This window comes from Streptomyces sp. SolWspMP-5a-2 (assembly GCF_900091845.1).
In the GTDB taxonomy this organism is placed as follows: Bacteria; Actinomycetota; Actinomycetes; order Streptomycetales; family Streptomycetaceae; genus Streptomyces; species Streptomyces doudnae.
In genome coordinates this window covers 56,977-113,185 of sequence record NZ_FMCI01000175.1, presented here as the reverse complement: position 1 = coordinate 113,185, position 56,209 = coordinate 56,977, and the positions used below count along the sequence as shown (strand labels likewise).

Below are 56,209 nucleotides of genomic sequence, written 5' to 3'. Positions count from 1 at the left end.
GTGAAGCCGAGGGTGCCGACGGTCAGCACGCCCATCGCGAAGAAGACGAGCAGCGCCCAGTTGCCGGTGGCCTGCTGGTAGCCGTCCGTGATGAGGCCGTATGCGATCAGCAGGCACAGGCCCCAGTCGACGGCGAGCGCGCCGATCCGGCGGCCCGGACGGGCGATCGAGCCGGGGCCCTCCTCGGGCAGCCCGAGCTGTTCACCCCGGTATCCGAAGTCGACACCGGCGCTCTCGGCGGCGGCGCGGGGGCCGGACAGCCACGACCCAACTGCTTCCCTCTTGTCCACCCGTCCACCGTACTGCCCGCGTTTCGGGGTAGGGACAGTCGGGGTAACCGGGACCCGGTCCGGTTAACTTGTGCGAAACAAATGGGTCACGCCAGAGAAATCACGCGTCCCTAGGGTCGGGCACAGCGTGTGCCACCGCACTGGCCGCACGAACGAACTACCACCCCGGCGGGACGGTCGGGAGTAGGAGGAGCTGGATGTTCCAGAACGCCGACGAGGCCAAGAAGTTCATCGCGGACGAGGAGGTCAAGTTCGTCGACGTCCGCTTCTGCGACCTGCCGGGTGTGATGCAGCACTTCACGATCCCGGCCGAGGCCTTCGACCCGGCCGAGGAGCTCGCGTTCGACGGCTCCTCGATCCGCGGCTTCCAGGCCATCCACGAGTCCGACATGGCGCTCCGCGCCGACCTGTCCACCGCGCGCGTCGACCCCTTCCGCCGCGACAAGACGGTCAACATCAACTTCTTCATCCACGACCCGATCACGGGCGAGCAGTACTCCCGTGACCCGCGCAACGTGGCGAAGAAGGCCGAGGCCTACCTGACGTCCACCGGCATCGCCGACACCGCGTACTTCGGTCCCGAGGCGGAGTTCTACGTCTTCGACTCGGTGCGCTTCTCGACCAGCGCGAACGAGTCCTTCTACCACATCGACTCCGAGGCGGGCGCCTGGAACACCGGCGCCGTCGAGAACAACCGCGGTTACAAGGTCCGCTACAAGGGCGGCTACTTCCCGACCCCGCCGGTCGACCACTTCGCCGACCTCCGCGCGGAGATCTCCCTCGAACTGGCCAAGTCCGGCCTCGAGGTCGAGCGCCAGCACCACGAGGTGGGCACCGCGGGCCAGGCGGAGATCAACTACAAGTTCAACACGCTGCTCGCCGCGGCCGACGACCTCCAGCTCTTCAAGTACATCGTGAAGAACGTGGCCTGGCGCAACGGCAAGACGGCGACCTTCATGCCGAAGCCGATCTTCGGCGACAACGGCTCGGGCATGCACGTCCACCAGTCGCTGTGGGCCGGCGGCTCGCCCCTCTTCTACGACGAGGCCGGGTACGCGGGCCTGTCGGACACCGCCCGCTACTACATCGGCGGCATCCTCAAGCACGCCCCGTCGCTGCTCGCCTTCACCAACCCGACGGTGAACTCCTACCACCGCCTGGTCCCGGGCTTCGAGGCGCCGGTCAACCTGGTGTACTCGCAGCGCAACCGGTCCGCCGCGATGCGCATCCCGATCACCGGCTCGAACCCGAAGGCCAAGCGTGTCGAGTTCCGGGCGCCCGACTCCTCCGGCAACCCGTACCTCGCCTTCTCGGCGCTGCTGATGGCCGGTCTGGACGGCGTCAAGAACAAGATCGAGCCCGCCGAGCCGATCGACAAGGACCTCTACGAGCTGGCCCCCGAGGAGCATGCGGGCGTCGCCCAGGTCCCGACCTCGCTCCCGGCCGTCCTGGACCGCCTGGAGGCCGACCACGAGTTCCTGCTCGCGGGCGACGTCTTCACGTCGGACCTGATCGAGACGTGGATCGACTACAAGCGCACGAACGAGATCGCCCCGCTCCAGCTCCGCCCGCACCCGCACGAGTTCGAGCTGTACTTCGACGTGTGATATCGCCCCAGGTCACAGCGGGTTTCTGATCCCCTGGGCCGTGTGTGGGCCGTCGGCCGTGCTCTTCCCACTCCGGGAAGCGCACGGCCGGCGGCCTTTTGCGCTCAGGATCCGGGAGACACTCCCTTGCCGAACACGGAGTCGATGGCCCGGCGCGCCCGGTCCCTGCTGTTCGGCATCAGGTGTGTGTACGTCCGCAGCGTGAACCCTGGGTCTGAGTGGCCGAGGTATTCGGCCAGGGCCTTGATGTTCTCTCCGGAGTCCAGCAGGACCGACGCGTAGTAGTGCCGCAAGGCGTGCATGCCGTGCTCACGCGACGGTTTGAACCGCTCCCCCGGCACCCGTTCCGGAATGACGCCGCCAGTAATCAAGGCGGGCTTCCACAGGTACATGTTGAAGTAGTTCCTGTTGAGTGCCTTGCGCTCCCGCGAGTAGAACAGCAATTTCGATGTGACCGGCGGGCCGTCAGGGGTCTTCCACGGCAGAGTGACGTCGATAGGGGGCCGACGGGTGATGTGCGCGGCGAGCGCATCCGACACCACGTCGGGCAGTGGCACGTCTCGCAGCTTGCCGCCCTTGGGAGGAGCGAACACCATCTGCGGACCGACCAGCTTGACCTGCCGTGCGATGTGCAGCACTCCCCCGTCGAAGTCGACTTCATCAACGGCCAGCCCGAAGATCTCACCTTGCCGCAAACCGCACCCGGCACCGAGGTCCACCGTCGTCGCGTACTGCTCCGGGAGTCCGCCGCGAACAGCCACCACTCGATCACGCGTCCACGGCTTGATTTTCCGAGGGGCAAGCTTGGGTGCTCGGACGGAACCCGCACGGCACGGATTGCGGGAGATGATGCCGTCGTCCACGGCCGCGCCGAACACGGCGGAGACGTTGGCAAACACGGTCCGCTGATATGACGCTGCCATTCCGGAGTCCATGAGGGCCCGCGCCCACGTGCGGATATGGGTGGGCTGGAATGCGGTCATGGAGCGCGAACCGATGTACGGAAAGGCGTGCAGCCGAAACCGCAACTCCATGTTCACGATGGTGGAAGGGTCCGTGGTCTGAGACGCCAGCCACGCCGTAGCGAAGTCTTTGAACGTCACCTTGCCCGCCGACGGGTCGACGTACTGCCCGCGCGACATGTCCGTCTCAATGGCGCTAAGCCACTGCTCGGCAAGTCGCTTCTTGCCGTCGGAGAAGCTCTTGGACTTCTCGGTTCCGTCGGGGCCGATGTACCGGGCCCGGTAGCGCATGCCGGTGCCGTGGCGGTCGGTCTTGACGCGGACGGTCTTGCCGGCGGAGTTGGTCTCGGTCTTGAACCAGCGGTCTTGGATGTGGCCTGCCATGCGGCGACGGTCCTCTCAACACGCAGCAGGGAGAGCCGCCGGTGAGCGGCTCTCCCTGCTGTCTGCGGTGGGTGTTGGGTCAGGCGGCGTTTTAGTCGGTGCTCTTGCGTGCGGCGACGTGCGCGAGCACGTCGGCGGGGTCGTAGCGGATGTACTTGCCGATGCGGAATCCGGGCGGCCCCATGCGCTTCCGGCGCCACTGGTAGACGGTCTCTTTGGGCACCTCGAAGATCTCGGCAATGTCATCGGGGGTCAGGTAGCGGTCCGGCAACCCGCCGCGAAGCGTGGCGCGCGGGTCCGACTGTGCATGTGCGGTACTCATGGCGTGTCCTCCGTGCGCGGGCGAGGGTCCTGTTTCAGGGGGCGCGCCTGTCCGAGGCTCGGATTTCTGCGTCATTGCGTCATCAGCGTCATTCAGGCTTCTGACCTGCTGTTTTATGTGACGCAGTGGTTCAGGCGTGCGTCATGGGTGCGTCATGGGCTGCGTCATTCGCGACGCAGCCCATGACGCAGATGACGCAGGATGACGCAGACTCCGCCGTCTGCGTCATGGCTGTAGCCGCAGGTCAGCGGCCGTTTTTTCGTCTGCATGACGCAGATGACGCAGCGTCTTCCCTCTTAGGACAAAAGAGGGGCGTCTGTGGTGGTTCAGTGCGGCTCAGGGCGTGAAGAAGGGGCCGCTTCGCGGCGCGTCCTTGGGGCGGCGCGCTGCGCCGAACAAGCAAGAGGAGCACGCCTCCGCCTCCCCCCGCCGGTGGTGCTCCTCTTGCTTGTCCGAGCGAGCGCGGCGAGGGTCAGAGCATCCGCTGTTGCTCGTGTGGGGGCGCGGTGGCCAGGCGGGTCATTTCGAGATAGCGGCCCTCGCTGGTGCGGCCCGAGTCGATGACGACGCCACGCGCGGACAGGGTCGGCTGGAGACGCTTGAGCCGGTCGGAGAGGACTTTGCCCGTGGTCGGCCACCCCTTGGGCAGGGCACGCAGATCCTCGCCGCTGTAGAGGCGGCTCAGGCAGTGCAGCCACTCGGTGGACGTCATCCGCTGCGCCGTACCCGGCTCGATGGTGTCGGCATGCCGAAGGACGGTCTGTGCCAGCAGGTCACCCTCGATCACGTCGTCGTTCAGGTCGTCCAGGCTGGCCCGGTAGGCGGTGAGCGCCCCGAGTCCCGTGGCTGCATCGAGCTGTGCGCACAGGCGGGCGAAGTCCGCCATGCGCAGGTCGGTGGGGGTCTCCGCCTCCACCGCGCGGACCTTGACGGTCAGGTCCAGGAGCGAGCCGAGGACGACGGGCAGCGCCTCCTCGTAGTCCGCCCACAGTTCCGCCTCGGTGCGCCTCACGCGGGGCCGTTCCAGGCGCAGCGGCAGCAGCCGTTCGGCGAGGTCGGGGCGGATGACGCCAACGTCGATGCCGGTCAGGAGCAGGGGGCGGCGGTAGCCGACGCGGAAGACGTCCCCGTCGGTGAACAGGGCGCGCTTGACGCTCTCGATGCCGGTGACGATGCAGCACATCGCGTCGGACAGGTCCGGCGTCATGTGGGAGAGGTTGTCCAGGGCGGTGACCCATCCGGCCGCAACGGCCGCTACCAGGTTCTCCTCATCCTTCGGGGCCCGGCGCAGGTCACCGCTCATGCCCTCGATGATCCGCACGAGCATCCGGCCGCCGGTGGACTTTCCCGCGCCCTGCGGCCCGGTGAGGAACGGCGCAGGGACGGGCACAGACGGCCCCAGACAGCCGATCAACCACGCGATGGCCAGGCACTCGGTTTCCGCGTTGGCGAAGTTGCACAGCCTCAGCAGGAGATCGATGCCCTTGCCGTCGGTGTCCTTGGCCGGCAACGGGAGTTCGCCGGTGAGCTGGGTGCGCCGCCAGCACACTTCACGCGGGTCCGGGGTGAGCACGTCCCATCCGGCGGGGTGGATACGGACGGACTTCCCGTCATCGCGGCCCAGGTCCAGCCACGTCGCCCCGTCGAATCCGGGGGCGACGCGGATGTGAACGGGCTGTACGTCCTCCGTCAGTGCGAGCGCTTCGATCAGGTCCAACGCCTCCTTCAATGCGGTGCCGTTGAACACGCCGACCCCGTCCTTGAACAGGCCGACCATGAGTTCCTGGCGGTGGCTTCCCGTCGTGCCCTGGGAGCGGATGGGACGGGCCACGGGATGGCCATTCTTCTGCGCGTACACGGTCCCGTCGGCGGTGCGGAAGTAGCGGAAGTGCGCCTGCGCGTAGTCGGCAATGACAGCGCGGGCGGGGTTCTTCTCGTCCTCGGACATGGTCACAGTCCCAACGTGGTCAGGGCGTTGGTCCACGCGTCGGTGCAGTGGCGGGGGGATTCGCCCTTGGCCTGCGCGGCGGTGAACAGCCGCGCGACATGGGCGTCGGTGAGGCAGCCGCACCGGCCGTGCGTCGACAACACGGCGAGGAAGGTGCGGTACACGGTGGCGTGCACGGCGCTGCGCGCCTCGGTGATGCGCTGCTCTGCCATGGCGATTCCCCGGTCCAGATAGGTGGGCGTGCGGTGCCTGCACTCGCCCCCATGGCCCCTCAGAGGCACTGTGAGGCTCTGTGGCGCCCTGCGGGCCGGGGACGGCTCCTTTACCGCCAGCGCGCGCACAGCGTCCGGGAGAGGAGCCGTGACGCCCGTGCCGTTTCCGAGCCAACGGGCGTACGCCATAAGGGATTTGATGTCGACGCCGGGGCGGACGGCGTTCACGGATCGCATGGCGCCCTGGTAGATCCAGTGCTCCCCCCGCGTCGTCGGCACGGTCCGTGTCGCGGGCAGGGTGGCACGGGCCCAGGCGACGGCCGCCGCGTCGTCCAGGTCGACGACGGTCACGCCGGCGCCGCCGGGGTGGTAGGCAACGGCGGCGGCCCGACGCCACGCCGTCCCCCACGCCGGGGAGGTGAGAACGTGCGGGTCGGTGGTAGCGGCGGCCCAAGCGTGGCAGACGCCGGGGCACCGGCAGGGGCCGGGCGTCTTCATGTTCGGCCGTCCCCCGCACGCGTTGCTGGCGCAGTCCGGGCAGTTACCGAACGGCACCTTCCCCGCCCGCAGGGGCAGGGGCGGGATGCCGTGTGTGGCCAGCGTGAGCGCGGTGTCCAGCAGGGTCGCGGCGGCGGTCACGCGGCCACCCCCAGGGCGGGGGCGAGCTGGGCGAGCGCGGCCGTGCCGATGTGCTCGGTGTAGGCGGGCGGGATCGCTTCGGTGAGTTCCTCGCGGACGTCGGTCCACGTGATCCCCATGGCGGTCTGGAGTTCCGGGACGGTCGGCTTGCCCCCGCCGTTGCCGTACGCCGCGACATACGGGCCGTCGAAGTACTCGCCGTGGCGCCACCCGCGCACCCTGCCCCGATGTGGGACGTGCGCCGGTTGCTCGATGGTCCAGCCGCCCAACTCGAAGTTGCGGTGGCGGATGACTCCGAGTCCGAACATCTCGCCGCACAGGGTGAGGTCTTTACGGATCTTCGCGCGGCCGTTGGGCTGCTCGATCACGTACGGCAAACCGGTCTCGTCGAGCAGGGCGCGCGTCGGCGCGACCAGGTCGACGTGGGTACGGCCCCACCCTCGGGAGGTGTTGGTGCCTACCGTCAGGGCGCATCCGTGCTGGCACGGCGGCGAGGCGTGCACGAACGCGTACCGGCGGATCTCGCCCGACGCGATCAGGGCGGCGAGGTAGGTGAGGGCGTCGCCCCGGTGGTAGGGGAAGGGGTAGTTCGGGCGGTCGGCGACGTCGCAGCCGTCCACGTCGAACCCCGCACGGTGGTAGCCGGTCGCGGCCCCACCGGCGCACGAGAACAGGTCCAGTAAGCGCGGCCGACGGCCGGGCACTCGCCGGAAGAGAGCGGGTTGCGTCATGCTGGGAGACCTCCAACAGGTCTGTAGTGGGCTGGTTGGCAAGGGCGGTCCCGGACTTTGGCGAGACGGGGGCCGCCCTTGGCGTAGCTAGGGGTGGGCGGGGTGCGGGGGCGTGTCGGGCGCGAAGGTGACGGTCATGGCGCCGCTGGTGGGGTGCCAGCCGTGGACGGGGATGCGCTGTTCGTGGTGGCGCTGGTCGCGGCGGTCGCAGATCAGCCGCCCGTCGGCCGTGAGTGCCCATGCGGGATCGGAGCCGTAGGCGGTGGTCAGGTCGGCGAAGGCGTCGTCACGAGTGGGGTAGTGGGCGCCGTACTCGCTGTCGGTGTTGCGTCGTCCGCAGAGGTCGCAGACGGCGATGACGCAGATGATCGTTTCGAGTGCCATCGGACGTTCTCCTGTCAGCCGTAGAACTTGTTGCGCTTGATGACGGCTTTGCGGATGTTGACCGTGGTTGCGGCGCCGTGGCGGTTGGAGCCGAGCATCTGCACGGCGATCCATCCGCCGAAGATGACGGCGGCGAGGGTGATGAGCTGGGCGGCCAGCGCGGCCAGCGCGGTGACGAACGCGGTGAGCATCAGCAGTCCGCCGCACACAGCGAGGAACCCGACGCCCCCGAGGGCGACGTTCACCGCCGTCCGGGACACGGCCAGCTTGGCGGCCACTGGTTCGGGCTGCGCGGCGGGGATGGCGTAGCCGGTGACGACGCGCCCGTCCGGGAGGACGACGCTTGCGACCGCCGGGACGGCGTGCGGTTGCACGGGAACGGGGGGCGCCGGGTACGGCACGGCGGGGGTGATCGGGGTGGGCTGGTGGACCTCGACGGCCCGCACGGCGGGCCCGTTGCCGGTGCGCTCGGGGTACATGCGGAATCCCTTCCGGTGCTTGTCGGGGGAGGCAGGGACACCCCCTGTCGGGGGCGTTGCGGAGGGGGTTTCAGGGGCGCTGACCTGCGCGCCTCCCCGCCTCCCCGCCTCCCCGATCGGGTGTTTTCGCTGATCAACGCGGGGGAGGCGTCCCGGGGAGGTGGTTGGGGAGTTCTCCCCGCCTCCCCGGGTCGGGAGGGTGCGACTCCCCGTCACTCGGAGGCGGAAGCGGAACCCTCGTTGTCGCGGTCGGCGAGCGCGCGGGCGACGTCCTCGGCCCGGACGACCATGCGGCCGTGGGACTTCTTCGGCTCGACGCCGGCCGCGTCCAGGACGCGGGTGAGGTCGCCGAACGACCACCGGCCGTAGGCGTCCTCGTTGCTCGCGGAGAGCCGCTTGATGACGTCCTGAGTGAACACCCGCTTCTCGTCGCCGAGGACGGCAAGGATGTCGGCGAGCGGGTCACGCTCCTCGCCCCGCTCGACGGCGTGCAGGGTGGTGACTCCGTCCCGGAGCGTCCTCGCCCGGTCGGCGATGGCGTGGGCGCCCTCGGTGTCGATGTAGTGCGTGCGGACCGTGAGGGATGCCTGTCCGGCCGGGATCTTGATCCCGTCGGACGCGACCACGACCGTGCCCTTGTCCAGCCCCGGACGCAGCAGGTTCGGCGCGGCCCCTCCGTCGACGGCCTTGTCACCGAGCGCCATGCGGGCCTGCGACTCGGTGCCCAGCGCGAGCGAGGCACGGGTGTGCGCGCCCTCCCGTACGAGCTTGGGGAGGTTCTGGTCGGTGGGGTCCTGGGTGCCCTGCCACATCAGCACGTTGACCGCACGCCCCTGGTTGTGGATCTTACGGACGGCGGTGAAGTACCGGGACTTGGCCTTGGAGCCGCCATAGGGGCGCTTCTCGTCGTCGACGGCCGGACACATGAACGCCACCTGTGCCTCGTCGACCAGCACGATCAGCGGCGGGAACTGCGTTCCGGGCGGGTCCTGGAGACGGCGGTTCATCTCGTCGACCGCACCCTCGACCATCTCGGTCACCTCGATCACGTGCTCATCGGTCGGGCCCTGGATCAGCACGGTGGCCAGGCCGTCGAACATGGCCCAGTCACCGGCGCCCTTGAGGTCACCCATCAGGAACTGCACCGACCGGTCCAGCGCCAGCCACAGGGCGAGCGCGCGCAGGGCGGCGGTCTTGCCCTGGTTGGACAGACCCGTGATGAGCAGGTGCCGCTGATACAGGCTGATGGCGGCGGCGTCCCCGCGCAGGTCCTGCCCCCACGGGGCGCGGCCCTTGGCGTAGTTGGCGGTCATCTTGTCGTCCGTGACCAGCGGGGACGGTCCGATCGGTTCGTCCAGGGCACCGGAGTCGGCGATCCACAGACGGACCGTGCGCGCGGCCACGGGGAGCATGATGAACACTTCGTGCTCGTGCCGGGTCAGGTTCTCGGCGAGCTTGCGGCGCCGGTTCTGCACCTCGATCGTGGACACCCCGGAAGGGAGCGTGACGTCCACCTCGACACCGCATCCGGCAATCCGGATCGGCCCGAGCATCGATGCGCCCGCGTCGCCCATCTCCTTGATGGCGTTGCGCAGCGCGGGCACCCCGAGGTCGCGCAGGGCCTTGACCACGATCGAGGGGGTGATCGGCTCACCCTCGCTCGATCGCTGGTGCTCCGGCATCGACCACGACGGGGCCGCCTTCTGGTGCGCGCCTACCGACCACAGCGCGAGCAGCGCGAGGAACGGGGCGATCGTGAGCGCGGGACCCCACACGATCTGAATGATGCGGATCAGGGTGGCGATGAAGTCGATGGTGGCGGCGAGCGGGGTGATGACGTCCGCCGGGTGCTTCGTGTTGATGGCCATGACGATCCCGAGGCCGATGAGCGCTGCAACCCCCATGCCGGTCCCGACGGCGGCGCCCTTGGCCACCTCCAGCGGGGAGTGGAGCAGGTCCATGCGGCGGTGGTGGCGTGCCTGCCGGAAGCGCTGGAGACGCTCCTCCCACTCCTCGGCAACCTCGATGTTCCCGGCCACTTCGGCGGCCCGGATCATCCGCTCATAGCGGGCTCCGGTCCGGCCGTCCCAGGTGCGACGGGCGACGATCCGGCCCCCGTTGAGCGTGTAGAGGGAGTGCCGGGCGACCGCGCGGACCACGGTCTTCGTGTTCTCGTCGGTCGCCGCCGCTTTAACCGCGCGGCCGGAGCGCACCCACAACGGCAGCCGCGAGGCGGGAGCCGGGTCGGGCACGACCGTGAGCACGGTGGGGGCATTCTCCCCGGTGGGCGGGTCGGTGGGCTTGTGGAGGTTGATGACGTTCTCGGTCATGCTGGAACTTCTCCTGACTGCCCCCTTTGGGGGCGGGATGAAGCGGAGAGCACGGGGCCGCCGTGTCCGTGGAAAGAGGCGGCGGCCCCGGTGTTGTGGCTGGTCAGAACCAGCCGGACCACTTCTTGGCCGCCTTGGCGCGGGCGGCCTCGGTGATCAGCCGCTGCCGCTCGGCGTGCAGCGCGGACAACTGGGCGGTCAGCCTCATCTCGGCTGCCGACCCGAGCGTGTCGATGCGCTGTTCGGCGCGGTCGGTGCTGCGGCCACGGCCGGCCCGGTAGGCGCCGCTGGCCAGGGCGCGGGCCATCGCCCGCCGCTCACTGCCGTTCAGCGGCCACCACTCACCCCGGCGGACCGCGTCCAGCTTCTTCTGTGTCGCCTGGATCTCGCGATCCAAGCGACGGATGTCGGCGTTACGCATGATCAGACGCTCCTCGGGTCCTGACGAAACTCGGCGGCGGCATGTCGCGCGGTGTCCCTGATGCCGGTCACCAGCTCTTCAACCCGGTCGAGCGGGACATAGATCAACCGACTCTGCGCGCCGCCGCTGATCCGCACGGCCACGGCAGGCTCGGCACGGTCGGAGCCAGCCCGCAGGATGACCGCCTCGGCGGTCAACGTCGCTGAGTCGCCGCCACGGTTGTTGATGGTGAAGCGGTAGGCCATCGGTGTCCTCTCAGGTCAGATGGTGTCGTGGCAGGGCACGCAGATTCCGAGCGAGGCAGGGATGACGTATCCGGCATCGCGCCGGCACTCGGGGCAGGTGCGGCGGGCGGTATTGGCCTTGTCGAGCGCCGCCCACCGGCCCGGCGTCATGGGCCGGACCGGTTTGGCCAGGTCGACGCGGTACAGGTAGGCGATCAGCGGCGAGCGTCCCCGGCGACGGGGGCGTTCGAGCTGCGCGGCGACGTCCTGACCGCCGGGGCGCAGGCCACGGGCCCGCAGTTGGCGGCGGGTGGCGTAGCCATCCGGGGCGAGGCGCCACCGGTAGACGGGCAGCGTGCTCATGCCGCGCCGTGCCGTCCGGGACGGCGGCCGGCCACCGACCCGAGCAGCCGCCCGAGGCGGGCCCGCCGGGGCCCGGACCGACCGGAGCGCTTCGCCGCGTACATGGCCTCATCGGCACGGCGCAGCAGTGCGGACAGGTCCTCACCCGGATGATCCCCGGCCCGCACCCACCCCAGCGAGACCGTGGTGTGCACGTCGGGGGCGGTGTCGACCGGCCGGGCCAGCACACGGGCGAGGGTGTGCAGCCGGTCGGCCATCGTCCCGTCGCGGTCGATGACCACGGCGGCGAATTCGTCACCGCCGAGCCGCCCCGCGACCCCGCCGGGGGCGGCGCTGTGGGCGAGGCGGGCGGCGACCGTGGCGAGCAGCAGGTCACCGGCGGCGTGGCCGTGGGTGTCGTTGATCTGCTTGAAGTGGTCGACGTCCGCCAGCACCACCACGGCGCGCGGATCGCGCAGCAGGCGGCGGGCGCGGTGGGTGAACGCGTCCCGCGTCCACAACGCGGTGAGCGGGTCACGGCGGGCCGTGGTCAACCGGCCGTGCAGCCACCGGGCGTGGACCGCCCAGCCGAGAGCGGGCACGGCCGGTAAGAGCGCGGCGAGGGTGCTCACGGCGCCACCACCTGAGTGGCGCGTTCGGCGAGCAGGGCGTCACGCAGCATGCGGGCGTTGGCGGGCGAGGTACGCAGGGCCCGGCGGATGCCCTCCCCGGTCACCTCAGCGTCCGCCCACCCGGCCGTCGCCCTCCGCGCTTCCGCCAAGAGCTGTTCAGGCGTGCGGCGGGTGCGGGTCGACTTCGCGGCGACCGGGACACGACCCGTCGCCCGGCGTCGAGGGGTCGACGCGGCCGGGACCGAACGAGCAGGCGGCGGGGCGATCGGGACCGGTCGCGCCGCCGGGACGACGGCGGGCATCGGCTTCATGCCGCCGCCCGACTTGCCCAGGTCGACCGGCGCCGGGTCGGGCACCACAAGCCGTGTCACCACGACCGTGGGCGTGCTCGATACAGGCTGGTCAGAGGTAGACCGTTCTCGACTACTTCCGGTCGATTCCTCCGCATTCGCGGCCGGGGCGGGGAGTGCGGCGGCGGTGCCGAACATCGACGCGAGAGCAGCGTCCGCGCCCTCCGTGACTCGCTGGCGCTGCACGTCCAGCAGACTCGATCCCAGCGCGGTGTCTCCGACTCCGACCTTGCGGGCGAGCCGCCATGACTTGCGCTCCGAGAGCCACTTGACCCGATCACTCGGGTGGTGGACGGCGCGGGCGCGGTGGTAGGCGAGGGCCTGCACGATGTCGGCGGTGCGCTGCTCGTGCTCGGCGTCCCGGCCGTCGGTGTGCACCACGATCCGCCGGGCCAGGAACGCCATGCCCTCAGCGGACACCGACATGCCCAGCGGAGTCAGCGCGTAGATGACGGTGCGGCCGGGGTCGGGTGCCGCCATGGCGCCCATGGAGGCGGCGGCGGCCGGCAGTGCCCACAGACCGGCGCGGATGATGCGCGGGGACGACTGCCCCAACAGCGTCAGGCCGAGCAGGACCAGGGCGAGAACGGCCGTGGCACCCTCACCGGCACCCAGGGCGCCCAGGGCAGTGCCGGTGCCGTAGGCGTGCCCGATGTTGCTGTACGTGCCGATCCCGCCGACCACACCAGTGGCAAGCATCGGCACGAACGCGGCGGTCAGGACACCGATCTGCACCTTGTTCAGGGAACGGCCCTCGCTCATGCCGCACCTCCGAGCGCCAGCACCACGGCGAGCACGAGCAGGGCGCCGCCGGCGCGGGTCAGGTCGACCGCGCGGCGCAGGCACGTGAACTTGACCACCGCGAGCCGGGACAGGTTGGCGATGTCGGCGGCGAGGTCCGTCGACAGGCTCTCGGTGATCTGCTCGGGGGTCAGGGTCGCCCACAACGGAAACCCGTGACCGCCGTTCAGGTTCGGCCGCACCGACGTCAGCAGCACACTCGCCGCACCGACCAGCAACGCCATGCCCAGCACGCCGACCACAACGGCCGGGGCGTTGAGCGGGAGGGCACTGCCGATGGTCCAGGCGCCGGCCAGGACCGCGCCGACGAACGCCAGCAGCAGCGCGGTCTTGTTGTCTGTCCGTGCGATCTCCGCCCGTACTTCGGCGTGTGCAGCGGTCAGGGTCTGTCCGGTCGGGGTGCTCATGCGGCACCGCCGGGCAGGCTCGTGCCGGTCGTGCGGTTGACCAGGGCCAGCCGGGCGGCGAGCGCGCGGCGGCGGGCCCGGCGGATACGCCGCCCGTCCAGCTCGGAGGGGGTGCGGTCCAGGGTGGCGATGTGTGCGTCCAGCAGGTCGACGTCCGCCAGGATGACGGGCATCTCCTGCTCGATCGCGTCCAGCTCGGCGTCCGTCGGTTCCATCCACGGAGCGAACGCGGTAACAGCGTCCTGAAGCGTGACGATGTGGTCCATGGGTCGTGGTCTCCCTTGCAGGTGAAACGGCCCAACAGCGGTCCCGGGTCTAGCCACCCGGGGCCGCGCGCCGTTGTTGATGAAGCCGCGTATCAGGCACGGCACGGCCGCTGGCAGCGGCCAAAGTGCCCCGGACCGGTCTCGAACCGGTCAGGCTGCCGTACGGGGCACGCCGGTCTTCTCCGCCTTGTTTCCGACCCCTTCGGGCAGGCGGACCACGGGTTACCGGCAGTTCCCTGTGTGGAGTTGTCAACCAGCGGCCGCTTCCTTCGTACTCACCCTCGCGGGCTTTCCTCCGTGCGATGCAGTACCTGTTTTACAGGTACTGCATATAGTCCCGTCAAGTACGGCGGCGCAATCTCTTGGTCTCGCGTCGGGACGTCTTGACGTACCCTCAGGATCGCCGCAGGTCAGGGGAGTTGGTTACCTCACGCGTGGACAGCTCTGGGACTTCTGGATACGGTCAAGAAGTCCCTAGACGTCCCACCGGGGGTGAAGATGCCGAACGAGCGCTTACGAACCGCTCTCCTCGCCCGTGGCATGACCGTGCAGAGCCTCGCTGAGGCGATCGAGGTGAGTCCCAAGACGGTCGAACGCTGGATCACTCAGGCCAAGGTGCCGTACCTGCGTCATCAGTACGCGACGGCGGCAGCCCTCAAGGTCGACGTGACCGCACTGTGGGACAACGGTCGGACCGTCGACAGTGCGACCGATCTGACCAAAGCGGAGATTGCGACTGTCTACCCGCATCGCCACACGGTGCCGGCTGGCCTTTGGCGAGAGCTCTACGGACGTGCTGAGCGCAACCTAGACGTCCTCGTTTACTCGGGACTCTTCCTGTCCGAAGATCCGCTCTTCCACGACCTTGTAAAAGCGAAGGTGGAAGCCGGGGCGCGGGTGCGCATCATGCTCGGGGACCCGGGATGCGCGGCCGTCCGGCAGCGCGGCGTTGACGAGGGGCACCAGATCATGGACGGCAAGATTCGCAACGCGCTCATGCTGTATCGGCCGCTCATGCGGAGCCACCCGGACATCGGCTTCCGGTTGCACGACTCGACGCTGTACAACTCGATCTACCGGGCAAATGACGAGATGCTCGTCAACCCGCACGTCTACGGCCTCGGCGCCTTTATGGCGCCCGTACTGCACCTGCGGCGACTCCCCGGCGGGAGTCTTTTCGACACGTATGCGAAGAGCATCGATCACACCTGGGACAACGCACGCCCGATCACTGATCAGGACGTCACTAGCATCACGGGAGCCTGAGCATGGGACGCATCGACTACCTGCACGACCCGGACGCCCCGCCGGCCAACTCGGTGGTGCCGTCCGTTGTTGCTTTCGTCCAGAACGACGCGGGGCAAGTGCTGATGATCCAGCGTTCTGACAACGGCAGGTGGGCCCTGCCCGGGGGTGGTCACGACGTGGGGGAGTCCATCAGTGACACGGTGGTGCGTGAGGTCTGGGAGGAGACCGGCATCAGGGCGGAAGTGGTCGATGTGTCCGGCCTCTACACAGACCCCGGGCACGTCATGCAGTACGACGATGGTGAAGTCCGTCAGCAGTTCAGCATTTGCTTCCGGGCCCGGCCGGTCGGCGGCGACCTTCGTACGAGCAACGAGACGACTCAGGTCCGCTGGATTGACCCGGCGGACCTGGTGACGCTGGACGTGCACCCCACGATGCGGCTCCGGATTGAGCACGCTATGGACCGGACGCGCACAGTGCCTTACATCGGCTGACGCTTGGCGGCGGCGGCCCGTTCGAGGACGCGGCATGTGCACGCGAGGATCTCGGGTTCGGCACGCCGGATGAACCGGCCGATCAGACTGTCCGGCCCATAGCGCCCGGTGATTTCGTTGATCCGGTCCACGGGGTTGGTCGGCGTGCCGTCCGGGGTCGTGTTCATGTCGCAGTAGCAGAGCGCATCGTTCAGGTGCTCGCTCTCACGGGGAAACTCCCCGTCCAGCTCAGCACGCAAGCCGCGCGCATCAGCCTCAAGCCATGAACACGAGTGATGGGCGACAAGGTTGACGATCCGCTCGTCAGCATCGGCCACGTCCCGGAGATACCTTGCGCCGTCCAGAGGATGAAAGCCCGTCTTGGCCAGATCCGGCGCGTAGCCGATGTCATGCAGAACCGCCGCGGCCTCCAACAGGTCCGCATCCTGATCGAGGATGAGCGCGATGGTGCGCGCCCTCTCAGCGACCCCCAGGCAGTGTTTCCAGCGTCGCGGCAGCGGCTCAGCGAGCAGCGACTCAGCCAGGGGATAGGCCCACTCAGTCAACGTCGACAAGCTACGAACGCCCCTCTCGCGCCGGCATGGCGCGGACCGTCCGCGCCCTGCCCTGCCCTCCACCCGCCAGCACGCCGGCGGCTTCCAGCTTCTCCAGCGCCTTGGTCACGGTCGGACGTGACACCCCGAACCGCTCGGCCAGCACGGAAGCACTCGGGAACGCTTCCCCTGCTTTGAGTCCCTCAGTCACGATGATCTCGGCAACCCGCTGATCGAGCGGGCGCCGGTCGACTCGCGCCCCGGCGCGTACGACGCGCCACCGCTCGCCCGGTACCGGCTCGGCCACACCCTCCTGACGCAGCACGCCGAACGCACGGAGGGCGACCCCCCGCGAAACCTTATGGTCGCGCATGACCTCAGCCAGAGACGGCAGCTCCGCCATGTCCGGGTCGTCCTCGATCTGCCTCTTCATGGAGTCGGCAATCTTTAGGAAGGTTCCCCGAGGGTTGACCTGCTGCGACACTCGCTCTCCCTTTCTGCTCGCCCATCGTCGCCCCAAGGCTCCCACGACTCACCACCGCCGCGCGGAGGGGGCCGGATGGCGACGCAACCGGCGCAGGTCAGGTGCCAATCTAGGGTTCGAGTCGCTTGCAATGCAGCGACGTGTTTCACCGGGAAGATTCATCTGAAACACCCTCGGCACCGATAGAATCAGCTAGAGAGTTAAAAAGGACATCGACGCTAGAACGCTGAATGACTACCTCGCGGCTTACGCTTGCAGATGCGTCCACGATAGGAAACAGGGGTTCGTCAGGGATATACGGTTCTTCCGCGTCCTCCCATACCTTGAGAGCCTTTCTGGCTTCCGGGAATGTGCACCCAAACAGATCTTCGAGTACTCCGACGGTGGCATCAAACTCGAAGGGAATGTCTTCGATGCGACTAGTAAGCTCCTCATCAAGAGACTCGATATCCAAGCAGGAGTCGGCGTACTCCGTGAACCCTAGTTCTGAGAAAATCTCGGGGTGGCTAATCACCGCATCATAGATGTCATCAACGAGCTGAACTTCAATTACCCTGCCTGCAACTTGCCCCTCCCACTCACCCCAGACCTGCACCATGGCGAGCCGAAGGCCGTGCACGATGTCGCCGTATGGGTGAGGGAATACCCTGTGCCTTGTTAGGTCAATGAAGACATGCAACATCTGAGAGAGGGCATCCAAAATCTCAGCGTAGGACTCGACCTTGACTCTATCAAGCAGCGAAAATAGATTGGGCATGCTAGCTTCAAACCAGCATTCGAGTTCATACGCGTCCATATCCGGAGCTGCGTACCTATCGATTTGATAGATAAGAACTCGCGTGAGCGTCTGAAACGCTTCCACGAAAAGAATCTGGGGAAGGGGGTCACGGAAGTCGCCACGCACTTCATCGAGCTTTTGTGCCCACAGTTGCCTAAGCGTCTTCACTAGCGATTCTGTACACCCATCGAGCGATTCCCGCAGAGAAACCGAATCGAGAGTGAAGAGTGTTTGCTGCTCTACAACCTCGGGAGGTCTACCACGCTCACACATAATTGTTAGATCTTCGACGGTGGCAGAATTCCTAATCACATCCAGGCACGCTAGAGGCTCACGAGACAAGTGGTTGACTAGAAAGTCTCGCTGACTAGGGTCGGTAACGTTTAGCAGTTCAATTTTTGCCACGAATGAGCGGTCTATCCATGAGCCTACCAAGCGGCTGATCGCATTTTTCAATTCGGTAACTGGGTGGGTCTTTAGTCGCCTGACGATCTGATCGCGATCAACTCCTCGAGAATCAGAAACTGCCAGGACGGACAGTAGGAACTGCTCGAAGGTGGACAAGGAAATGAATGACCGCTGCCAGATCTGGTGAGGATCATTCAAGGCTTCCTTGAGTGCGTCAACAACTTGCCGTCCCGAAGTGAAATCCCGCCTCGCGGTGATGAGTTCAATGATTCGGGGTGAGTAGTTGGCATGAAGAGACACGTTGACCCACCAGTTTCCTGCGGCCAACTCTGCCCTGATCTTCTGGTCATCGATCGCGGCATTTATGTGGTTGAAGAGAATCCGAGCTCTTACTTCAGAGGGGAGACGTTCAACCCGTACAACTGACGTGGAGATATTTTCAAAAATTCGGTTCGCGGAGTCGCTAGTACGCAATAGGTCGTGCAAGATGAGCGACCTAGTGGTGATGACGGCGACCTTGTCACGAGAATTTTCTGAACGAGAATCTGTGCACTTCTCAACGATGGACGCCAAAAATTCGGCGAAGTCTCTATCGTAGTGGCTTGCCCCATGATCATGGAGCTGTGTCTGACCCCAAGCGTCGTCGAAGAAGAAAATTGTGGGTACGTCATCCTCGAGCCACTCCCACCAGCTATCGACGGTGCGCGGGTCGACGATTACGCGGTAGCCGCGGTGCCACCATTGAAGAAGCAGGTACTCTGCTGTCGCCGTTTTTCCTGCCCCCGGAGATCCGCTGATCACCGCGATTCCGGTGGATTCCAGTGCTTCCTCAGCCCTATCGCAGGCGTCATGGTGAACAAACCTAAGATAGTTGCGCTGAATTCTGCGTACCCTGGATTCCCCCCGCAGGAAGACGCCACCGCGCAACATCTCCTGTATCGCCATTGAGGACTTAAGCCACAGCTTGAAATGGCGACGTTCCAAATCGCTATGCTGAGAAAGGATCGAGTTTAACCATCCTCGGCCGTGAACCTCAACCTCTTCCGCGACCCCGGAAAGCGCGGTTAGTAATCTATCTTCAAGCAAAGGCGAGAGTTCGGCGGTAGTGATGAAAGAATAGTGTTGTATAGTCGACCCCGAGGATAGGAGCTTTTCCTTCTCTTTCTTTGCGTAAGTTATAAGGCGCCCGCTCTTGGCGTCTGGAGTATGCTTGCACTGTGCGATTTTTAGCCCGTTTCTCGTACGGGCCCGCAGGTCGATCCCGCCATCACGCCCGATGGCATAGGTGGAATATACAATATCTTCATGCCTGGATAAAAGGTCACGTGCCAATACTTCAAAGTCATAGGGTGATAGCTCTTTGAAGTCATAGTCGGGCGAGCTCATCTAGTTGACGCCTCCCGGTGCGCAGTGGCTGTCTCGTCGTCTGCTAAGACGTTGCCCGTTATGTGACTCATCCGAACGGCGATGGCAACCAGGTGTCCGCACCGCTCTGCTGTGACGCCTATCTCAACGCCGCGCCCGGTGCCGATCTTGCGCCGCGACTCTGATCATGCTGACTCCCCCAGGTGTCCCCCGGCAGCAGCCAGGATACGGAAGAGCGCAGGTCATTGGGGGCGAAATGAGCCCGCTGGTAAATCTGCCGGGCGCCTGGGCTGGGCCGTCACTGGGCCGTCCGAGGGTGGCCGGCGGCGACCAACAACGACAGACAACGACGACGTTCCGGCTGGTCAGAGCGACCCTGCGAACAGGGCTCCAAGGCAGCGGCGCCGCAACATCACTTCTTCGACGTGTGATCCCACCGGGCCGGGCCGCTCGCCCGGTCCCCCCGGCCCGACGGCCGACGGCGCGCACGAGGGCCGCTACCCCTGACCCGGGGTGGCGGCCCTCGGCGTCTGCGCGCCCGGCACGCGGCGGCCCAGCAGGCACCCCCGCGGGGTCCGGACGCCTCCGTTCCCCTTTTCTCGGGGTGGGGGCGGCGCCGTATCGTCGTTCTGTTCGGACGGTCGGCCGGGGAGACGGGGGCGCGGGATGAGTGGGCAGGACGGCGAGGAGCGGGAGTTCGATCTGCGGTGGGCCGACGGGGCCGCGTACAAGGAGCCCTCGGCGCGGGCCCGGATGCTGGCCGCGCGGTGGAAGGAGAACCCTCCCGGGCCGCAGCCCTTCCGGGCGGGGCCCGATCCGGTGGGCCCGCGCCGGTCGTCGTGGCTGTCCACGGTGATCGTCCTCGGGACCGTCGCCGTGATCGTCGTCGCGCTGGGGTGGGCGCGGTTCCGGGCGCCGTACTAGGCGGGCCCGAGGGATGCCGGCCGCGGGGTGCGGGACGGGCTCGCCACGAAGCGGGCGGGCGGTTGCGGAACCGGTCTGAGCTGCGGCGATCCACAGGCACCTTTTGCAGCTCCTAGGGCTGATCGCAACCACTTCATGGGCGTGGCCGGGTGCACACTGGACGGTGGGACGAGTGCCTGACTGCGGGGTGATCGAGATGCAGAGCCGCTTCCGGAGCGATCGGCGCCTGACGGTGCGGATGGGGGTCACCCTGTTCCTGCTCGGGCTCCTGTACGTGGCGTTCATGGCCGCGCTGATCGTGTTGCTGAAGTCCTGGGTCCTGGTCGTCGTGATCGCGGCGGTCCTGCTGGGCTGCCAGTACTGGTTCTCCGACCGGATCGCGCTGTTCGCCATGCACGGGCGGGTCGTGGAGCGCGAGGAGTACCCCGAGCTGCACGGCGTCATCGACCGGCTGTGCGCCGTCGCGGACATGCCGAAGCCGGTCGTCGCCGTCTCCCAGATGGACATGCCGAACGCGTTCGCCACCGGGCGCAACCCGAACAACGCCGTGATCTGCGTGACCAGCGGGCTGCTGCGCCGTCTCGACTCCTCCGAGCTGGAGGGGGTGCTCGCGCACGAGCTGTCGCACGTGGCGCACAAGGACGTCGCCGTGATCACCGTCGCCTCGTTCCTCGGCGTGATCGCGGGGCTGATGGTGCGGTTCGCGTTCTACTCGTCGATGTTCCGCGGCCGCAAGGACCAGAACACGCTGGCCGTCTTCGCCGCCGTGCTCGGGGTCTCCGCCGCCGTCTACGCGCTCAGCTTCCTGCTGATCAGGGCCCTGTCCCGGTACCGGGAGCTGGCCGCCGACCGGTCCGCCGCCCTCCTCACCGGACGGCCCTCGGCGCTGGCGTCGGCGCTCACCAAGGTCAGCGGCGACATCGCCCGCATCCCCAGCAAGGACCTGCGCACCGCCCAGGCCTTCAACGCCTTCTACTTCACCCCCGCGCTGGGCAAGGAGCCCGGCATGGCGCGGCTGTTCTCGACCCACCCGCCCCTGGAGCAGCGGCTCGACCAGCTCGGGCGGATCTCCGCCGAGCTGGGTGAGGCGGCGACCCCCGGAAAGGCGTGAGCATGGGGTTCCTGGACATTCTGCTGGGCCGGACGAAACCGGCCCTGCCGGATCTCGACCAGCTCTTCGCGCTGCCGTCGGCGGCCGTGACCCTGGAGGCCGCGGCCGGTTTCACGCCCACCGGGGACGGCGCGGTCTGCTTCGCGACGGTCGAGGGCTCGGCCTTCGAGCAGACCCACCGCGAGGTCCAGGCCCTGCTCGACGCGGACGCGGAGCGCGACGGGCCGCCGGTGGAGCTGCGCCAGGACGAGTACGGGTACTCCTGGCTGGTCTCCCACCGCTCCCCCGAGCAGCTCCCGATGCTGGTCAACGACCTGCACGCGGTGAACAGCTCGATGGAGGTCAACGGTTTCGGACCACAGCTCCTGTGCTCGCTGGCCGGGTTCCAGGACCGGGCGGGCCGGTCGATGGCGCTGGTCTACCTGTACAAGCGCGGCACCTTCTACCCGTTCGCGCCGCTGCCCGGGGGCGGACAGCGCCGGGACAACGCGCTGGAGCTGCGGGTGAAGGCCGCGCTCGGGGAGGACCTGCGGATGGAGCAGGACCTCAGCCGGTGGTTCCCGGTGTGGGGCGCGCCCGGCCTCTGAATCCGCCCGCCCTCCGAACCCGCCCGGCCTCTGAACCCGCCCGCCCTCCGAACCGGCCCGGCCTTCGATCCCGCCCGCCCTCCGAACCGGCGCGGCCTCCGAACCGGCCCGCCCTCTGCACCGGCGCGGCCCCCTGCACCCGTCCGGCGTTCGGCCGCCCGGGGACGCCCGGACCCGTCCGGCGTTCAGCCGCCCGGGGGCGCCCGGACCCGTCCGGCGTACAGCCGCCCGGGGGCGCCCCACCCGGACCCGTCCGGCGTTCAGCCGTCCGGGGACGCCGGGAGCACGCCCGCGGTGACGGCCGCGCCGAGCGCCGCGTGGTCGGCGGCGGTCTGGTCGGCGTACCGGAGCGCGAAGTCGGCGACGGCCTGGTCGAAGGTGTCGGAGCCGCCCAGGTACGCGGCGATCGCGATGCGGTCGCCCGAGCGGGCGTGGGCCCGCGCCAGGACCGTCCCGCACAGCCGCGCGTACCCCAGCAGGTCGGGCGGGCTCATCCCGGCGACCTCGGCGGAGCCCTTCATGTCGCGCAGCTGGCGCCAGTAGAACGACCGGCCCTGGGGTCCCGTCGTCCAGCCGAGGAAGATGTCGCCCGCCGCCTGGAGCAGCCGCTGCCCGGCCACCACCCGGCGGCCCGGGTGCACGTAGGGGCCGGACGGCAGGTGTTCCTCCAGGACGGACCGGCCGGCCTCCTTGATCTGGAGGAAGAGCGGGTCGTCGCCGTCCCGTCCGGCCAGGAGGACGATGAAGCAGCGGGTGCCGACGCTGCCGACGCCGACGACCTTGCGGGCCGCGTCGACGAACCGGTAGCGGTCCAGGAGCAGGCGGCGCTCCTCGGCGAGGGTGGACCGGTAGTCGCTGAAGATCTTGCGCAGCGCGGCCATGTCGGAGATGCCCGCGGGTTGCAGGAGCGGCGGGTCGCGGATGATGCGGCGGCGCCCGTCGACGGTCTCGGTGAGCTTGCCCAGCGCCTGGATGCTGGTGCGGCGACGGGCCCGGGTGAGGCTGGCGGCGACCTCGCGGCGGCGGCGCGCGGAGCGGGCCAGCGCGGGCAGGCTCCCGGCGTCGACGCGCTCGTACCAGACGGCGAGCTCGCCGAGGCCCGCCAGGTGGCGCATGCCGGTGCGGTAGGCGGCGACGGTGGCGACGACCGTCCGGCGGACCTTGGCCTCGGGGTGCCCGTTCTCCCGTGCGGCGACGGCCACGGAGGCGGCGAGCCGGGCGACGTCCCACTCGAAGGGGCCGGGGAAGGTCTCGTCGAAGTCGTTGAGGTCGAAGAGGAGGGTGCGTTCCGGTGAGGCGTAGAGGCCGAAGTTGAGCAGGTGGGCGTCGCCGCAGAGCTGGACGGTGAGTCCGGTGTGCGGGCGGGACGCGAGGTCGGCGGCCATCACGGCGGCGGCGCCGCGCAGGAACGCGAACGGCGACACCGCCATCCGCCCGTACCGGATGGGCAGCAACTCGCCGAGCCTGTCCCGCCCCTGGCGTTCGAGGACGGCGACGGGGTCGCGGCGGCCGACGGGGGCGAGCCAGTCGGCGTGCGCGGAGCGGCGGACCCGTTTGCGGGCGGCCCTGCCGCGCTCGGCGCGTCCGGCGGGCGTGCTCACGCCCGCCACCGCCGTCCGCCCAGGACACCTCGTCTCCGTCGCCGTCCCATCGGACCTCCCGCCGCGCGCCTCCTGTCCGCAGTCAAGGCCGCGGGGACGGCGGGCGCACGCCGGGCCCGCCGTCCGGGTGAGCCGGTGGCGGGGACGGCGGGGCGCGGAAGGGCGTGGGTCAGCGGGAGTAGCGCATCAGGGCCCGCACCATGTGGCACGTGGTGACCGACGGCGGGCGTACGCCGATCAGTTCGGCGGCGCCGCGGATCGTCTCGTCACGGGCCTGGACGGGCAGGTAGACGCCCAGGTCGAGCAGGGCGATGGCGAGCCGCATCGCCTTCAGGCGGCGGTTGTGGTCGAGGTACCACTCGCGCGGCCGTCCGGCGGGCAGCGGCCGCTTCGGCACGGGGGCGTACGGCAGGTCGAGCGGCAGCGGGTGCCGGACGGTGGACTGGGTGGGCGACGGCTTCGGTGTCAGCGCGGCTGCGGGCACGGGCGTCCTCCTGTTGCGGTCAGGGTGCGGGCCGGGCACGGCGGCCGGATCGGCTTCGACGCACCCGGCGATCGTCTCGAACACTTCCTCCATTCTACTGCCCGCCACTGACAATCGGGGGGTCCACAGAGGGGGTAAATCGCCTGGTGAGGGCGGGAGTTGCAGGCATTTCCCAGCAGCAAGACGCACCCCAGGAGACGCGCCGATAAATCGAACACCCACGATTCGCGTGCCGTCGTGCGGTGGAGTCGGGGGCGTCGCCGGGCGGCGGCGTCCCGCACCGGACCACGAACCTCTGAAGTCGCTCAAATCATCTGCCGAGCGCCCGCCGACCGGGCGACCATGGCGGGTGTGATGAGCATCCTGAGACCGAGCGAGAAGTCGGACGTCGTGCTGGTGATCCGGGAGGCCGGACCGATCGCCGCGGCCCTGCGCGCCGCGCTGGACGGCGCGGCGCCCGAGGAGCGGGCGGGGCTCGAACGCGCCGTCGCCCTCGCCGAGGCCGCGGCGGGCGTCAGCGACGACCGGGTGCGCGCCGACTGGGTGCGGGCGCGGCTGGCCGAGGCCGGGTACGACGGCGAGATCGACTCCGTCAGGGCGGTGCGCGCGCTGCGCCAGGCGGAGCCGCGGCTGACCCTGCTGGCCGCGGTGCAGCTCCAGAAGGCGGCTCTGGCCCACCCGGAGTGACCGACCGCCGACCGGTCGGCGTCCTCCCCCGTCCCGACCGGTCGGTGCCCGCTCCCGCGGCGACGCGCGGCGGCACGGGGGGGCACGGGGGGCACGGGGGGGGCCGCGCACCGCGTACCGCCCGTCCGTCATCCGGCCGCAACTCTCCTGTGACATAAGCCACTTCAGCTCCCTGTGGGTCGGCTGAGCAACTCCGTTCGGTATCCCGTACCTAGCGACGTACGCTCCCCGATCCCTTGAGGAGGCGCGCATGTCGCGCAGGAGAACGCTCGGCACGAAGAAGACGGTCGCCCTGCTCGTGGGCGCGGCCGCGGTCGCCGGAGGCGGCGCCTTCGCCATGGCGAGCACCTCGAACGCCTCGCAGAGCCCGCGGACGCTGTCCGCCGCGGACTCCGTCGTCTGCCAGGGCCTCGCCACCGCCCTCGGCAACAACCAGTCGTTCATCGACGGGCAGCGGGCCGCGCCCGACGCGCAGTCCGAGGCCCGGATCGCGAACCGGGAAGCGGTGATCGCGCAGATCAAGGTCCAGCAGCAGGCGTCCGGTTGCGCAGTTGGGGAGTCGGCTCAGGACTCCCAGCCCGCGCAGCCGTCCCAGCCCGCCCCGCAGGACCAGGGGTCGCAGGGCGGTCAGCAGACCGCGCAGCCCCCGGCGCAGTCCGCGCCCGCCGCGCCGGACGCGCCCGCCGGTTCCGCGCAGCAGGTGTGCGTGGGCTCGACCGTCACCCTCTCCGGGGAGGGCGGCGCGCCCGCCGCGTCCAGCAACCAGTTCCCGGCCGGGACGACGCTGAAGGTCACCAACCTGGACAACAACAAGTCCACGACGGTGAAGGTCACGTCGGTCTCCGGGAGTTGCGCGCTGCTGAACGACGCGGCCTTCGAGCAGGTGCGGGAGCCCGGCAAGTTCCTGATCCGCCGGGCCCTGATCGAGAAGGTGGGGTGAGGTCCCGGGACGCAGTCGACCGGTGAGCCATGGATCCCGCCGTTCCCGGCCAGGAACGGCGGGATCCGTGCGTACGGGGCCGCACCGCGTGAATCGGGCCACATCGCCACCGGGTAACACGGGGTTCATCTTCGGGCAATGGCCGGGAAATCGCCTGTTGACAGGCTGCCCGGCATCGAACGCGGCGCCCAGGGCGCCGCAGCGCCGCGTCATCCGCGACCGCGCCCAGAGACACCCCGAAGGATGTGGCCCCGTGAGCTTCAAGGCTGAGTACATCTGGATCGACGGCACCGAGCCGACGGCCAAGCTCCGTTCCAAGACGAAGATTCTTGACGACTCAGCCAAGGGCGCCGACCTGCCGATCTGGGGCTTCGACGGCTCCTCGACCAACCAGGCCGAGGGCCACGCCTCGGACCGCGTGCTCCAGCCGGTCTTCACCTGCCCCGACCCGATCCGCGGCGGCGACGACGTCCTGGTCCTGTGCGAGGTGCAGAACACCGACTTCACGCCGCACGTCTCCAACACCCGTGCCGCGCTGGCCGAGGTGGCGCAGCGGTTCGCCGCGCAGGAGCCGGTCTTCGGCATCGAGCAGGAGTACACGTTCTTCCAGGACGGCTACCCGCTCGGCTTCCCCAAGGGCGGCTTCCCGGCCCCGCAGGGCGGCTACTACTGCGGTGTCGGCGCCGACGAGATCTTCGGCCGCGACGTCGTCGAGGCGCACCTGGACAACTGCCTCAAGGCGGGCCTGGCGATCTCCGGCATCAACGCCGAGGTCATGCCGGGCCAGTGGGAGTTCCAGGTCGGCCCCGTCTCCCCGCTGGAGGTCTCCGACCACCTGTGGGTGGCCCGCTGGCTGCTTTACCGCACCGCCGAGGACTTCGGCGTCTCCGCGACGCTCGACCCCAAGCCGGTGAAGGGCGACTGGAACGGCGCGGGCGCGCACACCAACTTCTCCACCAAGGCGATGCGCGAGGGCTACGACGCGATCATCACCGCGTGCGAGTCGCTCGGCGAGGGCTCCAAGCCGCTCGACCACGTCAAGAACTACGGCGCGGGCATCGACGACCGCCTGACCGGCCTGCACGAGACGGCCCCGTGGAACGAGTACTCCTACGGCGTCTCCGACCGCGGTGCCTCGGTCCGCATCCCGTGGCAGGTCGAGAAGGACGGCAAGGGGTACATCGAGGACCGCCGTCCCAACGCCAACGTCGACCCGTACCTGGTGACCCGGCTCATCGTGGACACCTGCTGCACGGCGCTGGAGAAGGCCGGGCAGGTCTGATCCGTCCCGGTCCACCGCAGGGGCGTCCGCCACGACGGCGGGCGCCCCTGCGCGTCGTCCCCGGGCGGGACGGCGGCCGGTTCGCGCCGAGAAGGCGTCCAACCCGTGAGAGGAGGGTCCTGTCCCGGGCCGCCGTCTGCTTCAATGGGCTCATGGCCAGCTTCCAGCAGTGCGGTGCGACGGGTCGCCATGACCTGGAGCCGTTCTGGCCTTCCCGTCAGCACCACGACTTCGACCGGGTGTGTTGCCGCGCGACGAACGCGCCGGCCCTCTGACGCCGTAACCCCGGTCTTCGGCCGACGCGACACGACGTACGTCCCTCGACGGACCCCGACCACGAACTCGGGGCGTCGAACCTCCCGACGAACTCCTCGCGCGAAAGAGCTGACGTCTCATGGCGACCACTCGTTCTCTCTCCTCCGCCGCCCCCTCCCCCGTCTCCCCGGCGACCGCCGCCCGGCACCGGCTGCGCGCCGTCGACCGTGACGAGACCGTCGACGTGACGGACTTCCTGCCGCCGGGCGCCACCTGGCTGCCCGCGCCGCAGCACACCCTGCCGACGCTGCCCGGCCAGCCGCCGATGATCGGCTACCTGGTCCTGGTCCCCGCCGACCAGCGGCCGCCGTTCCCGCCGGTCGCGGTGGTCGAGCCCGCCGCCACCGAGCCCGCCGACGCCACCGAGCCCGCCGACGCCGCCGGGACCGGCGACCCGCTGGTGCGCATCGACACCGTCCGGCGCACCGTCTCGGTCGACGGACGCCCCCTCGACCTCACCTACCTGGAGTTCGAGCTGCTCGCCCACCTGGTCGAGCACCCGCACCGGGTGCACACCCGCGACCAGTTGGTGACCACGGTGTGGGGCTACGGGCACGTCGGCGACGGCCGCACGGTCGACGTCCACATCGCCCGGCTGCGCCGCAAGCTGGGCGCCGAGCACCGCCGCACCATCCAGACGGTCCGCCGGGTCGGCTACAAGTACACGCCGCCGACGGGGCGTTGACGCCCGCCCCGGGCCGGTCCGCCGGTGCCGGGAGGTACCCCGGGGGTCTGCCGTCGGCAGATCCCCGTTCCCCGTCCGGCTCCCGGCGGGCAGAGTCCTCCCCATGAGGCTTCTGGTGCTGGGCGGGACGGAGTTCGTGGGACGGGCCCTCGTGGCGGGCGCCGTGGGGCGCGGCTGGGAGGTGACCGTCCTCAACCGGGGACGGCGGCCCGCCCCGGCCGGGGCGCGGACCCTGCGCGGTGACCGCACCGCCCCCGGCGGCCTCGGCTCCCTCGACGCGGGCGGCCCCTGGGACGCCGTCGTCGACACCTGGAAGGGCGCCCCGCGGGTGGTGCGGGACGCGGCCAGGTCCCTGCGCGGGCGGGCCGGACGGTACGCGTACGTGTCCAGCTGCTCGGTGTACGCCTGGTCGCCGCCCGCCGGGTACACGGAGGACGCGCCCCTCGTCGGGGGCGCGAGCGCGGACGCCGACGCCACCGACTACGCGCGGGACAAGCGGGGCGGTGAGCTGGCCGTGCTGGACGCCTTCGGCGCGGACCGTTCGCTGCTGGTGCGGGCCGGGCTGATCCTCGGCCCGCACGAGAACGTCGGCAGGCTGCCCTGGTGGCTGACCCGGGTCGCGCGCGGCGGCCCGCTGCTCGCGCCGGGCCCGCGCGCGCTGCCGCTCCAGTACGTGGACGCGCGCGACCTCGCCGGGTGGACCCTTGACGCGCTGGAGCGCGGGACGAGCGGGCCGTACAACCTGATCAGCGAGCCGGGGCACACCACCATGGGCGGGCTGCTCGACGCCTGCGCGGCGGTGACGGGCGCGCGGCCCGAGTTCGTCTGGACCCCGCCGCGGGCCGTGCTGGACGCCGGGATCTCGCCCTGGACGGAGCTGCCGGTGTGGGTGGCGCCGGGCAGCGCGGAGCACGACGCGCTGCACTCGGCGGACGTCTCGCGCGCGGTCGCGGCCGGGCTGGTCTGCCGCCCCGTGACGGAGACCGTCGCCGACACCTGGGCCTGGCTGCGCTCCCTGGACTCCGCGGAGCCGCCGTGGGGCGCGGGGATCGGGCTCGCCCCGGAGAAGGAGGCGGCGGCGCTCGCCGCGCAGGCCCAGGACGGCACGGCGAGGTGACCCGCCAGAACCCCGGCCGCCCCGGACGGACCCACCGCCCCTCCCGCCGACACCATGAACGGCACCGCCGCTCCCCCGCCGTCACGGATCGGCTCATCGCGAACCACATCTCCCGCATCGTCGCCAAACCGGGGCTTGCGGTGTCGGACGACGACAATCGGCGCGTTCCGGTGAGGCCCGCGCGCCTGCGCCCGTCACCGCGATTTTCCTGAACTTCCGCTGCTCACACGGGTGTTGCGGGGGACGACGGCGGTAAACCTCTGATGTTTTTGCGGGTCGGCTGAACACGGCTGAGGCGTCCTCCGTATGAAAGGGCGCCGCTTCACTCCTGTCGGGCGCCTCGATGCCCCGCCAAGCCCGCAAGGAAGTCAGAGGAGTTCCATGGGACGCAACACACGAAAGCGCCGTACGCCGCTGGCCACCAAGGCCATTGCCGCATCGGCGGCCCTAGCGCTCGGTGGGGGCGGGCTGATCTGGGCGAACTTCTACGCCTCGGCGCACGAGTCGAACTCGGGACAGAACCAGACCAAGGCCGCCGCCGCGACGGTGGCCACGATCTCCTGCCCGGACGTCGGACAGAAGCTGACCAGCGTGCCGAGTGGCGCCACCAACGGTGTGGCCAAGGAACTGGCGAACCTCGACAAGCAGATCACCGAGGCCTACGCCCGTCTCGCCTCCACGCGCCAGGCGCAGACGAACGACGCGAGCTTCGTCCAGAACGCGATCGTCGGACCCCTCAAGGAGAAGCGGGCCGCGACGATCGACCGGATCAGGATCAACATCCAGCGGGTCGGCGGCACGTTCGACAGCCAGCTGTCCCAGCTCGCCTCCTGCACCACCCAGACCGCGAACCAGACCAACGCCGGTCGTGGCAACGGCGGTCGGGGCAACAACAACGGGCAGAACGGCAACGGCCAGGGCAACAACGGCCAGAACGGGAACGGCCAGAACGGCAACGGGCAGAACGGTGGCGGACAGGCCACCGCCGCCCCGAGCGACCCCGCGGCCGGTGGCAACATCGGCGGCCAGGCGGGCAACGGCCCGGTCGCGGCCGACTTCGTGGACATCACCAAGGTCCAGCGGAACGTGGCGGCCAAGCCGCGCGCCAACCGGGGCGGTTCGACGGGTACGTTCACCACCCGCTGCGGTGTGAACACCAACAAGAACCACAACACCGACAACGTCATCGTCGCGCCCGGCGTGACCAACGGTGCGCACCACCTGCACGACTACACCGGCAACCAGAAGGTCAACGCCTTCTCCACGAACGACACGTTCCTCCAGGGCGGCACGAGCTGCGCCAACAAGAGCGACCTGTCGTCGTACTACTGGCCGGTCGTCCGCGTCCAGGACGGTACGCAGGACTTCGACCAGAACGCGGACGGCGGTGGCAAGGAAGGCAACGTCGGCAAGATCCTCACGCCGATCAAGTCCGAGCTGACCTACGTCGGCAGCCCGACCAGCAAGGTCGTCGCGATGCCGCAGTTCCTGCGCATCATCACCGGTGACGCCAAGACCACGACCAACGGTCTGGCGAACGCCAACGCGCACTGGTCCTGCACCGGCTTCGAGAACAAGGTCCAGCTGACGGAGCAGTACCCGATCTGCCCGCAGGGCAGCAACGTGGTGCGCCTCTTCTCCTTCCAGAGCTGCTGGGACGGCCAGAACACGGACAGCGCCAACCACCGCTCGCACGTCGCCTTCGCGGACGCGGCGGGCAACTGCGGCAACGGCTTCAAGGCCATCCCGCAGCTGACCGCGCGCCTGGTCTACAAGATCACCCCGCCGGTCCTGCAGAACGGCGTGGTGAAGAACGCGTACGCGGTCGACGGCTTCCCCGAGCAGCTGCACAAGGCGGCCACCGACCACGACGACTTCATCAGCGTCACGACCAACGGCCTGGCGAACAAGATCGCCAACTGCATCAACCGGGGTCAGCGGTGCCAGTGACCTGACACCCGGGTGATCCCGGCGGTCAGGTGAGACGGAAGCGGGCGGTGGGAGTGATCCCACCGCCCGCTTCGGCGTCGTCGGTGCCGTCCGCGGGCCCGAGCCGTTCCCCGGGCCGGGCGCACGGACGTCAGCTGGTGTGCTCGGAGTGGTCGGTGCCGATCTCCACGGCCCCGCCGAGGGTGCCGCGCAGCGCCGTGACGACACCGTCGTCGCCGACCGCCACCCACTTGCGGCCCACCAGGTAGAAACCGCCGTAGTCCTTCGCCTCGTTGATCCACTCGCGCTGGCCGCGGTCGGTGGCGAAGGTGGCGAGGACGAACTTGCCGTCCGGGTTCTTGCAGATGGCCTGGCGGATCTCGTCCGCGTCGGTCTGGATGTCCGGCGCGCACTTCACGGCGGCGGCGAGACTCTCCAGGCTGCCGGTGGCGGTCGAGGGCACCTCGGCGGCACGGTCGCCGCCGTCACCGGACGCGCAGCCCGCCAGCGTCAGGACGGCCGCGGCGGCGGCCGCGGCGAGTGTCGGTCGGGTCAGCCTCATCTGTTCCTCCGGTCCGTTCGGCCCCGGCGAGGGGCCCGTCCCCTTCGATACGGCCGCGGGGCCCGCCCCGCTCAACGGCCGCGCGGTCCGCCCCGGCACAAAATACGGGGCGGGCCGGGGACGGGCGTGTGAGGGTGGCCCGGTGGACCGAGACCGGGAAGACCGGGTGAGCGCCGCCCGGACCGCCCTGGACGCCGACCCCGGGCAGGACGGTGCGCGTTTCCGGGCCGGGATCGAGGCGCTCGCCGCCGAACTCCCCGCCGGCCGCGGCGCCAACCTGTCCGGACAACACACCTAGGGCGTGTCTGACCATTCCCGTCTGCCTCGCGGCGCCCTGCACGCACTCCCGCCTCACCTGACCCGCGAGGCCGCCCTCCGGGCAACGACGCGCATGGTCAGACACGGCTAGGTCCTGTCCGGCGGATCACTGACGGGGCCAGAGTCGGATCGCTGCGGCGGTGACCGTGCTGTGGAAGACGTGGGCCCTTTTGTCGTAACGCGTCGGGACCGCGCGGGAGTTCTTGAGCCGGTTGACGGTCCGTTCGACCTCGTTACGTCGCCGGTAGCGGTCGCGGTCGAAGCCGACGGGCCTGCCCCCGTCGCTGCCCGTGCGGCGGCTGGACCGCTGGTCCTGCGGTTCCGGAATCGTGTGGCGGGGGTGCGCTGCCAGGCGGCCCGCTGCTCGGAGAGCATCGGTACCGCCCACGCCCGTTCCCAGTCCCGCATCTGGTAGCGGGCGCCGGGGCGGGTCAGCAATGGGCAGTGCAGCCCCGCGAGGGCGTTGCAGGTGACGACGTCCCATACCTCGTCGGAGAGGTAGGAGAGGGCGCCGGTCTGCTGGCGGACCATGTCCATGAGGACGGGGTCGGGGGTGGCGGCGACCGCGCGGGGCGGCTCCAGGCCGCAGTGCCGCCACAGGACCTCTGCCTGGTCGCCGGTCAGGTCGAGGATGCGAACGATCCCGGCGGCCATCGCCGGTTTGCAGGTGCGCTCCTCCCCCGCCTCCAGGCCCCGGTACCAGCACTCGGAGATGCCAAGGAGCGTGGCTATGCCGAGCTGACCAGTCCAGCCGCCGCGCCACAACCTGGTGGCCTGCAACCTGGTGCCAATGACCTGGCAGCCCAGTCTTCCGTGAGCGGACCGGCCTGACAGCGACTTCATGACAGCTGTGCCTTTCACGCCGTGATCCCCGGCTCACGGTGTTGTGGCACGGCTGCCGTCCTGGTATCCAGCGCCACGTTCCGCCCGGGCCCGGTGCACGGCGGCGGCGTGGGAGACGTCGGCCTGGCGGCGGCGCTCGGAGCGGGCCCGCTCGATCGGGGCCAGCGCATCGTCGGCGACGACGTCGGTCTCGGGGAACGCCCTGCGGGACAGCTCACGCATCGCGGCGGTCTGCCGTCTACCGCTGCCACGATCCCCTGGGCGACCAGGGACAGCGCGGCGGCCTCTTGGTGCGCGGCGAGCGCGCGGCGGTAGCCGTCGCACGCCGTCTCCCTGGTCTTCGCCGGACCGGTGGGCGCGGCCGGGGGCAGTTCTGCCGAGGCGACGTCGGCCGGACCGGGCGCCGGGACGGCACCGGGCGGTAGGACCCGCACAGCCCGTACGACCTCACGGCCCGCGGCCTTGTGGGCCATCCCCGCTCACGCGGGGAGCAGAAGCGGCGGATGGCCTCCTCGCGGAGCTTCACGGCCAGCTCGTCAAAGGGACCATACCCGTTCGCGCGGGGAGCAGTGCCAGACGGTCACCCGCAGCGTGACCCGGGCGGGACCATCCCCGCCCGCGCGGGGAGCAGACCTCGGACAGAGGCTGGGCGTACTCGTCGGCGGGACCATCTCCGCTCGCGCGGGGAGCAGCAGCCCCTCCGGCCGCCCCCCGGGCCGCCCCCGGGGACCATCCCCGCTCGCGCGGGGAGCAGGCCGCCGCGGCCTTCGGGGTCACCCGTGTCTCGGGACCATCCCCGCTCGCGCGGGGAGCAGGTCGTTTCAGGAGGCCGGAATGCCGAAGGGCAGGGAGCAGACGGTCCAGCTAGGCCGGTGGATACCGAAGTCGGGACCATCCCCGCTCGCGCGGGGAGCAGTGCATTCATGGCCAATTGATACACGCGCCAGACGACACGACGCGCTCAATTCCCCGAAGCCGCTCATGCCACGCCACAGAAAGCGGCCCCTGCTGTAGCGTGCCACCTTTGCGCGCCTCCTGAAGACGAACCGAACAGAACAGAACCCCAGGAAAGGCATGCACATCCCTTTTGCCGGAATCTCTGCAAGTGGCAGAAACAGGGCCGCCACACCAGCAAACCCGCTGGTCAAGAAGACTGCTCCCCGCACCCGCGGGGTTGGTCCCGGCTACGACCCCACGGACTGCGACGAACCGATCTGCTCCCCGCACCCGCGGGGTTGGTCCCTCATCACCTGGAGCATCTAGCCATGCCGTTCCCTGCTCCCCGCACCCGCGGGGTTGGTCCCCAGCTCGTTGGGGGCGATGTGCCAGAAGTGGGCTGCTCCCGCACCCGCGGGGTTGGTCCCGCCTACGAGCAGCGCACCGGAGACCCCGTCGACTGCTCCCCGCACCCGCGGGGTTGGTCCCGCGTCGATGAGCGTGCGGATCTGCGCGGCGTCCTGCTCCCCGCACCCGCGGGGTTGGTCCCCAGGCCCATGAGGGGCTCCTTTGCTGGTCGGTGCTGCTCTCCGCACCCGCGGGGTTGGTCCCGACCGCTACCCCATCGGAACCCCAGTCACCGCCTGCTCCCCGCACCCGCGGGGTTGGTCCCCTGCGCGCGGGTCTCGCCTCGTGGGTGGTGGCCTGCTCCCCGCACCCGCGGGGTTGGTCCCACCCGCGAGGGCGTCGCCGCGGCCAAGGCCTGGATGTGGCTGCTCCCCGTACCCGCGGGGTTGGCCCCGGCCCGCGCTTCGGGAACGGGCCGCTCGCGGTCTGCTCCCCGGCGCCCCGGCACCACGATGAGGGACTCGGACGGTCCCGGGGCAGCCTGACCTGCAAGATCCACCTCGTCGGCGAAGGCGGCTGCCGTCCCATGTCCCTCCTGCTCACGCCGGGACAGTGGGGCGACGCGCCGCGGATGATCGAGGTCTTGGACCGGATCCGAGTTCCGAGGCCACGGGGCGGAAGGCCCCGGACCCGGCCGGACCACGTCAGCGGCGACAAGGCAAACAGCTCTCGCCGAAACCGCCGCTACCTGCGAAGACGCGACATCCGGCACACGATTCCGGAACCGCAGGACCAGCGGTCCAGCCGCCGCACGGGCAGCGACGGGGGCAGGCCCGTCGGCTTCGACCGCGACCGCTACCGGCGACGCAACGAGGTCGAACGGACCGTCAACCGGCTCAAGAACTCTCCCGCGCGGTCCCGACGCGTTACGACAAACCGGGCCTACGTCTTCCACGGCACGGTCACCGCCGCAGCGATCCGACTCTGGCCCCGTCAGTGATCCGCCGGACAGGACCTGGACCGCGGGCCCGGCGAGGTGAGCCCCTACCGGGCCCGCCGGACGCGCATCCAACTCGCCGGCTCGCTGCGAAACCTGGGCCGCGCCGAGGCGGGCGTCGCCCTGTTGACCCCCGAACTGGACGCCCCGTCCGACGAGTTGGACGACGCGGTGCGGGCCGTCCTGGCGCTCTGCCTGTCCGGTTGCGGGCGCGACCGCGAGGGCCTCGCGCTGGTCCTGGGCGCGCTCGCCCCGCATCTGCCGCGCTACCCGCGGTCGATGGCCGCCCACGCGCGCGAACTCACCGGGGACGGCGGCGGGACAGAGTAGCGGCCGGGCGCGACACGCTCAAGGGCCGGTGACCATCCGGGGATTCGCTCGTTCTGCTGAACGTGCAGTCACAGGATGTCGCCCCGCGCCCCGCACCCGCCTCCGCCGAACCGGCCGTCGACGTCGAGCAGGCCGAGGCCGCGCTCGTCGAGCACTACCCGCGGCTCGTCCGGCTCGCCTACCTGGTGCTTCCGCCGAGCCTCGGCCGCAACCGGCGCGTGGTGACCGCGCACGCCCTGACCCAGCGCGCCCTGCCCCGGGGGCGCAGCACCGCGCCCCTGATCCCGGCCCAGGCCACCGGCAGGGACGGCGATCCCGGGTACGCGTTCGTGCGGCTGCGGGTACTGCGGACGGCTCTCGAGGCGGGGCTGCCGCTGAGCTTCCGGGCGCTGCCCAAGCGGGCCAGGTTCCCCGCGCTGCTGCCCCAGGTGCGCGGGCTGCGGCTGTTCCCGCACTCCGGCGGCGCCGACGAACTCGCCCTGGATCAGCGTCTTTCGACCCTGTCGGGGGCGGGCAGGGCCGCGTACGTGCTGCGCGGTCTCGAACGGCTCCCGGACGCCGAGGTGTGCCGGATCCTCGCGGCGGCCGGGGTGGCGGACACCGCCGCCGCGCTGCGCGAGGCCGACTCGGTCCCGGCCCAGTACGCGCTGCTCGCCTCGCCGGAGTTCGACCCCTGTTCGCTCCAGGCCAGGCCCACCGATCTGATGCGGCGGCGCCAGCACACCAAGGCGGCGCTGGCCGCGGCGGCGGCTCTCGCGGTCTGCGGGGCGCTGGTCCTCCTGCCGGGCGGCGGCTGGGGGCCGGACGGCGCGGCGGCACCGTCGTACGCGCAGAACCCGTCGGCGCGGGCCGCGCTCGATCCGGCGCGGCTGACCCGGGTGGCGCCGACCGCGTGGGAGCGGTCGGCGCGCACCGACTTCTCGGTCTGGCCCGCCCGCGGTGAGCTGGCCAAGGACACGGCGCTGCTGCGCCGGGCGCTCGCGGTGTGGGCGCGGCCCGGCGAGGACGTCCGGGTCTCGGCGACGCCGGGCACCGCGTCCGGCGGTCCCGCCGGGCCGCCCCAACTGCTGTACGCGGGGCTGGTGGACAGCGCGCGGGTGGTGATCCTCTACGACGGGCTGCGGATCGTGCGGTACGCGGAGCCGAAGGAGGGCACCCAGGGCGCCGCCCTGGACCTGGCGCGGGTCGACGGCGCCGACCGGGCCGGTTCCGGCGCGCTGGTGCTGGGCCGCGCCGACGGCAACGTCCGCTATCTCACCGCCCCTTGGGTGACGAAGGCCACCGAGCGGGACCTGATGAAGCCGACGGCCGCCGCGACCCCGCTCTCGCTCACCGGGGGCGTCACCGCGCCGGTGGCGGCGGCGGGCGCGGGCACCGGCGCCTGCACCTCCTGGAACGTGCTCCAGCTCACCGACGCCACCGGGACGAGGCTGGTGACCGACCTCGGGGAGCTGCTCCCGGCGCGGCTGACCACGGGCCGCCCCGGCGCGGTCACGGACGCCTCCGGTGCCGAGGCGCTGCGCACCTGGTCGCCGTACGCCTGCTCGCTGGCGGCGATGCGGTCGGCGGGGGTGCGCGGTGTCAACGCGTGGGCGTTCGCCGAGCAGCCGCTGCCGGACGGGAGCGGGTCGGCGCAGTGGGTGTGCACCCGGGCGGAGACGTGGCGGGGCGACGGCACCCGGGTGCTGGCGCAGTTCCTCCAGCCGGGCGGCCGGTACGGCGCGGTGGCGGCGAAGGCGGAGTCGGTCCCGGCCTGCGGCGAGCGTGATCCGCAGGCGCTCGCGGGGGTGTTGTGGAAGTCGGAGGGCGGCCACTGGTACCTGCTGGCGGCGGGCGGTCCCGACACTACGTCGATCGCGGCGAGCGGCGGCATCCGGGCCACCGCCCAGGGCAACCTGCTGGTGGCGAAGGCGGAACAGGGCGCACGGGCGGAACTGCGGGGCACGCTGAAGGACGGCGGCTCGGTCGACGGCCTGGGGTGAGGAGCCGGGGGCGGGGGTGGCGCGGGACGCCGGGTACCGACGCGGTGGGGCAGCGGGGCGTACCGGGCACGGATCCGGGGCATGGCGGTACCCCGGGCTCCTCCCCGGAGGCGGCGCGGCACAGCGGCCCCCGCCCCGGGCAACCCCGCACCCCCGCCCCCGCCTCCCGACTCCGGTCCGGTCCGGTCCACTCCGGTTCAGCCGGTCTGCTCCGCCCCCGCCTCCCCACTCCGGTCCGGTCCACTCGGGTCCAGCCGGTCTGCTCCACCCCCGCCTCCCCACTCCGGTCCGGTCCACTCGGGTCCAGCCGGTCTGCCCCGCCCCCGCCTCCCCACTCCGGTCCGGTCCACTCCGGCCGCCGGGGCGGCACACCCACCGCCGCTCACCCTCCCCCTTGCTGACACGATCGTAAATAAGACGGCGCAGAGGGGTTCACCCCGGGGCTACCCGTCAGTACATTGACGCCATGTCTCACAAGCAGGCCGTGGTGCCCCAGGGCGACGACGCGGAGCGGGTCCCGCTCGCCGCGCGCAAGGTGTCCTTCTCCTGGGAGGGCACCCCGCTCCACTGGGTGCCGGGCGACCCCTTCTCCACGCACACCATCAACGTGCTGCACCTGCTGCTGCCCGCCGGTGAGCGGTGGTTCGTGCACGTCTACCGGCAGGTCCTGCCGCACATCAGGGACGAGCGGCTGCGCGCGGACGTCATCGGGTTCATCGGGCAGGAGGCGATGCACTCGCAGGCCCACGACGAGGTGCTGCCGCATCTGCGCGAGCAGGGGCTCGACCCGACGCCGTACACCGCGCAGGTCGACTGGCTCTTCGAGAAGCTGCTCGGGGACCGCACGCTGCCGCCGGGCCGGGCCCGCCACTGGTGGCTGATGGAGCGGGTGGCGATCATCGCGGCGATCGAGCACTACACCGCCTTCCTCGGCAACTGGGTGCTGAACGCCGACGAGTTGGACCGGCGCGGCGCCGATCCGACCATGCTGGACCTGCTGCGCTGGCACGGCGCCGAGGAGGTCGAGCACCGCTCGGTCGCCTTCGAGCTGTTCCTGCACGTGGACGGCGGCTACCGGCGCCGGGTGCGCACCTGGGCGACGGCGTTCGGGGCGCTGCTGTTCCTGTGGCAGCGCGGGACCCGCTTCTTCATGGCGAACGACCCGACGCTGGTCGACGCGCGCGCGTCCTTCAAGGAGTTCTACCTGCGCGGCCGACGCGGCACGCTGCCCGCGACCGGGGAGATCGTGAAGTCGGTGCCGCGCTATCTGTCCCGCGCCTACCACCCCTCCCAGGAGGGGTCCACCGCGCAGGCGCTCGCCTACCTGGCCTCCTCACCGGCCGCGCGCGCCGCCGATCAGGCCGCCGGCGGCGGGAAGGGGGCCGCGTGATGCCGAGGCTGCGGACGGTCGTGGCCGTCGCGGGCGTCACCGGTGCGGCGGGCGCCGTGGTCCGGCGGGCGCTGCGGCGCCGGGTCCAGGGCTCGCCGCTGTGGCCGCTGCCCGCGCTGGAGGAACCGGTGTCGGGACGGCCGCGCTCGCGGGTGCTGCGGCTGGCGGTCACCGCGCGCGACACGGTCGCCGACGGCGTTGTCCTGCTGCGGCTCGAAGGGCGGGAGCTGCCGCGCTGGGAGCCGGGCGCGCATCTGGACGTCGTGCTGCCGTCCGGCGCGGTGCGGCAGTACTCGCTGTGCGGTGACCCGGCGGACACCGGCGCGTACACGATCGCCGTGCGGCTGGTCGACGGCGGCCGGGGCGGCTCCCGCGAGCTGCACGAACAGGTGCTGGAGGGCGCCGAGTTGGAGGTGCGCGGGCCGCGGAACCGGTTCCCGCTGGTCGCGGCGCCCGGCTATGTCTTCGTGGCCGGCGGCATCGGCGTCACCCCGATCCTGCCGATGCTGCGGTCGCTGCCGGAGGGCACCCCGTGGCGGCTGCTGTACGGCGGCCGGAGCCGGGCCTCGATGCCGTTCCTGGACGAGGTCGAGCGGCTCGGCGGGTCCGGGCGGGTCACGGTGGCCGCCGAGGACGAGTCCGGACTGCCTGATCTGGACGCCCTGTTGGCGGATCTCCCGGCGGGGACGGCCGTCTACTGCTGCGGGCCCGAGGGGCTGATGGCCGCGGTGGCCGAGCGGGCGCCCGGGGTCCGCCTCGAACGGTTCGCGCCCGGTGCGGCGGCCGGTGGCGACGGCGCCTTCGAGGTCGAACTACGGCGCAGCGGGCGGACGTTGACCGTGGAGGCCGGTCAGAGCGTGCTCGCGGCCGTGCGCGCGGAGCTGCCCGACACCGTCTACTCGTGCGCGCAGGGGTTCTGCGGAACCTGCCAACAGCGCGTCCTGGAGGGCGAGGTGGACCACCGCGACGAGCTGCTCACGGACGGCGAACGGGGGGACTCGATGTTGATTTGCGTCTCTCGGGCGCGGGGTGATCGAATCGTGCTGGACATGTGAACACCTGTGGCCGGGCCGGTCCATGGGCGTCCGGATCCGATCAGTAAGGTGTGCGTATGGGTACCGGGGCGCGCCGCAGGATGGGAGTCGAGGAACGGCGACAGCAGTTGATCGGCGTCGCACTCGACCTGTTCAGCCAGCGCTCCCCGGACGACGTCTCCATCGACGAGATAGCGTCCGCCGCGGGCATCTCCCGGCCGCTGGTGTACCACTACTTCCCCGGCAAGCTCAGCCTCTACGAAGCCGCGTTGCAGCGTGCCTCGGACGATCTGGCGTCCCGGTTCGTGGAGGCGCCCGAGGGTCCGCTCGGCGCCCGGCTGCTGCGGGTGATGAGCCGCTACTTCGACTTCGTGGACGAGCACGGGCCGGGCTTCGCGGCGCTGATGCGCGGCGGTCCGGCCGTCGGCTCCTCGGCCACCAACGCGCTCATCGACTCCGTCCGGCAGGCCGCCTACGAGCAGATCCTGTCGCATCTGGGCGTCGAGAAGGCGCCCGTGCGGCTCGAACTGGTCGTCCGCTCCTGGATCTCGCTCGCCGAGTCGACGGCGCTGCTGTGGCTGGACGGGCGGCGCATCCCGCGCGCCGAGCTGGAGGTGCAGCTCGTGCAGGACTTCGCCGCGCTGGCCGCGGTGAGCGCCGCGCAGGACGAGGAGATGGCGGCGCTGCTGCGCGGCGCGCTGGGTCAGGAGCCGTCCGGCGGGCCCTTCACCGATCTGGTCGGCAAGCTGCTCGCGCTGGCGACCTGAACGGCCCCCTCGCCACCCGGACTTGCGGTGTCGCCCTGGCTCCTCAGCCGGAGCGCCAGCATCGCGATGTCGTCCTCCCGGTCGTGGCCGAAGGAGGCGAGCAGGGTGTCGCAGAGGGCGTCCAGGCCGGGCAGCGCGCCGAGGGAGGCGGAGCGGAGCTGCTCCATGGAGATCTCCAGGTCGACACCGCGGGTCTCGATCAGTCCGTCGGTGACCATGAGGAGCCGGTCCCCCGGTTCCAGGAACAGCTCGGTGGGCGGCGGGTGGGGCAGTCCGGGGCCGAGCAGCGGGCCGCGCGCCTTGACGTAGTCGGCGGTGCCGGTGTCGCGCAGCAGCAGCGGCGGGATGTGACCGGCGTTGGCGATGCGGGTGCGGCCGGTGGCGGGGTCGGTGAGGGCGAGGCAGACGGTGGCCGTCAGCTCGGGGTGGTAGCGCTGGAGCATCCGGTCGAGGCGTTCGGCGAGGATGCCCGGGTCGCTGTCGTCGACGCAGTAGGCGCGCAGGGCGTGCCGTATCTCGACCATCACGGTGGCCGCGTCCAGGGAGTGCCCGACGACGTCGCCGACCGCGGTGAGCATGCCGTCGCCGGTGGCGAGGGCCGCGTAGAAGTCGCCGCCGATCTCGGTCTGCCGGGAGGCGGGGACGTAGCGGACCGCGATGTCGAGGCCCGGCAGTTCGGGCAGCCGGTGCGGCTGGGGCAGGAAGCTGTGCTGGAGGGTGAGCGCCACATGCCGTTCCACCTGGTACATCAGCAGCGGCTCGGCGGCCAGCGCGGTCGCCTCGGCGAGCTGGGCGAGCAGCGCCTCGCTCTCCGGTCCCGCCCGCCGCATGCCCCGGGCGGGCACCGCGAGGCAGACCGGGGCGCGGCCGTCCTGGGTGAGGGCGAGGGCGAGCCGCGCGTCGTGCTGCACGCCTGGCCGGAAGAACCCGGTGGGCCACAGCGGTGACGGGACGGTGGTGAGCCGCACCCCCGACTGGCCCCGGGACAGGCGCCGCAGCAGGGCGGAGACGGCGAGGTGGGCGCCGTCGTCGGGCAGGGCGACCGCGGCCCGGTCCCGGGACAGGCCGCGGTACAGCTCGTCGTCCGGGTCGAGGACGAAGACGGCGGCGGGGGTGCCGGTGAGGCGGGCGGCGCCGTCGGCCGCGGCGTCGGCCAGTTCCTGGAGGGAGCGGGCGGACTGGATGGTGACGATGGTCTCCGACAGCAGGGTCAGCCGCCGGACCAGGGCGCGGTTGTCGGCGCGCAGCCGGGCCCCGCGCACGGCGGCCCGGACGACGGCCTCGATCTCCTCGGGTTCGGCGGGCACCGTCAGATAGGACTCGTCGCCCGCGTCGAGCCCGCGGCAGCGGTCGGCGGGTGCCACCGCCGCCGCGGAGTAGTGCACGACGGGCAGGCCGATGAGGTGCGGGCGTTCCTTGAAGCGGCGGCAGAGTTCGAAGCCGCTCATGTCGGGCAGGCCGGTGTCGACGAGGGCGACGTGGGGCAGGGTGCCCTTGCGCAGCCGGGTGTCGAGTTCGGCGAGTGCCTCGGCGCCGCTGCCGGCCTCGATGACGCGGTGCCCGGCCCGGCGCAGCACGGTGCCCATGGCGTACCGGCCCGCGGGCACGTCGTCGACGACGAGCACCGTGGTGTCGGTCGGTTTGCCGGTGGGGTCCATCTGCCAGCCTCGGAGCAACAGCGGTGGGGCAGACCGGGGATCGGGTTCTGCCCCACCACGGTAAGCCCGCTTCAGCCGGTCCGGGAGAATATCGCCGCAGTACGACCCGGAACGGCGAAGGTGCCCGTGGACCGGGTGTACGAGGAGCGCTTGACCACCGGGTCGGCGCCGCCCGCCTGCACCGGGTGGAGCCGGTAGCCGGTGCCCGCGAGGGCCTCGATCCGCTGGTCGGTCGCGGTGGGACCGGCGTTGAGGACGACGACCAGGTCGCCGAGGCGCATGGTGATCACGCCGGGTGTCTCGCCGGGGCCGGAGAGCGGGAAGGACAGCGCGGACTGGACGGCGCGGGTGGTGCCGAGCGAGAAGGCGGGCTCGGTGCCGCGGATGCGCTGGAGGTCCTGGTAGGCGGCCGAGGCGGCGCCGATCTCCGGGCAGCCCACCCGCACGCTCGTCAACAGGGGTGTGGCGTAAGGCCATTTGTCCGCGTTGTCGGCGGCCGGTGGCAGTCCGCGCCCGAAGCCGTTGCCGTCCGCGCAGTTCCAGTGGACGGCGTTGAACCAGTCGCCGCTGTCGTAGGAGTTGCGGTCGAGGGACTTGGAGCGCAGCAGGTCGGTGCCCGCCTGGGAGAGCGACGGGCCCTGGGAGAGGGTGGCGGTGGCCATCGCGAGGACCTGGGCCCTGGCGCGGTCGGCGGCGCCGGTGTCGCGGGGCAGTTTGTAGGTGAGGGCGTCGAAGAGGGACTCGTTGTCGTGGGCGTCGGCGTAGGCGAGGGCGTCGCCGGGCGCGGCCGCGTACCCGGCGGGCGCGCCATTGTAGTCGACCTGGGCGCCGGTGACCTCCTTGCCGCCGGAGTCGGTGAAGCGGTATCCGGCGAGGTTGCCGGTGAGGCCGACCTTGATCAGGTCCTGGTAGTGCAGCAGGCGGGCCTTCTGCTCGGCCCTGGTGCCGTTGGCGGCCGAGGAGTTGGGGTCGGTCCAGAGGCCGGAGGCGAAGCCCTGGACGCCGGGGTCCTCGTCGAAGGGGCTGCCGCCGCGGACGGCGTCGCGGGCCCGGTCGGAGAAGGTGGCGACGCCGGTGCCCGCCATGTTCTTCTGGGTGGCCTGCGGGAAGCGGGCGTCGTCGGCGACCTCGCCGAAGTTCCAGCCCTCGCCGTACAGGATGATCTTCTTGCCGTCGACGCCGTCCCTGGCCGGGGTCAGGGCGTCGAGTGCCCTGCGGACGGCCAGGATGTTGGCCTTGGGGTGGTGGCCCATGAGGTCGAAGCGGAAGCCGTCGACCTTGTACTGCCGGGCCCAGGTGACGATCGAGTCGACGACCAGCTTGCCCATCATCCGGTTCTCGGGCGCGGTGTTGGCGCAGCAGGTGCTGGTGGCGACGGACCCGTCGGCGAGCAGGCGCTGGTAGTAGCCGGGGACGATGCGGTCGAGGACGCTGGTGTCGGCCTGGCCCGCGGCCGAGGTGTGGTTGTAGACGACGTCCATGACGACCCGCAGCCCGTCCTGGTTCAGGGACTTGACCATCTCGCGGAACTGGACGGTGCGCGCGGTGCCGTCCGGGTCGGTGGCGTAGGAGCCCTCGGGGACGGTGAAGTGGTACGGGTCGTAGCCCCAGTTGTAGCCGTCCTTCGCGGCGCTCGCCGCCACGCACGCCTGTTGGCGGTCGGAGTCGGCGGGGAGGGCGGCGAGGTCGCAGGCGGGGCGCGCCCGGTCGGCCTTGCGCTCGGGGACGGTGGCGAAGTCGAAGACGGGCAGCAGGTGCACGTAGGAGGTGCCGGAGCGGGCCAGTTCGCGCAGGTGCGTGGAGCCGTCGCTGTCCCGGTCGGTGAACGCGCGGTAGGTGCCGCGGTGTTGCGCGGGTACGGTCCGGTCGGCCACCGAGAAGTCCCGGACGTGCAGTTCCTGGATCTGCGCGTTCTTCATCGGGACGGCCGCGGGCTTGGTGTACGTCGACCAGCCCTTGGGTGCCAGGGACCGGTCGGCGAGGTCGACGACGATTCCGCGCGCGGAGTCGGCGGTGAGGGCGAGGGCGTAGGGGTCGGTGACCCGGTTGGTGACCGTCCGGCCCGCGCCGGGCGCCCACACCGTGACGTCGTACCGGTACTCCTTGCCCTTCCAGGAGGCGGGTCCGGTGACGGACCAGACGCCGGTGGCGTCGTCGCGGCGCATCGGGACGGTGGTGCCCGCCAGGTCGAGGGAGACGGCGCGGGCGGTCGGCGCCCACACCGACAGGGTCGGTCTGCCGTGGTGGAAGACCGGGCCGAGGGCGGCCTTCGACGCGTCGTAGAGGTCGTCGAGGACGCCCGCGGTCTGGACGCCGGTGGCGGCGAGGACCGCGCCGTTCGCGGCCCGCTGGGAGGCGACGAGCTGTCCGCGCAGCGCGGCGCGCACCCGGCCGCGGTCGCGCGGGTCGACGGACCAGGCGGCGACGTCCTCCAGGTGCGGGAAGCGGGTCTTCTGGGCGGCGCTGAGGGTGGTCGGGGTCAGCCGCAGCCAGCGTTCGTCGTCGCTGGTGAGGGCGCCGTCGCGGACGGCGATCGAGCCGTCGCGGGAGGCCAGGAGCTGGGTGGAGGCGGCTCCTTCGGCGCCGTCCCAGACGACGGTGTCCCGGTCGATCCAGACCGCCCGTGAGGTGGTCAGGTCGAGGGCGGCGGCCGATCCGGCGGGCTGCGGGAGCAGGTGCTTGTCCTGGCCGGCGAGCAGCCACACCTCGCGGCCGTCCGCGGTGATGTCGAGGGACCGGTCGGTGGGCAGGTCCTTCTCGTCGCCCTTGTGCAGGATGTAGGAGAGGCTGGTGGCGCCGTCGGCGAGCGGTACCTCGAAGACCGCGCCGTAGGCGTCGGTGCGCACCGGGGCGAGCGGCTTCGTCCAGTCGGTGGGGGTGGCGGCGCCGGTCCACACGTGCAGGCCCCAGCCGTCGTACCTCCCGTCGGCGCGCTGGTAGTGCAGGACGGCCCTGCCGGTGTCCTGGGGCGGGTACGCGGGCCGTTCGGAGCGCACCTCGGGGTCGCCCTGGCCGATCCAGACCTCGCCGGTCCGTGTCAGGTCGACGGTGCGGTCGGCGGCGACGTCCTTGTCGCCGTTCTTGTCGACGACGAGGAAGCTGACGCCCGTGGCGCCCGGCTTCACCTTGACCCAGGCGAAGGCGCCGTAGGCGTCGCGGCCGGTGAAGGGGTGGCCCGCGGGCCAGGTGGTGGACTCGCCGTCCGCGAGGTCGCCCCAGGCGTACAGGCTCCAGTCGGCGTAGTCGCCGTCGGGGCGCTGGTAGTGGACGACGGCGTAGTCGCGGGAGGAGGCGGTGGGCGGCTCGGCGACGGGCGGGGTGCCGGTGCTGCTGGTGGCGGTGGCGCTCGCGGTGCGGCCCGACCGGTCGACGACGACGGCCTTGTAGGCGAGGGCCGTTCCGGCCGGGACGCCGGCGGCGACGGTGTCGGTGACGCGGTAGGGGGCGTGGTCGGCGGAGCCGAGGACGCGCCAGGCGCCGGTGCCCGTCCGGGCGGCGAACACCACCCGGTTCAGGCCGTCGCCGGGGACGTCGGCGTTGATCTCGACGGTGCCGGTGGCGCCGGGCGCGGGGGCGGTGAGGGTGATCGACGGCCTGCCGGTGGGCTTCGCGGGCGGGGACGCCGCCTTGAGGACGATCGCCGCCCGTGCCGGGACGGTGACGGTGATCTTCCGGTCGGCGCCGGAGGTGACGGTGGCCGACGTGCCGTGGATGCCGCGGAAGCGCAGGTCGGCGGAGCCGGTGGCGAAGGTCGCGGAGCGGGCGCCGTCGGCGTTGTTGAAGGCGACGACGTACTCGGTGCCGGTCTTCGGGTCGGTGCGGGAGAAGGCGTACACGCCCGCGCCGTCGGCCGCGTACCGCTCGGTCTGGACCCCGTCGGTGAGCGCGGGTTCGGCCTTGCGGAGCCGGGCGAGGGCGCTGATCTGGCGGTAGAGCGGCGCGGCGGTGTCGTAGGCGTCGGTGGCGTGGGTGCGGTCGGTGCCGATCAGGTCGTCGTCGAGGTAGTCGGCGACCTTCGAGGCGAACATGGTCTGGCGGGCGTCCTTGTCGCCGCCCGCGCCGGTGAAGCCCTGTTCGTCGCCGTAGTAGACGACCGGGTTGCCGCGGCTGAGGAACATCACCTCGTTGGCGAGGCGGTCCTTGGCGAGGAGTTCGGCGTCGGTGGCCTCCGGGTCGTCCTGCCTGAGGAAGGTGCCGATGCGGCCCATGTCGTGGTTGCCGAGGAAGGTGACCTGTCCGTAGGCGTTGGCCTTGTCGGTGGTGTACCTGTAGTCGTCGGCGAAGACGTCCGCCAGCCGCCCGGCGCTCGCGCCCTGGGAGACGTAGGCGCGGGCCGCGTCCTGGAAGGGGAAGTCGAGGGTGGCGTCCAGGCGGCCCTGGGTGACGTAGGGCGCGGTGACGGAGGTGTCGGCGGAGTAGACCTCGCCGAACATGAAGAAGTCCGGGCGTCCCTGGCGGGCCGCGTAGGCGTCGAGGGCGGTCGCCCACTGGGTCCAGAAGTCCATGTCGACGTGTTTGACGGTGTCGATGCGGAAGCCGTCGATGTCGAAGTCGCGCACCCAGCGCTGGTAGATCTTCTCCATCCCGCTGACCACCTCGGGGCGCTCGGTCCACAGGTCGTCGAGGCCGGAGAAGTCGCCGTAGGTGGTGGACTCGCCGGTGTAGGTCGAGTCGCCCCGGTTGTGGTACATCGTCGGGTCGTTGAGCCAGGAGGGCACCTTGGTGTTCCGGGCGACGACCGGGGTGCGCGGGAAGGAGCCGGTGCCGACGGCCGGGAAGCGGCGGTCGCCCTTGGCGTAGTCGGCGTCGTCGAACGGCTTCCCGTCGGCGGTCAGATAGGGGAAGGCGCCCTTGGAGAGGTAGTCGTGGGACGTCTCCCGGTAGTCGACTACGTCGGCGGTGTGGTTGGTGATGACGTCGAAGAAGACCTTCATGCCCTGCGCGTGCGCGCGCGAGATCAGCCGCTCCAGGTCCTTGTTGGTCCCGAAGTGCGGGTCGACCTGGGTGAAGTCGGTGATCCAGTAACCGTGGTAGCCCGCCGACGCGCCGTCGCCCTCGCCCTGCACGGGCTGGTTCTTGAAGATCGGGGCTAGCCAGATGGCGGTGGTGCCCAGGCCCTTGATGTAGTCGAGCCGGTCGGTCAGGCCCTTGAGGTCGCCGCCCTGGTAGAAGCCCTTGTCGGTGGGGTCGTAGCCGGTGGACAGGCGGGAGCCGGTGAGGCCGCCCCTGTCGTTGGCGGTGCTGCCGTTGGCGAAGCGGTCCGGCATGACGAAGTAGAACTGCTCGCGGGTGGCGTCGTGCCGGGCCGGTTCGGCGGCGAGCCGCGCGTCCGACGGGGGCGGGGGCGCGGTGGCCGCGGCGGCACCGAGCGGCTGGACGAGGGCCGCGGTCAGCACGGCCGCGGTGACGGCCGCGACCCGTCCCAGGTGCGCGGTGCGGCGCGTCGGGCGCGCCGGCCATCTCGGTCTCACAGGCGTGAACTCCTTGTGCGTGCGGCTCGTTCGGGTGCGACCCCGCGCCGCGGGACGGCTTCGTCGCCGGGCGCCCGCGCGACGCTACCGGTGCCGCAAGGGTTGCAGCAAGAGGTCTGCAACCCACGGCAAGAATTTTCAACGACAGCCTTGACGACCCTCCCCCGCTGCCCCACGCTCACGGGTTGTCGAACCCGGCAGTGAACCCCAACCCCCTTCTACGGAGCCGCATATGACCACCAGACACCGGTCCCCGGGTGTGCTGCGCCGCACCGTGACCGCCGCCGCGGCGGGCGCTCTCGCGCTGGCCGGAGCGGTCGCGCTGCCCGCGCCGCCCGCCCGCGCGGAGACCACCGTCAAGGGCGACGTGATCGCCAACCTCTGGGAGTGGAACTGGACTTCCGTCGCCGCCGAGTGCACCGGCGTGCTGGGCCCGGCCGGTTACGGCGCGGTCCAGGTGGCGCCCCCGTCCGAGTCCCTCAAGCAGCCCGCGTTCTACTGGTGGGACGCCTACCAGCCCTACTCCTACGACCTCGACAGCCGGTTCGGCACCGAGGCGCAGTTCGCGGCGATGGTCGGCGCCTGCCACGCGGCCGGGGTGAAGGTCTACACCGACGCGGTCGTCAACCACACGGCCGCGCAGACCGGCACCGGCTACCACGGCACCACGCTGAGCAACAAGTACGTGACCCCGGAGTGGAGCCGCGGCGACTACCACGACGCGTCCGACTGCCCCACCTCGGACCTCACCGTCCAGGACTACGGCAACCTCACCCAGGTGCAGAACTGCGAACTGCTCGGCCTGCCCGACCTGCGCACCGGCTCGGACAGCGTGCGGGCGGGCATCGCGGACTTCCTCAACAGCCAACTCGCCCTGGGCGTCGACGGGTTCCGGATCGACGCGGCCAAGCACATCCCCGCGGCTGACCTCGCGGCGATCGAGTCGAAGCTGACCGCCACGACCGCCGGGGCGGCGCCGTACGTCTTCCAGGAGGTCTACCCCGGGTCCACCCCGCAGCCCGCCGACTACTACCCCACCGGGGACGTCCTGGACTTCACCTATGCCAGCCGCTTGAAGTCGGCCTTCCAGGGCAGCGTCGGCGACCTGGCGAACCTCCCCTCCTCCGGGATCCTCCCGGCGGCCGACTCCGTCTCCTTCGTGACCAACCACGACACCGAGCGCAACGGCCTGCACCTCTCGTACAAGGACGGCGACGCCTACCGGCTCGCCAACCTCTTCCAGCTCGCCTACAAGTGGTCCACACCGACCGTCTACGCGAGCTGGCAGTGGACGCAGAGCGACCAGGCGCCGCCGAACTCCGGCGGCTTCGTCACCGCCACCGACTGCTCCGCGAGCACCTGGTACTGCCTGGACCGGGACACCGGGGTGATCGGCATGGTCGCCTGGCACAACGCGACGGGCTCCGCCGCCGTCTCCGACTGGCAGACCAAGTCCTCCTCGGTGATCGGCTTCGGCCGCTCGGGGGCGGGCTTCTTCGCCCTCAACAACGGCTCCTCGGCGCAGAGTCAGAGCTTCACCACCGGGATGGCCGACGGCACCTACAAGAACGTGGTGGACGGCGGCGCGAGCACGGTCACCGTCTCCGGAGGCAGCGCCACCATCACCCTGCCCGCCAGGAGCGCGGTGGCGTTCTTCGACTCCTCCTACACCTGCACGGTCGGCTGCGGGGAGCCGGGCGGCGGCGGCACCTCCACGGTCGGCGCGACCTTCGAGTCCTACGCGTCCACCACCCCGGGCACCGACGTGTACGTGGTCGGCTCGATCGCCGCGCTCGGCGGCTGGGACCCCGCGAAGGCCGTCCGGCTCTCCGCAGGCGGCTACCCGGTCTGGTCCGGCACCGTGGACGTGCCGGCCGGCACCGCCTTCGCCTACAAGTACCTGAAGAAGGACGCCGCCGGGAACGTGACCTGGGAGTCGAACGCCAACCGGAGCGCCCCGGCGGCGACGTCGGCGCTCACCCTGCGCAACTCCTGGAACGTGGCCGACGCCGACGCCACCGACGTCACCTTCGCCGAGACCGCGACCACCGCGTCCGGCACAAGCGTCTACGTCGTCGGCTCGATCGCGTCGCTCGGGTCCTGGAACCCGGCCGACGCGATCCCGCTCTCCGCGCAGACCTACCCGACCTGGCGCAGGCTGGTGATCGTGCCCCGGAACACGGCCTTCGCCTACAAGTACCTGAAGAAGGACGCGGCCGGGAACGTGACCTGGGAGTCCGGGACGAACCGCGCGTACACGACGGGCGGTTCGTCCGGCTACAGCGTGAGCGACACCTGGAAGTAGTCCGGGCTCAGCAGCTCGACCGGCCGGCGTAGACCGCCAGCGCCGTGTTGCCGCCCAGGGTGGCGGTGAACTGCCCACCGGAGTTCACCGTCACCGTCGTGTTGTTCTGCACGTTGCAGTACGTCCCGGCGGGCAGCGACGTCTGGTAGGTGCGGCTGAGCGAGCCCGACTCGTGGTTGACGGCCACGAAGCCCTTGGCGCCCCGGCCGAAGGCGATCGCGTTGCCGCCGTTGTCCCACCAGTCGGTCATCGCCTGGCCGCGGGTGGCGTTGCGGAAGGCGACCATGGACCTGATCTCGGGCCAGGCGTGCTGGCACTTCCAGCCGTTCTGCCAGCAGGCGCTCACCGAGCCCCCGTTGGGCGGTCCGGCGTCCGCGTCCGACCACTCGTAGCCGGAGTTGACGTCCGGGGCGCCGTACGGGTGGGCGAGCATGAAGACGTTGGCCAGCGTGTAGTTGGCGCCGTCCTTGTAGTTGAGGGTGGAGCCGTTGCGCTCGGTGTCGTGGTTGTCGACGAAGACCCCGGCCACCGAGCCGTTCAGGTACCCCCAGCCCTCGCCGTAGTTCTTCAGGTAGGCGAGCTTCTCGGAGTTGAAGACCCGCTTGAGGTCGTAGGCGTAGCGGAACTCCTGGACGTCGCCGTTGCCGGTGTACTCGGTGGGCTGGACGGCCTCGCCCGCGCCGTAGATGACCTCCTGCTTCCAGTACACGGACGGATTGGTCAGCCGGGACTTGATGTTGGCGAGGTCGGCGGTGTCGATGTGCTTGGCCGCGTCGATCCGGAAGCCGTCGACGCCCAGCGAGAGCAGGTCGTTGAGGTACCCGGCGATCGTCTTGCGGACGTACTCCTCACCGGTGTCGAGGTCGGCGAGGCCCACGAGTTCGCAGTGCTGGACGTTCCAGCGGTCCTGGTAGTTGCTGACCTGCGCGGTGCAGTCGTCGAAGTCGTACGAGGAGTACAGGCCCGGGTAGGAGTACTTGGTGTACGAGGAGCCGCCGGTGCCGGTGCCGCTGCCCGCCGACATGTGGTTGATCACCGCGTCGGCGACGACCTTCACCCCGGCCGCGTGACAGGTGTTCACCATGTTCTGGAAGGCGGCCCGGTCCCCGAGCCGACCCGCGATCTTGTACGACACCGGCTGGTACGACGTCCACCACTGCGCGCCCTGTATGTGCTCGGCGGGCGGTGAGACCTGGACGTACCCGTAGCCGGCCGGGCCGAGGGTGGTGGTGCACTCCCTGGCGACCGAGGCGAAGTTCCACTCGAAGAGGACGGCGGTGACGTCCTTGGTGCCGGGCGGGGCGGCCTCGGCGGTACCGGGGGCCATGACGGCGGCGGCAGCGGCGAGGGCGACGGCACCCGAAAGCGCTCTGGTTCTGGCCATGTGGGGGTTCCTTCTCCGTTGAAGGCTCTTGCAGAAAACTTCTGGAAACCTTGCGGTTGCGCAGATGCTAAAGGCCCGCCGCCTGAAAAGGCAGCGGGCCGACGGAAGTTGATGGAAGAAGTTTCAGGCGCCCCGGCTCAGCCGGTGGCCTCGGTCCACCAGAGGGTGGTGTCGGCGGGCAGCTTCGCCTCGCCGTCCGACTCGGCGATCTCGCCGCTGGCCAGCAGCACCCGGCCGCGCATCGGCACGGTGACCGACCCGCTGCCGGTGTTGGCGACGCAGACGAACTCCCCGCGCCGGAAGGCCAGTACGCCCTCGGGCGCGCGCAGCCACTCCACCGCGTCCCCCGCGCCCAGGTCGGCCTGGGCCCGCCGGACGGCGAGGGCGGCGCGGTACAGCTCCAGCGTGGAGCCGGGCACGCCGGTCTGCGCCTCGACGCTCAGCTCGGCCCAGGAGTCGGGCTGCGGCAGCCAGCTCCCGCCCGTGCCGAAGCCGTAGGACGTGCCCTCGCGGGTCCACGGGATCGGCACCCGGCAGCCGTCGCGGAAGCCGTCCTGGCCCGCGCCGCGGAAGTAGGCGGGGTCCTGGCGCACCTCGTCGGGGAGGTCGACGACGTCCGGCAGGCCCAGCTCCTCGCCCTGGTAGACGTAGGCGGAGCCGGGCAGGGCCAGCATCAGCAGGGTGGCGGCGCGGGCCCGGCGCAGGCCGAGTCCGCGGTCGCCCGCGGTGCGGATCTGGGTGCCGAGGCCGGGCGGGTTGGCGAACCGGGTGGCGTGCCTAGTGACGTCGTGGTTGGAGAGCACCCAGGTGGCGGGGGCGCCGACCGGGCGCATCGCCTCCAGGGTGCGGTCGACCACGGTGCGCAGCTCCCCGGCGTCCCACTCGGTCGTCAGGTACTGGAAGTTGAACGCCTGGTGCAGCTCGTCGGGGCGGACGTAGTGGGCGGTGCGCTCGACGGTCGGCGTCCACGCCTCGGCGACGAAGACGCGCTCGCCCGAGTACTCGTCGAGGATCGTGCGCCACTGGCGGTAGATCGCGTGCACGCCGTCCTGGTCGAAGAACGGGGTGACATCGTTGCCCAGCAGCTTGAGCTGGTCGTGGGAGCCGAGGTCGGGCAGCCCCGCCGCCTTGACCAGCCCGTGGGCGACGTCGATCCGGAAGCCGTCGACGCCCATGTCGAGCCAGAACCGCAGGATGGAGCGGAACTCGTCGCCGACGGCGGGGTGTTCCCAGTTGAAGTCGGGCTGCTCGGGCGCGAAAAGGTGCAGGTACCACTCGCCGTCCTCGACCCGGGTCCAGGCCGGGCCGCCGAAGACGGACTCCCAGTCGTTGGGCGGGAGTTCGCCGTTCTCGCCGCGGCCGGCGCGGAAGTGGTAGCGCTCGCGCAGCGGGGAGCCCGGTCCCTCGGCGAGGGCCCGCCTGAACCAGTCGTACTGGTCCGAGGAGTGGTTGGGGACGAGGTCGACGATGATCCGCAGCCCCAGCGTGTGGGCGTCGCGGATCAGCGCGTCGGCGTCCAGGAGGGTGCCGAACATCGGGTCGACGGCGCGGTAGTCGGCGACGTCGTAGCCCGCGTCGGCCTGCGGGGAGGCGTAGAAGGGGCTCAGCCAGACGGCGTCCACGCCCAGGTCGCGCAGGTACGGGAGGCGGGAGCGGATGCCCGCCAGGTCGCCCATGCCGTCGCCGTCGCCGTCGGCGAAGCTGCGGGGGTAGACCTGGTAGATCACCGCGTCCCGCCACCAGTCGCGGCGCCCCGTGACGGTGGCGACGGTGGAGTGGGGGGCCGGGTCGGCGGAGTGCTGGCTCATGTCGTCCTTGCAGATGACGGAGTCATCGGTCGTCGGGGTGGGGCGTGGGGCGGCGGGCGGGTCAGCCCTTCGTGCCGCCCGCGGTGAGGCCGGTGACCAGGTTCTTCTGCACGAGGTAGAAGAACGCGGAGACGGGTATCGCGATCAGCACCGCGGTGGCCGCCATCAGGTTGCGCTGGGCGTCGTGCTCGCTGACGAAGGTCTGCAGGCCGACGGCGAAGGTGTACTTGGTGTCGGACAGCATGAACGTCGAGGCGAAGGCGACCTCGCCGAAGGCGGTGAGGAAGCTGTAGAACGCGGCGACCGCGAGGCCGGGCCGGGCCAGCGGCAGGATCAGCCGGGCGAAGGTGCCGAACGGCGAGAGCCCGTCGACGCGTCCGGCCTCGTCGATCTCGAACGGGATGGTGTCGAAGTACCCCTTGAGCAGCCAGGCGCAGTACGGCACGGCGGTGGTGCAGTAGACCAGGACCAGGCCGAGGTAGCTGTCGACGAGCCGCAGGTCGGAGAGGATCTGGTACATCGGCACCATCAGCACGGCGACCGGGAACATCTGGGTGACCAGCAGGACCCACATGAACTTCCGGTAGCCGGGGAAGCGCATGCGCGAGACGGCGTAGCCGGTGGTCGCGGCGATCAGCACCCCGATGACGGTGGTGCCGAGCGAGACGATCAGCGAACTCTTCAGCCAGTCGAAGAACTCGGTGTGCTGGAGCACGAACGCGTAGTTGGCGAAGGTCATCTTCCGCCAGATGCCGGCCGGGTGGAGGTAGTCGTCCTTGTCCGGGCCGAGCGAGAGGAAGACCAGCCAGGCGATCGGGAACAGCGCGATCAGGCTGGCGGCGATCAGGACGCCGTGGGAGACGAGGCTGCCCAGCGGGGTGTTCTCGCCGCGCCTGCGGGCCGGGCGCCGCCGGGTGCCGGGGGCGCCGGGCGCGGTCGCCGCGGCGGGGGTCTCGACGGTGGTCGTACTCATGGGGCTCCCGCCTCAGATCGCGAGCTGCTGGTCGTTGCGGTTCAGCCAGCGGCGGTAGAAGGAGGTGAAGACGATCAGGATGGCCAGCAGCAGGATGCCGTAGGCGGCGGACTGCGCGAAGTCGCGCGGCTGCTGTCCGAAGCCGAGGTAGTAGGCCCAGGTGACCAGGATCTGCGCGTCCGGCGCGGTGTTGCCGAAGAGCAGGAAGATGACGGCGAACTGGTTGAACGTCCAGATGATGCCGAGCAGGACGACGGTGGCGGCGACCGGGCGCAGACCGGGCAGGGTGACGTGCCTGAAGCGCTGCCAGGGGCCGGCGCCGTCCATCTCGGCGGCCTCGTAGAGGGAGGCGTCGATGGCCTGGAGCCCGCCGAGGAGCGAGACCATCATGAACGGCACCCCGCACCAGGTGTTGACCATGATGGCGGCGAACCGCTGCCAGGAGGTGTCCTCCAGCCAGTTGGGCTCGGGCAGGTGCAGGGCGTGCAGGAACGAGTTGAGGACGCCCCCGTCGGCGAGCATGAAGCGCCAGCCGAAGACGGTGACGAACGTGGGCACGGCCCACGGCAGGATCAGGATCAGCCGGTAGGCGGTGCGTCCGCGCAGCTTCTGGTTGAGCAGCAGGGCGAGGCCGAGGCCGATGGTGTAGTGCAGGGCGACGCAGACGGCGGTCCAGGCGATCGTCCAGAGGAAGTGCGACCAGAAGCGGTCGTACGCCGTCGCGCCGAACAGGATGTCCTGGTAGTTGTCGAGCCCGATGAACTTGTAGGTGGCGTCGATGTGGTTGACGCCGATGGTGCGGGCCGTGTTCAGGCTGTTGGCGTCGGTGAGCGTCAGGTAGAGGCCGTACAGCAGGGGGTAGAGCACGAGGACGCCGAGCACGACGGCGACCGGCGTGATCATCGCGTAGGCGTACCAGTGCTTCCGGTAGCCGTGCCTGAGGCGATGCCCGAGGCCGGGCCGGGGCGCGCGGTCACCGTGGCGCTTGCCGGTCGCGCGGTCGATGGCGACTGTCATGGGTCGACAACCTTCTGGGTGGTCCGGGTCTGGGGGTGGGCCGGGCACGGCCGCCGGACCCCTCCCCCTCGGGAGGTCCGGCGGCCGTCGCGGTCACTTGCTGAAGTCGGGCACCAGCTTGGCGATGGCGAGTTCGGCGTTGCCCAGACCCTTGTCCAGGGACTCCTTGCCACCGGCGATCTTGGGCAGCTCGGTGTCCAGCGGGCCCCACAGGGAGCTGTACTCGGGCAGGGCCGGGCGCGGCTGCGCGGCGGCCAGGACGCCCTGGAACCCGGCGATGCCCGGGTCGGCCTTGACCTCGGCGGTGTAGGCGTCGTCGCGGGTCGGCAGCGTGGAGTTCTTCAGCGCGATGGCCGACTGGGACGACGCGGACGTCATGAAGTTCACGAACTTCAGGGCGGCCTTCTGGTGGGCGGCGTCGGAACCGGCGTAGACGGACAGGTTGTGGCCGCCGGTCGGGGCGCCCGCCTTGCCGGTGGAACCGGCCGGGACGGTGGCGATGCCGAGGTTGGCCTTGTCCTTGAAGGCGGTGCCCTTGTAGAAGTTCGTTATCTCCCACGGGCCCTGGACGATCGCGGCGACCTTGCCGTTGACGAACGCGTCCTGGATGTGGGCGTAGGCGTCGGCGGTGGTGTCCGCTTTGTGCAGGCCCTTGCCGTCGAAGAGGCTCAGCCAGGTGCCGTACGCCTTCTTCGCGGCGGGCGAGTCGACGGTGACCTTCTTGGCGGCGGCGTCGACGGTGTCGGTGCCCTCGCCGTAGAGGAAGGACTGCGCGTAGTAGGCCTGGGTGGAGCCCCAGTAGCCGTCGACGCCGGTCTTCTCCTTGACGGTGGCGGCGGCCTTCCGCAGGTCGTCCCAGGTCTTGGGCGCCTCGACACCGGCCTTCGCGAAGAGGGCCTTGTTGTAGACGAGGGCGAGGGTGTCGGTGACCAGCGGGACGCCGTAGGTCTTGCCCTCGTACTGGGCCTGCGTGATCAGGCTGGACTGGAACTGGGCCTGGTCCTTGAGGGCCTCGGTGCCGTCGAGCGGCAGGAAGAAGCCCTTCTTGGCGAAGGCGGGGGTCCAGCCGACCTCGGAGCGCAGGATGTCCGGGGCGCCCTGGGAACCGGCGGCGGTGTCGAACTTGTTCTGCGCCTGGTCGAAGGGGACGTTGACGTACTTGACCTTGACGTCCTTGTGGGCGGCCTCGAACTCCTTCACGAGCGCCTTGTAGGTGGGCGCCTCGTTGGTGGCGTTGGAGGTGTCCCACCAGGTGATCGTCACCGGCCCGGACGCCTTGTCGCCGCTGTCTCCGCTCCCGCCGCAGGCCGTCGCCGCGAGGGCGAGGGACGCCACCAGCGCTGTGGCCGCTGTGCCACGCCGCATGAGTTCTCCTTGAGGGTG

At 70.7% G+C, this 56,209-nt stretch carries 48 protein-coding genes, 3 pseudogenes and 1 CRISPR repeat array (1 of these 52 cut by a window edge); of the genes and pseudogenes, 20 read left to right on the top strand and 31 right to left on the bottom strand.

The window, feature by feature from the left end:
* Positions 1–290, bottom strand: the 5' portion of a protein-coding gene (locus tag GA0115242_RS18435) for an RDD family protein (protein ID WP_093829803.1). 178 nt of this gene lie to the left of the window's left edge; 290 of the gene's 468 nt are visible here — the first part of the coding sequence; its start codon is at positions 288–290; the stop codon falls past the left edge of the window.
* Between the two features lie 197 nt (positions 291–487).
* Between GA0115242_RS18435 and glnA the strand changes: the two genes are divergently transcribed.
* Positions 488–1,897 (top strand): type I glutamate--ammonia ligase, encoded by a 1,410-nt coding sequence (glnA, locus tag GA0115242_RS18430; protein WP_093829801.1) that lies wholly within the window; start codon positions 488–490, stop codon positions 1,895–1,897.
* A gap of 104 nt (positions 1,898–2,001) precedes the next feature.
* Here the strand turns inward: glnA and GA0115242_RS18425 are convergent, their stop codons facing one another.
* The 15 genes from GA0115242_RS18425 to GA0115242_RS18355 all read right to left on the bottom strand — a co-directional run bounded on the left by GA0115242_RS18425 (position 2,002) and on the right by GA0115242_RS18355 (position 13,731).
* Positions 2,002–3,243 (bottom strand): tyrosine-type recombinase/integrase, encoded by a 1,242-nt coding sequence (locus tag GA0115242_RS18425; RefSeq protein WP_093829799.1) that lies wholly within the window; start codon positions 3,241–3,243, stop codon positions 2,002–2,004.
* Positions 3,244–3,334: 91 nt separating this feature from the next.
* Positions 3,335–3,565: a helix-turn-helix domain-containing protein gene (locus GA0115242_RS18420; RefSeq protein WP_093829797.1), complete on the bottom strand. Its 231-nt coding sequence runs from the start codon at positions 3,563–3,565 to the stop codon at positions 3,335–3,337.
* 472 nt (positions 3,566–4,037) lie between these two features.
* Entirely contained in the window at positions 4,038–5,513 is a 1,476-nt protein-coding gene (locus GA0115242_RS18415; protein WP_093829795.1) for an ATP-binding protein, read from the bottom strand.
* A gap of 2 nt (positions 5,514–5,515) precedes the next feature.
* Entirely contained in the window at positions 5,516–6,364 is an 849-nt protein-coding gene (locus tag GA0115242_RS18410) for a DNA primase (RefSeq protein ID WP_093829793.1), read from the bottom strand.
* Positions 6,361–7,095, bottom strand: a complete 735-nt coding sequence (locus tag GA0115242_RS18405; protein WP_093829791.1) for a DNA cytosine methyltransferase — start codon at positions 7,093–7,095, stop codon at positions 6,361–6,363. The genes GA0115242_RS18410 and GA0115242_RS18405 overlap by 4 nt, the downstream gene beginning before the upstream one ends.
* An 87-nt stretch (positions 7,096–7,182) precedes the next feature.
* Positions 7,183–7,479 (bottom strand): hypothetical protein, encoded by a 297-nt coding sequence (locus tag GA0115242_RS18400; protein ID WP_093829789.1) that lies wholly within the window; start codon positions 7,477–7,479, stop codon positions 7,183–7,185.
* Between the two features lie 14 nt (positions 7,480–7,493).
* Positions 7,494–7,958: a hypothetical protein gene (locus tag GA0115242_RS18395; protein ID WP_093829787.1), complete on the bottom strand. Its 465-nt coding sequence runs from the start codon at positions 7,956–7,958 to the stop codon at positions 7,494–7,496.
* A 212-nt stretch (positions 7,959–8,170) separates the two neighbouring features.
* Complete coding sequence (locus tag GA0115242_RS18390) at positions 8,171–10,288, bottom strand: FtsK/SpoIIIE domain-containing protein (protein WP_093829785.1); 2,118 nt, start codon at positions 10,286–10,288, stop codon at positions 8,171–8,173.
* 103 nt (positions 10,289–10,391) lie between these two features.
* The gene (locus GA0115242_RS18385; protein WP_093829783.1) at positions 10,392–10,709 is read right to left on the bottom strand and encodes a hypothetical protein; all 318 of its coding nucleotides are present in this window, start codon (positions 10,707–10,709) and stop codon (positions 10,392–10,394) included.
* 2 nt (positions 10,710–10,711) lie between these two features.
* The gene (locus GA0115242_RS18380) at positions 10,712–10,954 is read right to left on the bottom strand and encodes a hypothetical protein (protein WP_093829782.1); all 243 of its coding nucleotides are present in this window, start codon (positions 10,952–10,954) and stop codon (positions 10,712–10,714) included.
* 15 nt (positions 10,955–10,969) lie between these two features.
* Complete coding sequence (locus tag GA0115242_RS18375; RefSeq protein WP_093829781.1) at positions 10,970–11,296, bottom strand: RRQRL motif-containing zinc-binding protein; 327 nt, start codon at positions 11,294–11,296, stop codon at positions 10,970–10,972.
* A complete protein-coding gene (locus tag GA0115242_RS18370) occupies positions 11,293–11,907 on the bottom strand; it encodes a GGDEF domain-containing protein (RefSeq protein WP_093829779.1) in 615 nt (204 codons plus the stop codon). Before GA0115242_RS18370 ends, GA0115242_RS18375 begins: the two co-directional genes overlap by 4 nt.
* On the bottom strand, positions 11,904–13,019 hold the full coding sequence (locus GA0115242_RS18365; RefSeq protein WP_093829777.1) for a conjugal transfer protein: 1,116 nt from the start codon (positions 13,017–13,019) through the stop codon (positions 11,904–11,906). The genes GA0115242_RS18370 and GA0115242_RS18365 overlap by 4 nt, the downstream gene beginning before the upstream one ends.
* Positions 13,016–13,465 carry a Pycsar system effector family protein gene (locus GA0115242_RS18360; RefSeq protein ID WP_093829775.1) on the bottom strand — a complete coding sequence of 150 codons (450 nt, stop codon included), beginning with the start codon at positions 13,463–13,465 and terminating at the stop codon, positions 13,016–13,018. Before GA0115242_RS18360 ends, GA0115242_RS18365 begins: the two co-directional genes overlap by 4 nt.
* Positions 13,462–13,731, bottom strand: coding sequence for a DUF6284 family protein (locus GA0115242_RS18355; RefSeq protein WP_093829773.1), 270 nt, complete (start codon positions 13,729–13,731; stop codon positions 13,462–13,464). The genes GA0115242_RS18360 and GA0115242_RS18355 overlap by 4 nt, the downstream gene beginning before the upstream one ends.
* A 540-nt stretch (positions 13,732–14,271) precedes the next feature.
* Here GA0115242_RS18355 and GA0115242_RS18350 point away from each other — a divergent pair.
* A complete protein-coding gene (locus GA0115242_RS18350; RefSeq protein WP_237549145.1) occupies positions 14,272–14,997 on the top strand; it encodes an XRE family transcriptional regulator in 726 nt (241 codons plus the stop codon).
* A gap of 2 nt (positions 14,998–14,999) precedes the next feature.
* Positions 15,000–15,473: an NUDIX domain-containing protein gene (locus GA0115242_RS18345; RefSeq protein ID WP_093829771.1), complete on the top strand. Its 474-nt coding sequence runs from the start codon at positions 15,000–15,002 to the stop codon at positions 15,471–15,473.
* On the opposite strand, the gene GA0115242_RS18340 is transcribed toward GA0115242_RS18345, so the two are convergent.
* From GA0115242_RS18340 to GA0115242_RS40345, 3 genes are all read right to left on the bottom strand, one after another.
* On the bottom strand, positions 15,461–16,027 hold the full coding sequence (locus GA0115242_RS18340; protein ID WP_093829769.1) for an HD domain-containing protein: 567 nt from the start codon (positions 16,025–16,027) through the stop codon (positions 15,461–15,463). The two genes, GA0115242_RS18345 and GA0115242_RS18340, sit on opposite strands and share 13 nt — an antisense overlap.
* A gap of 1 nt (position 16,028) precedes the next feature.
* Entirely contained in the window at positions 16,029–16,490 is a 462-nt protein-coding gene (locus GA0115242_RS18335) for a GntR family transcriptional regulator (RefSeq protein WP_093829767.1), read from the bottom strand.
* A gap of 145 nt (positions 16,491–16,635) precedes the next feature.
* Positions 16,636–19,062 carry an nSTAND3 domain-containing NTPase gene (locus GA0115242_RS40345; RefSeq protein ID WP_141721630.1) on the bottom strand — a complete coding sequence of 809 codons (2,427 nt, stop codon included), beginning with the start codon at positions 19,060–19,062 and terminating at the stop codon, positions 16,636–16,638.
* Between the two features lie 645 nt (positions 19,063–19,707).
* On the opposite strand from GA0115242_RS40345, the gene GA0115242_RS18325 reads away from it, so the two are divergent.
* The 3 genes from GA0115242_RS18325 to GA0115242_RS18315 all read left to right on the top strand — a co-directional run bounded on the left by GA0115242_RS18325 (position 19,708) and on the right by GA0115242_RS18315 (position 21,663).
* Positions 19,708–19,965, top strand: coding sequence for an SCO2583/SCO2584 N-terminal domain-containing protein (locus tag GA0115242_RS18325; RefSeq protein WP_093829763.1), 258 nt, complete (start codon positions 19,708–19,710; stop codon positions 19,963–19,965).
* Positions 19,966–20,161: 196 nt separating this feature from the next.
* Positions 20,162–21,076, top strand: a complete 915-nt coding sequence (gene htpX, locus GA0115242_RS18320) for a zinc metalloprotease HtpX (protein ID WP_093829831.1) — start codon at positions 20,162–20,164, stop codon at positions 21,074–21,076.
* 2 nt (positions 21,077–21,078) lie between these two features.
* Positions 21,079–21,663 (top strand): PspA-associated protein PspAB, encoded by a 585-nt coding sequence (locus tag GA0115242_RS18315; protein ID WP_093829761.1) that lies wholly within the window; start codon positions 21,079–21,081, stop codon positions 21,661–21,663.
* Positions 21,664–21,923: 260 nt separating this feature from the next.
* Here GA0115242_RS18315 and GA0115242_RS18310 read toward each other — a convergent pair whose 3' ends face one another.
* Together GA0115242_RS18310 and GA0115242_RS18305 are read right to left on the bottom strand one after the other, a co-directional pair.
* Entirely contained in the window at positions 21,924–23,264 is a 1,341-nt protein-coding gene (locus GA0115242_RS18310) for a DUF2252 domain-containing protein (protein ID WP_093829829.1), read from the bottom strand.
* A 169-nt stretch (positions 23,265–23,433) separates the two neighbouring features.
* Positions 23,434–23,748, bottom strand: coding sequence for a hypothetical protein (locus GA0115242_RS18305; RefSeq protein WP_093829827.1), 315 nt, complete (start codon positions 23,746–23,748; stop codon positions 23,434–23,436).
* A 354-nt stretch (positions 23,749–24,102) separates the two neighbouring features.
* On the opposite strand from GA0115242_RS18305, the gene GA0115242_RS18300 reads away from it, so the two are divergent.
* The 6 genes from GA0115242_RS18300 to GA0115242_RS18270 all read left to right on the top strand — a co-directional run bounded on the left by GA0115242_RS18300 (position 24,103) and on the right by GA0115242_RS18270 (position 30,724).
* Positions 24,103–24,435: a hypothetical protein gene (locus GA0115242_RS18300; RefSeq protein WP_093829825.1), complete on the top strand. Its 333-nt coding sequence runs from the start codon at positions 24,103–24,105 to the stop codon at positions 24,433–24,435.
* Between the two features lie 250 nt (positions 24,436–24,685).
* Positions 24,686–25,375, top strand: a complete 690-nt coding sequence (locus GA0115242_RS18295; protein WP_093829759.1) for a hypothetical protein — start codon at positions 24,686–24,688, stop codon at positions 25,373–25,375.
* 253 nt (positions 25,376–25,628) lie between these two features.
* On the top strand, positions 25,629–26,657 hold the full coding sequence (gene glnII, locus GA0115242_RS18290; protein WP_093829757.1) for a glutamine synthetase: 1,029 nt from the start codon (positions 25,629–25,631) through the stop codon (positions 26,655–26,657).
* 394 nt (positions 26,658–27,051) lie between these two features.
* Positions 27,052–27,657 (top strand): winged helix-turn-helix domain-containing protein, encoded by a 606-nt coding sequence (locus GA0115242_RS18280; protein ID WP_093829753.1) that lies wholly within the window; start codon positions 27,052–27,054, stop codon positions 27,655–27,657.
* 103 nt (positions 27,658–27,760) lie between these two features.
* Positions 27,761–28,774 carry an NAD-dependent epimerase/dehydratase family protein gene (locus GA0115242_RS18275; protein WP_093829751.1) on the top strand — a complete coding sequence of 338 codons (1,014 nt, stop codon included), beginning with the start codon at positions 27,761–27,763 and terminating at the stop codon, positions 28,772–28,774.
* Between the two features lie 381 nt (positions 28,775–29,155).
* Positions 29,156–30,724 (top strand): DUF1996 domain-containing protein, encoded by a 1,569-nt coding sequence (locus GA0115242_RS18270; protein ID WP_093829749.1) that lies wholly within the window; start codon positions 29,156–29,158, stop codon positions 30,722–30,724.
* 130 nt (positions 30,725–30,854) lie between these two features.
* Here GA0115242_RS18270 and GA0115242_RS18265 read toward each other — a convergent pair whose 3' ends face one another.
* On the bottom strand, positions 30,855–31,265 hold the full coding sequence (locus GA0115242_RS18265) for a hypothetical protein (RefSeq protein ID WP_093829747.1): 411 nt from the start codon (positions 31,263–31,265) through the stop codon (positions 30,855–30,857).
* 166 nt (positions 31,266–31,431) lie between these two features.
* On the opposite strand from GA0115242_RS18265, the gene GA0115242_RS41680 reads away from it, so the two are divergent.
* Entirely contained in the window at positions 31,432–31,563 is a 132-nt protein-coding gene (locus GA0115242_RS41680) for a hypothetical protein (RefSeq protein WP_256089467.1), read from the top strand.
* Between the two features lie 126 nt (positions 31,564–31,689).
* On the opposite strand, the pseudogene GA0115242_RS18260 reads toward GA0115242_RS41680, so the two are convergent.
* Positions 31,690–31,920: pseudogene (locus GA0115242_RS18260) on the bottom strand (IS5/IS1182 family transposase); the annotation flags it as partial.
* Positions 31,921–32,459: 539 nt separating this feature from the next.
* A complete protein-coding gene (locus GA0115242_RS41675) occupies positions 32,460–32,648 on the bottom strand; it encodes a hypothetical protein (RefSeq protein WP_237549144.1) in 189 nt (62 codons plus the stop codon).
* Between the two features lie 931 nt (positions 32,649–33,579).
* A CRISPR array of direct repeats spans positions 33,580–34,164; the repeat unit is 29 nt; unit sequence CTGCTCCCCGCACCCGCGGGGTTGGTCCC.
* Between the two features lie 36 nt (positions 34,165–34,200).
* Here GA0115242_RS41675 and GA0115242_RS18245 point away from each other — a divergent pair.
* The 6 genes and pseudogenes from GA0115242_RS18245 to GA0115242_RS18220 form a co-directional block, all read left to right on the top strand.
* Positions 34,201–34,710, top strand: a pseudogene (locus GA0115242_RS18245) (transposase); the annotation flags it as partial.
* A gap of 15 nt (positions 34,711–34,725) precedes the next feature.
* Positions 34,726–35,037: pseudogene (locus GA0115242_RS18240) on the top strand (tetratricopeptide repeat protein); the annotation flags it as partial.
* Positions 35,038–35,099: 62 nt separating this feature from the next.
* Positions 35,100–37,019, top strand: coding sequence for a hypothetical protein (locus GA0115242_RS18235; protein WP_093829743.1), 1,920 nt, complete (start codon positions 35,100–35,102; stop codon positions 37,017–37,019).
* A 466-nt stretch (positions 37,020–37,485) separates the two neighbouring features.
* Complete coding sequence (locus GA0115242_RS18230; protein ID WP_093829741.1) at positions 37,486–38,409, top strand: metal-dependent hydrolase; 924 nt, start codon at positions 37,486–37,488, stop codon at positions 38,407–38,409.
* Positions 38,409–39,464, top strand: coding sequence for a PDR/VanB family oxidoreductase (locus tag GA0115242_RS18225; RefSeq protein ID WP_093829823.1), 1,056 nt, complete (start codon positions 38,409–38,411; stop codon positions 39,462–39,464). Before GA0115242_RS18230 ends, GA0115242_RS18225 begins: the two co-directional genes overlap by 1 nt.
* A 56-nt stretch (positions 39,465–39,520) precedes the next feature.
* The gene (locus GA0115242_RS18220; protein WP_093829739.1) at positions 39,521–40,210 is read left to right on the top strand and encodes a TetR/AcrR family transcriptional regulator; all 690 of its coding nucleotides are present in this window, start codon (positions 39,521–39,523) and stop codon (positions 40,208–40,210) included.
* Here the strand turns inward: GA0115242_RS18220 and GA0115242_RS18215 are convergent.
* The gene (locus GA0115242_RS18215) at positions 40,147–41,868 is read right to left on the bottom strand and encodes a fused response regulator/phosphatase (RefSeq protein WP_093829737.1); all 1,722 of its coding nucleotides are present in this window, start codon (positions 41,866–41,868) and stop codon (positions 40,147–40,149) included. The two genes, GA0115242_RS18220 and GA0115242_RS18215, sit on opposite strands and share 64 nt — an antisense overlap.
* Before the next feature lie 71 nt (positions 41,869–41,939).
* On the bottom strand, positions 41,940–47,339 hold the full coding sequence (gene pulA, locus GA0115242_RS18210; protein WP_093829735.1) for a pullulanase-type alpha-1,6-glucosidase: 5,400 nt from the start codon (positions 47,337–47,339) through the stop codon (positions 41,940–41,942).
* A 232-nt stretch (positions 47,340–47,571) separates the two neighbouring features.
* Here pulA and GA0115242_RS18205 point away from each other — a divergent pair, with 232 nt between their 5' ends.
* Complete coding sequence (locus tag GA0115242_RS18205; RefSeq protein ID WP_093829733.1) at positions 47,572–49,644, top strand: carbohydrate-binding module family 20 domain-containing protein; 2,073 nt, start codon at positions 47,572–47,574, stop codon at positions 49,642–49,644.
* A 7-nt stretch (positions 49,645–49,651) separates the two neighbouring features.
* Here the strand turns inward: GA0115242_RS18205 and GA0115242_RS18200 are convergent, their stop codons facing one another.
* The 5 genes from GA0115242_RS18200 to GA0115242_RS18180 form a co-directional block, all read right to left on the bottom strand.
* A complete protein-coding gene (locus GA0115242_RS18200; protein ID WP_176729848.1) occupies positions 49,652–51,028 on the bottom strand; it encodes an alpha-amylase in 1,377 nt (458 codons plus the stop codon).
* A 137-nt stretch (positions 51,029–51,165) separates the two neighbouring features.
* A complete protein-coding gene (locus GA0115242_RS18195) occupies positions 51,166–52,836 on the bottom strand; it encodes a glycoside hydrolase family 13 protein (protein ID WP_093829731.1) in 1,671 nt (556 codons plus the stop codon).
* Positions 52,837–52,897: 61 nt separating this feature from the next.
* Positions 52,898–53,809 carry a sugar ABC transporter permease gene (locus GA0115242_RS18190; protein ID WP_093829729.1) on the bottom strand — a complete coding sequence of 304 codons (912 nt, stop codon included), beginning with the start codon at positions 53,807–53,809 and terminating at the stop codon, positions 52,898–52,900.
* A 12-nt stretch (positions 53,810–53,821) separates the two neighbouring features.
* Positions 53,822–54,826 (bottom strand): carbohydrate ABC transporter permease, encoded by a 1,005-nt coding sequence (locus GA0115242_RS18185; RefSeq protein ID WP_093829727.1) that lies wholly within the window; start codon positions 54,824–54,826, stop codon positions 53,822–53,824.
* 93 nt (positions 54,827–54,919) lie between these two features.
* A complete protein-coding gene (locus GA0115242_RS18180; RefSeq protein ID WP_093829725.1) occupies positions 54,920–56,191 on the bottom strand; it encodes an extracellular solute-binding protein in 1,272 nt (423 codons plus the stop codon).
* Positions 56,192–56,209: the final 18 nt, after the last annotated feature.

What these genes read in the sequence shown, in the direction of transcription:
- GA0115242_RS18190 (WP_093829729.1), bottom strand. Translation starts at nt 53,809, where the DNA reads ATGAGTACGACCACCGTCGAGACCCCCGCCGCGGCGACCGCGCCCGGC.
- GA0115242_RS18180 (WP_093829725.1), bottom strand. Translation starts at nt 56,191, where the DNA reads ATGCGGCGTGGCACAGCGGCCACAGCGCTGGTGGCGTCCCTCGCCCTC.
- GA0115242_RS18270 (WP_093829749.1), top strand. Translation starts at nt 29,156, where the DNA reads ATGGGACGCAACACACGAAAGCGCCGTACGCCGCTGGCCACCAAGGCC.
- GA0115242_RS18425 (WP_093829799.1), bottom strand. Translation starts at nt 3,243, where the DNA reads ATGGCAGGCCACATCCAAGACCGCTGGTTCAAGACCGAGACCAACTCC.
- GA0115242_RS18275 (WP_093829751.1), top strand. Translation starts at nt 27,761, where the DNA reads ATGAGGCTTCTGGTGCTGGGCGGGACGGAGTTCGTGGGACGGGCCCTC.
- GA0115242_RS18375 (WP_093829781.1), bottom strand. Translation starts at nt 11,296, where the DNA reads ATGAGCACGCTGCCCGTCTACCGGTGGCGCCTCGCCCCGGATGGCTAC.
- GA0115242_RS18220 (WP_093829739.1), top strand. Translation starts at nt 39,521, where the DNA reads ATGGGTACCGGGGCGCGCCGCAGGATGGGAGTCGAGGAACGGCGACAG.
- GA0115242_RS18230 (WP_093829741.1), top strand. Translation starts at nt 37,486, where the DNA reads ATGTCTCACAAGCAGGCCGTGGTGCCCCAGGGCGACGACGCGGAGCGG.
- GA0115242_RS18360 (WP_093829775.1), bottom strand. Translation starts at nt 13,465, where the DNA reads ATGAGCACCCCGACCGGACAGACCCTGACCGCTGCACACGCCGAAGTA.
- GA0115242_RS18355 (WP_093829773.1), bottom strand. Translation starts at nt 13,731, where the DNA reads ATGGACCACATCGTCACGCTTCAGGACGCTGTTACCGCGTTCGCTCCG.
- GA0115242_RS18400 (WP_093829789.1), bottom strand. Translation starts at nt 7,479, where the DNA reads ATGGCACTCGAAACGATCATCTGCGTCATCGCCGTCTGCGACCTCTGC.
- htpX (WP_093829831.1), top strand. Translation starts at nt 20,162, where the DNA reads ATGCAGAGCCGCTTCCGGAGCGATCGGCGCCTGACGGTGCGGATGGGG.
- GA0115242_RS18405 (WP_093829791.1), bottom strand. Translation starts at nt 7,095, where the DNA reads ATGACGCAACCCGCTCTCTTCCGGCGAGTGCCCGGCCGTCGGCCGCGC.
- GA0115242_RS18300 (WP_093829825.1), top strand. Translation starts at nt 24,103, where the DNA reads ATGAGCATCCTGAGACCGAGCGAGAAGTCGGACGTCGTGCTGGTGATC.
- GA0115242_RS18415 (WP_093829795.1), bottom strand. Translation starts at nt 5,513, where the DNA reads ATGTCCGAGGACGAGAAGAACCCCGCCCGCGCTGTCATTGCCGACTAC.
- GA0115242_RS18205 (WP_093829733.1), top strand. Translation starts at nt 47,572, where the DNA reads ATGACCACCAGACACCGGTCCCCGGGTGTGCTGCGCCGCACCGTGACC.
- GA0115242_RS18365 (WP_093829777.1), bottom strand. Translation starts at nt 13,019, where the DNA reads ATGAGCGAGGGCCGTTCCCTGAACAAGGTGCAGATCGGTGTCCTGACC.
- GA0115242_RS18350 (WP_237549145.1), top strand. Translation starts at nt 14,272, where the DNA reads ATGACCGTGCAGAGCCTCGCTGAGGCGATCGAGGTGAGTCCCAAGACG.
- GA0115242_RS18315 (WP_093829761.1), top strand. Translation starts at nt 21,079, where the DNA reads ATGGGGTTCCTGGACATTCTGCTGGGCCGGACGAAACCGGCCCTGCCG.
- GA0115242_RS18225 (WP_093829823.1), top strand. Translation starts at nt 38,409, where the DNA reads ATGCCGAGGCTGCGGACGGTCGTGGCCGTCGCGGGCGTCACCGGTGCG.
- GA0115242_RS18385 (WP_093829783.1), bottom strand. Translation starts at nt 10,709, where the DNA reads ATGCGTAACGCCGACATCCGTCGCTTGGATCGCGAGATCCAGGCGACA.
- GA0115242_RS18380 (WP_093829782.1), bottom strand. Translation starts at nt 10,954, where the DNA reads ATGGCCTACCGCTTCACCATCAACAACCGTGGCGGCGACTCAGCGACG.
- GA0115242_RS18280 (WP_093829753.1), top strand. Translation starts at nt 27,052, where the DNA reads ATGGCGACCACTCGTTCTCTCTCCTCCGCCGCCCCCTCCCCCGTCTCC.
- GA0115242_RS40345 (WP_141721630.1), bottom strand. Translation starts at nt 19,062, where the DNA reads ATGAGCTCGCCCGACTATGACTTCAAAGAGCTATCACCCTATGACTTT.
- GA0115242_RS18420 (WP_093829797.1), bottom strand. Translation starts at nt 3,565, where the DNA reads ATGAGTACCGCACATGCACAGTCGGACCCGCGCGCCACGCTTCGCGGC.
- GA0115242_RS18195 (WP_093829731.1), bottom strand. Translation starts at nt 52,836, where the DNA reads ATGAGCCAGCACTCCGCCGACCCGGCCCCCCACTCCACCGTCGCCACC.
- GA0115242_RS18185 (WP_093829727.1), bottom strand. Translation starts at nt 54,826, where the DNA reads ATGACAGTCGCCATCGACCGCGCGACCGGCAAGCGCCACGGTGACCGC.
- GA0115242_RS18325 (WP_093829763.1), top strand. Translation starts at nt 19,708, where the DNA reads ATGAGTGGGCAGGACGGCGAGGAGCGGGAGTTCGATCTGCGGTGGGCC.
- GA0115242_RS18395 (WP_093829787.1), bottom strand. Translation starts at nt 7,958, where the DNA reads ATGTACCCCGAGCGCACCGGCAACGGGCCCGCCGTGCGGGCCGTCGAG.
- GA0115242_RS18345 (WP_093829771.1), top strand. Translation starts at nt 15,000, where the DNA reads ATGGGACGCATCGACTACCTGCACGACCCGGACGCCCCGCCGGCCAAC.
- glnA (WP_093829801.1), top strand. Translation starts at nt 488, where the DNA reads ATGTTCCAGAACGCCGACGAGGCCAAGAAGTTCATCGCGGACGAGGAG.
- GA0115242_RS18200 (WP_176729848.1), bottom strand. Translation starts at nt 51,028, where the DNA reads ATGGCCAGAACCAGAGCGCTTTCGGGTGCCGTCGCCCTCGCCGCTGCC.
- GA0115242_RS18265 (WP_093829747.1), bottom strand. Translation starts at nt 31,265, where the DNA reads ATGAGGCTGACCCGACCGACACTCGCCGCGGCCGCCGCCGCGGCCGTC.
- GA0115242_RS18295 (WP_093829759.1), top strand. Translation starts at nt 24,686, where the DNA reads ATGTCGCGCAGGAGAACGCTCGGCACGAAGAAGACGGTCGCCCTGCTC.
- GA0115242_RS41675 (WP_237549144.1), bottom strand. Translation starts at nt 32,648, where the DNA reads ATGCGTGAGCTGTCCCGCAGGGCGTTCCCCGAGACCGACGTCGTCGCC.
- GA0115242_RS18215 (WP_093829737.1), bottom strand. Translation starts at nt 41,868, where the DNA reads ATGGACCCCACCGGCAAACCGACCGACACCACGGTGCTCGTCGTCGAC.
- GA0115242_RS18390 (WP_093829785.1), bottom strand. Translation starts at nt 10,288, where the DNA reads ATGACCGAGAACGTCATCAACCTCCACAAGCCCACCGACCCGCCCACC.